51 protein-coding genes (1 of these 51 cut by a window edge) are annotated in these 56,739 nt (G+C 67.4%); 23 read left to right on the forward strand and 28 right to left on the reverse strand.

The features are described from left to right. The 5 genes from NR101_RS10825 to NR101_RS10845 all read left to right on the forward strand — a co-directional run. On the forward strand, positions 1-49 hold the final stretch of the coding sequence (locus NR101_RS10825; RefSeq protein ID WP_256776666.1) for a phosphatase PAP2/dual specificity phosphatase family protein. The gene continues 1,283 nt to the left of window position 1, outside the view; only the last 49 of its 1,332 coding nucleotides appear in the window; the start codon falls outside the window, past its left edge; its stop codon occupies positions 47-49. Next, positions 46-471, forward strand: a complete 426-nt coding sequence (locus tag NR101_RS10830; RefSeq protein WP_256776665.1) for a hypothetical protein — start codon at positions 46-48, stop codon at positions 469-471. The genes NR101_RS10825 and NR101_RS10830 overlap by 4 nt, the downstream gene beginning before the upstream one ends. A 36-nt stretch (positions 472-507) precedes the next feature. Then, entirely contained in the window at positions 508-1,140 is a 633-nt protein-coding gene (locus tag NR101_RS10835; RefSeq protein WP_256776664.1) for a lysophospholipid acyltransferase family protein, read from the forward strand. A 14-nt stretch (positions 1,141-1,154) separates the two neighbouring features. Continuing rightward, entirely contained in the window at positions 1,155-2,138 is a 984-nt protein-coding gene (locus NR101_RS10840) for a phosphatidate cytidylyltransferase (protein WP_256776663.1), read from the forward strand. Positions 2,139-2,222: 84 nt separating this feature from the next. After that, complete coding sequence (locus NR101_RS10845; RefSeq protein ID WP_256776662.1) at positions 2,223-2,828, forward strand: hypothetical protein; 606 nt, start codon at positions 2,223-2,225, stop codon at positions 2,826-2,828. 39 nt (positions 2,829-2,867) lie between these two features. On the opposite strand, the gene fis is transcribed toward NR101_RS10845, so the two are convergent. The 3 genes from fis to prmA all read right to left on the reverse strand — a co-directional run bounded on the left by fis (position 2,868) and on the right by prmA (position 5,148). Then, the gene (gene fis, locus NR101_RS10850; RefSeq protein ID WP_038685853.1) at positions 2,868-3,143 is read right to left on the reverse strand and encodes a DNA-binding transcriptional regulator Fis; all 276 of its coding nucleotides are present in this window, start codon (positions 3,141-3,143) and stop codon (positions 2,868-2,870) included. 113 nt (positions 3,144-3,256) lie between these two features. After that, complete coding sequence (locus NR101_RS10855) at positions 3,257-4,207, reverse strand: DUF3426 domain-containing protein (protein ID WP_256776661.1); 951 nt, start codon at positions 4,205-4,207, stop codon at positions 3,257-3,259. A gap of 20 nt (positions 4,208-4,227) precedes the next feature. Continuing rightward, complete coding sequence (gene prmA, locus NR101_RS10860) at positions 4,228-5,148, reverse strand: 50S ribosomal protein L11 methyltransferase (RefSeq protein WP_256776660.1); 921 nt, start codon at positions 5,146-5,148, stop codon at positions 4,228-4,230. 183 nt (positions 5,149-5,331) lie between these two features. On the opposite strand from prmA, the gene NR101_RS10865 reads away from it, so the two are divergent. From NR101_RS10865 to NR101_RS10880, 4 genes are all read left to right on the forward strand, one after another. Further along, entirely contained in the window at positions 5,332-6,288 is a 957-nt protein-coding gene (locus NR101_RS10865) for a hypothetical protein (RefSeq protein ID WP_256776659.1), read from the forward strand. Further along, on the forward strand, positions 6,285-6,656 hold the full coding sequence (locus tag NR101_RS10870; protein ID WP_256776658.1) for a hypothetical protein: 372 nt from the start codon (positions 6,285-6,287) through the stop codon (positions 6,654-6,656). Before NR101_RS10865 ends, NR101_RS10870 begins: the two co-directional genes overlap by 4 nt. Then, positions 6,656-7,393 (forward strand): alpha/beta hydrolase, encoded by a 738-nt coding sequence (locus NR101_RS10875; RefSeq protein ID WP_256776657.1) that lies wholly within the window; start codon positions 6,656-6,658, stop codon positions 7,391-7,393. The genes NR101_RS10870 and NR101_RS10875 overlap by 1 nt, the downstream gene beginning before the upstream one ends. 176 nt (positions 7,394-7,569) lie before the next feature. Continuing rightward, complete coding sequence (locus NR101_RS10880; RefSeq protein ID WP_256776656.1) at positions 7,570-8,619, forward strand: hypothetical protein; 1,050 nt, start codon at positions 7,570-7,572, stop codon at positions 8,617-8,619. A 740-nt stretch (positions 8,620-9,359) separates the two neighbouring features. Here the strand turns inward: NR101_RS10880 and accC are convergent. From accC to NR101_RS10915, 7 genes are all read right to left on the reverse strand, one after another. Beyond that, on the reverse strand, positions 9,360-10,727 hold the full coding sequence (accC, locus tag NR101_RS10885) for an acetyl-CoA carboxylase biotin carboxylase subunit (RefSeq protein WP_256775992.1): 1,368 nt from the start codon (positions 10,725-10,727) through the stop codon (positions 9,360-9,362). A 10-nt stretch (positions 10,728-10,737) separates the two neighbouring features. After that, on the reverse strand, positions 10,738-11,229 hold the full coding sequence (accB, locus tag NR101_RS10890; protein WP_256775991.1) for an acetyl-CoA carboxylase biotin carboxyl carrier protein: 492 nt from the start codon (positions 11,227-11,229) through the stop codon (positions 10,738-10,740). 54 nt (positions 11,230-11,283) lie between these two features. Beyond that, on the reverse strand, positions 11,284-11,700 hold the full coding sequence (locus NR101_RS10895) for a lysozyme inhibitor LprI family protein (RefSeq protein WP_256775990.1): 417 nt from the start codon (positions 11,698-11,700) through the stop codon (positions 11,284-11,286). Between the two features lie 2 nt (positions 11,701-11,702). Beyond that, positions 11,703-12,152, reverse strand: coding sequence for a type II 3-dehydroquinate dehydratase (gene aroQ, locus NR101_RS10900; protein WP_256775989.1), 450 nt, complete (start codon positions 12,150-12,152; stop codon positions 11,703-11,705). 216 nt (positions 12,153-12,368) lie between these two features. Then, positions 12,369-13,694, reverse strand: coding sequence for an XVIPCD domain-containing protein (locus tag NR101_RS10905; protein ID WP_256775988.1), 1,326 nt, complete (start codon positions 13,692-13,694; stop codon positions 12,369-12,371). Between the two features lie 25 nt (positions 13,695-13,719). After that, positions 13,720-14,583 (reverse strand): hypothetical protein, encoded by an 864-nt coding sequence (locus NR101_RS10910; RefSeq protein WP_256775999.1) that lies wholly within the window; start codon positions 14,581-14,583, stop codon positions 13,720-13,722. Between the two features lie 127 nt (positions 14,584-14,710). Continuing rightward, positions 14,711-15,574 carry a hypothetical protein gene (locus NR101_RS10915; protein WP_256775987.1) on the reverse strand — a complete coding sequence of 288 codons (864 nt, stop codon included), beginning with the start codon at positions 15,572-15,574 and terminating at the stop codon, positions 14,711-14,713. Positions 15,575-15,739: 165 nt separating this feature from the next. Between NR101_RS10915 and NR101_RS10920 the strand changes: the two genes are divergently transcribed. Next, complete coding sequence (locus NR101_RS10920; RefSeq protein ID WP_256775986.1) at positions 15,740-16,225, forward strand: SgcJ/EcaC family oxidoreductase; 486 nt, start codon at positions 15,740-15,742, stop codon at positions 16,223-16,225. 24 nt (positions 16,226-16,249) lie between these two features. Here the strand turns inward: NR101_RS10920 and NR101_RS10925 are convergent, their stop codons facing one another. Beyond that, on the reverse strand, positions 16,250-17,125 hold the full coding sequence (locus tag NR101_RS10925; RefSeq protein ID WP_256775985.1) for an aldo/keto reductase family oxidoreductase: 876 nt from the start codon (positions 17,123-17,125) through the stop codon (positions 16,250-16,252). Positions 17,126-17,242: 117 nt separating this feature from the next. Here NR101_RS10925 and NR101_RS10930 point away from each other — a divergent pair, with 117 nt between their 5' ends. The 3 genes from NR101_RS10930 to NR101_RS10940 all read left to right on the forward strand — a co-directional run bounded on the left by NR101_RS10930 (position 17,243) and on the right by NR101_RS10940 (position 19,979). After that, entirely contained in the window at positions 17,243-18,124 is an 882-nt protein-coding gene (locus NR101_RS10930; RefSeq protein ID WP_256775998.1) for a LysR family transcriptional regulator, read from the forward strand. Between the two features lie 132 nt (positions 18,125-18,256). Beyond that, positions 18,257-19,345 (forward strand): DUF5694 domain-containing protein, encoded by a 1,089-nt coding sequence (locus tag NR101_RS10935; protein WP_256775984.1) that lies wholly within the window; start codon positions 18,257-18,259, stop codon positions 19,343-19,345. Positions 19,346-19,505: 160 nt separating this feature from the next. Then, positions 19,506-19,979: a DUF6265 family protein gene (locus tag NR101_RS10940; protein ID WP_256775983.1), complete on the forward strand. Its 474-nt coding sequence runs from the start codon at positions 19,506-19,508 to the stop codon at positions 19,977-19,979. Positions 19,980-20,064: 85 nt separating this feature from the next. On the opposite strand, the gene NR101_RS10945 is transcribed toward NR101_RS10940, so the two are convergent. After that, positions 20,065-20,556, reverse strand: coding sequence for a hypothetical protein (locus tag NR101_RS10945; protein WP_256775982.1), 492 nt, complete (start codon positions 20,554-20,556; stop codon positions 20,065-20,067). Positions 20,557-20,915: 359 nt separating this feature from the next. Between NR101_RS10945 and NR101_RS10950 the strand changes: the two genes are divergently transcribed. Further along, positions 20,916-21,743, forward strand: a complete 828-nt coding sequence (locus tag NR101_RS10950) for a trypsin-like serine protease (protein ID WP_256775981.1) — start codon at positions 20,916-20,918, stop codon at positions 21,741-21,743. Between the two features lie 245 nt (positions 21,744-21,988). Here NR101_RS10950 and NR101_RS10955 read toward each other — a convergent pair whose 3' ends face one another. From NR101_RS10955 to NR101_RS10980, 6 genes are all read right to left on the reverse strand, one after another. Continuing rightward, entirely contained in the window at positions 21,989-24,409 is a 2,421-nt protein-coding gene (locus NR101_RS10955; protein WP_256775980.1) for a hybrid sensor histidine kinase/response regulator, read from the reverse strand. Then, a complete protein-coding gene (locus tag NR101_RS10960; RefSeq protein WP_256775979.1) occupies positions 24,402-24,875 on the reverse strand; it encodes a response regulator in 474 nt (157 codons plus the stop codon). Before NR101_RS10960 ends, NR101_RS10955 begins: the two co-directional genes overlap by 8 nt. Further along, positions 24,872-27,106 carry an ATP-binding protein gene (locus NR101_RS10965; RefSeq protein ID WP_256775978.1) on the reverse strand — a complete coding sequence of 745 codons (2,235 nt, stop codon included), beginning with the start codon at positions 27,104-27,106 and terminating at the stop codon, positions 24,872-24,874. Before NR101_RS10965 ends, NR101_RS10960 begins: the two co-directional genes overlap by 4 nt. Before the next feature lie 188 nt (positions 27,107-27,294). Beyond that, complete coding sequence (locus NR101_RS10970; RefSeq protein WP_256775997.1) at positions 27,295-27,903, reverse strand: biliverdin-producing heme oxygenase; 609 nt, start codon at positions 27,901-27,903, stop codon at positions 27,295-27,297. A gap of 55 nt (positions 27,904-27,958) precedes the next feature. Further along, positions 27,959-28,138, reverse strand: a complete 180-nt coding sequence (locus tag NR101_RS10975) for a hypothetical protein (protein WP_256775977.1) — start codon at positions 28,136-28,138, stop codon at positions 27,959-27,961. Next, entirely contained in the window at positions 28,135-28,278 is a 144-nt protein-coding gene (locus NR101_RS10980; RefSeq protein WP_256775976.1) for a hypothetical protein, read from the reverse strand. Before NR101_RS10980 ends, NR101_RS10975 begins: the two co-directional genes overlap by 4 nt. A gap of 266 nt (positions 28,279-28,544) precedes the next feature. Between NR101_RS10980 and NR101_RS10985 the strand changes: the two genes are divergently transcribed. Then, on the forward strand, positions 28,545-29,168 hold the full coding sequence (locus tag NR101_RS10985; protein ID WP_256775975.1) for a M23 family metallopeptidase: 624 nt from the start codon (positions 28,545-28,547) through the stop codon (positions 29,166-29,168). A 34-nt stretch (positions 29,169-29,202) separates the two neighbouring features. Here NR101_RS10985 and NR101_RS10990 read toward each other — a convergent pair whose 3' ends face one another. From NR101_RS10990 to NR101_RS11000, 3 genes are all read right to left on the reverse strand, one after another. Beyond that, entirely contained in the window at positions 29,203-30,309 is a 1,107-nt protein-coding gene (locus NR101_RS10990; protein ID WP_256775974.1) for a hypothetical protein, read from the reverse strand. Continuing rightward, positions 30,300-31,148, reverse strand: coding sequence for an AraC family transcriptional regulator (locus NR101_RS10995; RefSeq protein ID WP_256775973.1), 849 nt, complete (start codon positions 31,146-31,148; stop codon positions 30,300-30,302). The genes NR101_RS10990 and NR101_RS10995 overlap by 10 nt, the downstream gene beginning before the upstream one ends. 149 nt (positions 31,149-31,297) lie before the next feature. Next, the gene (locus NR101_RS11000; RefSeq protein ID WP_256775972.1) at positions 31,298-32,119 is read right to left on the reverse strand and encodes an arylamine N-acetyltransferase; all 822 of its coding nucleotides are present in this window, start codon (positions 32,117-32,119) and stop codon (positions 31,298-31,300) included. Positions 32,120-32,331: 212 nt separating this feature from the next. On the opposite strand from NR101_RS11000, the gene NR101_RS11005 reads away from it, so the two are divergent. Continuing rightward, the gene (locus NR101_RS11005; RefSeq protein ID WP_256775971.1) at positions 32,332-34,893 is read left to right on the forward strand and encodes a methyl-accepting chemotaxis protein; all 2,562 of its coding nucleotides are present in this window, start codon (positions 32,332-32,334) and stop codon (positions 34,891-34,893) included. Between the two features lie 61 nt (positions 34,894-34,954). Next, a complete protein-coding gene (locus NR101_RS11010) occupies positions 34,955-37,588 on the forward strand; it encodes an excinuclease ABC subunit UvrA (RefSeq protein ID WP_256775970.1) in 2,634 nt (877 codons plus the stop codon). A gap of 223 nt (positions 37,589-37,811) precedes the next feature. Here the strand turns inward: NR101_RS11010 and NR101_RS11015 are convergent, their stop codons facing one another. The 4 genes from NR101_RS11015 to NR101_RS11030 all read right to left on the reverse strand — a co-directional run bounded on the left by NR101_RS11015 (position 37,812) and on the right by NR101_RS11030 (position 42,934). Beyond that, on the reverse strand, positions 37,812-38,369 hold the full coding sequence (locus NR101_RS11015) for a TlpA disulfide reductase family protein (RefSeq protein ID WP_256775969.1): 558 nt from the start codon (positions 38,367-38,369) through the stop codon (positions 37,812-37,814). Next, positions 38,366-40,738, reverse strand: a complete 2,373-nt coding sequence (locus NR101_RS11020) for a protein-disulfide reductase DsbD (protein WP_256775968.1) — start codon at positions 40,736-40,738, stop codon at positions 38,366-38,368. The genes NR101_RS11015 and NR101_RS11020 overlap by 4 nt, the downstream gene beginning before the upstream one ends. After that, the gene (cutA, locus tag NR101_RS11025; RefSeq protein ID WP_256775967.1) at positions 40,738-41,076 is read right to left on the reverse strand and encodes a divalent-cation tolerance protein CutA; all 339 of its coding nucleotides are present in this window, start codon (positions 41,074-41,076) and stop codon (positions 40,738-40,740) included. Before cutA ends, NR101_RS11020 begins: the two co-directional genes overlap by 1 nt. Before the next feature lie 70 nt (positions 41,077-41,146). Further along, positions 41,147-42,934, reverse strand: coding sequence for an endonuclease (locus NR101_RS11030; protein WP_256775966.1), 1,788 nt, complete (start codon positions 42,932-42,934; stop codon positions 41,147-41,149). Positions 42,935-43,600: 666 nt separating this feature from the next. Between NR101_RS11030 and NR101_RS11035 the strand changes: the two genes are divergently transcribed. The 6 genes from NR101_RS11035 (at position 43,601) to aroG (ending at position 48,807) form a co-directional block, all read left to right on the forward strand. Next, positions 43,601-43,888, forward strand: a complete 288-nt coding sequence (locus tag NR101_RS11035; RefSeq protein ID WP_256775965.1) for a co-chaperone GroES — start codon at positions 43,601-43,603, stop codon at positions 43,886-43,888. A gap of 89 nt (positions 43,889-43,977) precedes the next feature. After that, positions 43,978-45,627 (forward strand): chaperonin GroEL, encoded by a 1,650-nt coding sequence (gene groL, locus NR101_RS11040; RefSeq protein ID WP_256775964.1) that lies wholly within the window; start codon positions 43,978-43,980, stop codon positions 45,625-45,627. A gap of 244 nt (positions 45,628-45,871) precedes the next feature. Then, positions 45,872-46,366, forward strand: a complete 495-nt coding sequence (locus NR101_RS11045; RefSeq protein WP_256775963.1) for a MarR family transcriptional regulator — start codon at positions 45,872-45,874, stop codon at positions 46,364-46,366. After that, positions 46,363-47,106, forward strand: a complete 744-nt coding sequence (locus tag NR101_RS11050; RefSeq protein WP_256775962.1) for a DNA alkylation repair protein — start codon at positions 46,363-46,365, stop codon at positions 47,104-47,106. The genes NR101_RS11045 and NR101_RS11050 overlap by 4 nt, the downstream gene beginning before the upstream one ends. A 13-nt stretch (positions 47,107-47,119) precedes the next feature. Then, on the forward strand, positions 47,120-47,467 hold the full coding sequence (locus tag NR101_RS11055; protein ID WP_256775961.1) for a DUF6616 family protein: 348 nt from the start codon (positions 47,120-47,122) through the stop codon (positions 47,465-47,467). A gap of 266 nt (positions 47,468-47,733) precedes the next feature. Beyond that, positions 47,734-48,807, forward strand: a complete 1,074-nt coding sequence (gene aroG / locus NR101_RS11060; protein ID WP_256775960.1) for a 3-deoxy-7-phosphoheptulonate synthase AroG — start codon at positions 47,734-47,736, stop codon at positions 48,805-48,807. Between the two features lie 355 nt (positions 48,808-49,162). Here aroG and NR101_RS11065 read toward each other — a convergent pair whose 3' ends face one another. The 3 genes from NR101_RS11065 to NR101_RS11075 are packed head-to-tail and all read right to left on the reverse strand — an operon-like array spanning position 49,163 to position 56,489. After that, complete coding sequence (locus NR101_RS11065) at positions 49,163-52,228, reverse strand: efflux RND transporter permease subunit (RefSeq protein ID WP_256775959.1); 3,066 nt, start codon at positions 52,226-52,228, stop codon at positions 49,163-49,165. Further along, positions 52,225-55,332 carry an MdtB/MuxB family multidrug efflux RND transporter permease subunit gene (locus NR101_RS11070; RefSeq protein ID WP_256775958.1) on the reverse strand — a complete coding sequence of 1,036 codons (3,108 nt, stop codon included), beginning with the start codon at positions 55,330-55,332 and terminating at the stop codon, positions 52,225-52,227. The genes NR101_RS11065 and NR101_RS11070 overlap by 4 nt, the downstream gene beginning before the upstream one ends. Beyond that, a complete protein-coding gene (locus NR101_RS11075) occupies positions 55,329-56,489 on the reverse strand; it encodes an MdtA/MuxA family multidrug efflux RND transporter periplasmic adaptor subunit (RefSeq protein WP_256775957.1) in 1,161 nt (386 codons plus the stop codon). Before NR101_RS11075 ends, NR101_RS11070 begins: the two co-directional genes overlap by 4 nt. Between the last annotated feature and the right edge of the window lie 250 nt (positions 56,490-56,739).

The raw sequence follows: 56,739 nt of genomic DNA on the forward strand, positions 1-56,739 counted from the left end.
GGCGGTGCAGCCGCAGCACGCCCACGATGCGCCGGGGGTGCAGGCATGAGCACGGCGATGCAGGTGCAGGCGATGGCCGCGCTGCTGCGCCAGGCGCGCATTCCGGCGGTGATTTCCACGCTGCTTGCGGCGACCGCACTGGCACTGTTGCTGCTGGCGCCGCGCAGTATGCCGGTGGTGGCAATCGCGCTGCTGTCGCTGCTGGCCGGCGTGGGCCAGGCGTACTTCGCTGCACGGATCGGCTTCGACCGTGCACTGCTGGACGGCCTGCTGGCCGCGCATCCGGATGCCGCACCGGGACCGATCGACGATGCGCTGCAGGCCTTGGGCCTGCGCGATGCGGTGCCACCCACGCGTGGTTGGCCTGCGCGCTGGCAGGGCATGCGCGGTCTGCTGCGCGGGCAGGGCGCGTGCGTACTGCTGCAGGCGCTGACGCTGCTGGCCGCGCTGTGGCTGCGGATATCCGGATGACTCACGCAAGGGATGCAATCACGATGAGGGCAGGACATGCTGGCTGATCTGGTGGCACGCAGCTGCAGTGGCGCGATCCGCGCACTGACCGGCGCGCGCGCATTGTGGCAGGGCTGTGCACCGTCCAGCGACCATCGCGTGTACTACGGCAACCACGCCAGCCACGGCGATTTCGTGCTGATCTGGTCGGCGTTGCCGATCACCCTGCGGCGCCAGGTCCGCCCGGTGGCAGCGGCCGATTACTGGCAGCGCGACGGCCTGCGCCGCTACCTGATCCACGCGGTGTTCAATGGCGTGCTGATCGAGCGCGATGCGGCCAAGCGCGACCACGATCCCATCGCCTGCCTGTGCCAGGCGGTGGACGAAGGCAACTCGCTGATCCTGTTCCCCGAGGGCACGCGCAATACCGAAGAGGGGGTGTTGCCGTTCAAGAGCGGCATCTACCACCTGGCCCGGCAGCGCCCGGAGCTGGAGTTCGTGCCGGTGTGGATCGACAACCTCAAGCGGGTCATGCCCAAGGGCCGCTGGTTGCCGTTGCCGCTGCTGTGCACCACCACCTTCGGCGAGCCGCTGCGGCTGAAGGCCGATGAGGACAAGGACCGCTTCCTGGAGCGTGCCCGGGTGTCGCTGCTGGCGCTGGATCCGCAGCCGCGCAGGCAGCGCGCATGATGGCCGGGCAGGGGATGCTGCTGTTTTCCAGCCTGGCCAGCGATATCGCGCAGCTGTCCACGCACGCGCAGACCCGGCTGTTGTTTGCCGGTATCGCGGCGGTACTGGTGGTGGCCACGGTCATCGCCGAGACCCTGCGCTGGCGCGCGCGCCATGCGCCCAGCACGGTGCTGGCCAACCTGGTCTCGCGCATCCGCGCGTGGTGGGTGATGGCCGCGGTGGTCGCGCTGGCGTTCTTCTTCGGACGCACCGGGGTGGTGGTGCTGTTTGCGGTGGTGTCGCTGTTCGCGCTGCGCGAGTTCATCACGCTCACGCCCACCCGTGCCGGCGACTACTACGCGCTGCTGGCCGCCTTCTACGTGGTGCTGCCGTGGCAGTACTGGCTGGTGTGGACTGACTGGTACGGCATGTACACGCTGCTGATCCCGGTCTATGCGTTCCTGTTCCTGCCGATCCTGGCCACCATCGGCGGAGACACCACCGATTACCTGGAGCGCACGTCCAAGGTGCAGTGGGGCCTGATGATCTGCGTGTTCTGCATCTCCCACGTGCCGGCGCTGCTGAACCTGAAGCTGGCCGGGGTGGAGCCGGCGCGCAACCTGCTGCTGTTCGCTTTCCTGGTGATCGTGGTGCAGTCCTCGGACGTGCTGCAGTACATCTGGGGCAAGCTGATCGGCAAGCGCCTGATCGCACCGAAGCTGTCGCCGTCCAAGACCGTGGAAGGTTTCATCGGTGGGGTGCTGTCGGCCAGCGCGCTGGGCGCGGCGCTGTGGTGGCTGACCCCGTTCACGCCGTGGCAGGCGTTCGGGATGTCGCTGGCGGTCAACCTGATGGGGTTCTGGGGCGGCTTGGTGATGTCGGCGATCAAGCGCGATCGCGGCATCAAGGACTGGGGCCACATGATCGAGGGCCACGGCGGCATGCTCGATCGACTGGATTCGGTGTGCTTCGCCGCGCCGGTGTTCTTCCACCTGGTGCGGTACTTCTGGAGCGCGTGAGGCGTATCGGGCAAACCGTCGATGCGCGTCTCCAGCGGGCGATGCCGTATTCCCTTTGCATCGTTTCTCTGCCTGGAAACCTTGATGTCCCCGCATGACGCCATACGCATGTTGATTCGCACCTACGGGTACGTCGGCTTCCTGTCGATCTACCTGGGATGTGAGCGTGATGGCCGCGCTGCGGCACCTTGGCACAGCCTCGGCGACTCAGGCGCACTGAAGGCACAGGCGGACGAATGCTGGGGCGCAGGACCGGAGGTCTTGCTGTCGTACTTCGTCGATCTGCGTGAGCGGCGGCGCACGCGTGGCATTGAGTACAAGCTCTACTTGGAACAAGGTAAGTGCGTCGGCGATGGGATTCGGCTGTATCGGCGCATGCCCAGGGTGGACGAGCTGCTGATCGAGCTTTCCGTGCTCGCAGACCTGCACGCAATCGAGGTCTATCGGTTCGTGCCGACGATGGATGAAGGCGCGATTCTGTTCTCGAACGGAGCCATCGCCCGCTTCCAGCGAACGCCTGGCAACACGTTCAGGATTTTTGCACTTGAAGGGCCCCTCGGCCATCCGGACCGCGTGCCACGCCAGGTCCTTGCGCTGCGCAATAGTCTTGAGCGCGTCCGCGATGTCGGATGGCTGCGGGAGCACCTTGGCAGACCTCTTCCCTGGGAAGCATGGCTGGCACAGCACTGACCCGCGCCTTGCCGGACGCGCGTTGCGTCCACACCGCCATCAGGTGGCGATGCCGTATTCCTTCAGCTTCTTGCGCAGCGTGGCGCGGTGAATGCCCAGCATGGCCGCCGCGCGGCTCTGGTTGCCTTCGCAGTGGTTGAGCACTTCCACGAACAGCGGGATTTCCATTTCGCGCAGCACGATCTCGTACACATCGTCGGCATCGCACCCGTCCAGGTCCCGCAGGTAGCGTCGGACCGATTGGGCCACGTGTTCGCGCAGCGGTGGCTTCGGCGCGCCACGACTATTGTCAGGACGAGAAAGGACAGCGTTCAAGGAGGTTCCCGGTGCAGATGCCGGGGCGGACAGCAGCCCCGGGCGGAGAATTGTAGGGGGTCAGTCTAGCGCGTGCGTGGGCAGGCCGCCACGCTCCGGGCTGGAACGCGGGGTTACAGGAACTCGAAGGTGAATGCGACGGTCGACGCGGCGGGCTCGCGCACGCGGAACGCGATCTGCGCGCTTTGTCCTGGTTCCAATACGCTGTTGGCATCGACCGAACGGTCCAGGTAGTCACGCGGTGCGAACGCGCCGGTGCCGATCACGCGGCCATCGGCGTCGGACAGCGACAGCCGCAGCGACGGCCATGCCTGCGCCCAGCGTGCATCGTTGCGGAAGCTGGCCTGCACCTGCAGCGCACCGGGCTGGCCCGGTACCGGACGCACATCGCGGCTGATCATGCTGAACGCCGCCGGCTCCTGCCACGCCGGCAACGTGCAGCGCAGTACGCTGCACACCCCGGCGATCCATGGCCGGGTGCCGGCATCGGCAGCCAGTCGCGCGCGGTCGGCGACGGCGATCTGCAACAGCAGCAGCACCACCAGCCCGGCCAGCACGCCCCATTGCCAGCGCGGCGTATGCAGCGGCGCCACGGGCAGCCGCATGAAGCTCGGTGCGGTCGTGGCACGTGCCTGCACGGGCGGGGTTGCCTCGGCCGGCGCCACGCTCGGATCGTCATCCTGCACTGCCGATGCGTGCGCGATATCGGCGTCAACGCGCGATGCGGGCGCCTCGGCCGTGGCCGCCACGCGCGCGTCTCCGCGTGGCGCCGCATCGCGTTCTGCGTGCTCGCCGTGGTCGACGTGCGCCACGCGCTCGGCGGGCGGCGGGTCGAAGACCGACACGGTCTGCGTCCAGTCCTTGCCCTCCGTCACCGGTGGCGCCGTGTACTGCGCAGGCAATGCCTGCGCGTCCGCGTCCGCATCCGACGGCAGCGTTTGCGCGGGTGGTTCGCTGGCAGGTGTGTCCGCCGGGCTGGCACGCAGGAACGTGGCCAGCGGGCGACGTGGCGGTGGCGTGGGCTCGGTCATCGGGTCGGGGCCGGGCAGGAGGGACGCGCCCATTCAAGCACGTTCATGCCGCCTCACGCGCGGCGCACGCCGGTGATGCGCATCCAGTCGCCGTCCTGCGCGGTCTCCAGCTGGTCGAACCACGGCGCGTAGCGCACCAGCAGCTCGTCTTCCTGGCCATGCAGGATGCCCGACAGCGCGATGCGACCGCCGGCGGCAACGCGCGCGGCCAGCACGTCGGCCAGCGCATCCAGTGCCGAGGCCAGGATGTTGGCCACCACCACCGGGTAGGTGGCCGGCGGTTCGTCGGCGGGCAGGTACACCTGCAGACGATCCTGCAGGCCGTTGCGCTCGGCGTTGTCGCCGGTGGCGATCACCGCCTGTGGGTCGTTGTCCACACCTACCGCACGCGCGGCGCCGAGCCGCAGCGCAGCCAGTGCCAGGATGCCCGAGCCGCAGCCGAAGTCGAGCACGGTCTGGCCCGCCAGCACGCCGTCGGCGGCCAGGCTGTCCAGCCAGCGCAGGCACAGCGCGGTGGTGGGATGGGTGCCCGAGCCGAACGCCAGGCCCGGGTCGAGTCGGATCACGGCGGCGTCGTCGGCCTGCGCGGCCTCGGGCAGGTCGTGATTCCACGGCACGATCCAGGTGCGCTCACCGAAGGCCATCGGCTGGAACTGGTCCAGCCAGGCGCGCTCCCAGTCTTCGTCCTGCACCGCGCGGAAGCTGGCATCGGACCAGTCCAGGCCGGGATCGAAGGCATCCAGCGCGGCCAGCAGCGCCAACGCGTTGGTCTCGGCCGGGAACAGGGCGGTGAGCACCAGGTCGTTCCACAACGGGGTCTCGCCCACGCCCGGTTCCAGGATCGCGCGCTCGTTGCTGGTATCGGCATCGGCATCGAGCAGGGTCACCGCCAGCGCGCCGACATCGTCCAGCGCATTCTCGTAGCGGGGCTGGGTGGATTCGCTGCAGCGGAGGGTGAGTTCCAGGAACGGCATGGGGTGGGCTACCTGCGGAAAACGGTGAATGCTAGACCATTGTGGGGGTGGGCTGCCCGCCGCGCGGCCCAAGCGCGTCTCCCGCCGCGGCGAGATTCGCCCCGCCGGTGGATTCAGACAGGGCTACGGGCGCTTGCTAGACTTGGCTTCCCGTTGCCCTGCCGGCAACCTCCGGTCCCGCGCATGGCCCTCGTGCCTACCCTCAAAACCTGGTTGCTGGTCGTACCGGCCCTGGCGTTGCTGGGGGTGGTGGGCTATCGCGCCGGTGGTCATGTGCGCCCGGGCGAGGCAGGCAACGCCGTGGATGAGGTGCCGGTCACGCAGGTGGCCGCGGCGCCGGTGCAGGCACAGCAGCTGGCGCGCCAGTTGCTGTCGATCGAGCGCGGCACCACCATCGCCTCGGGCCTGCCGCTGGACATCCGCGCCGACATCGAAGGCGACACCGACCTTTACGCCTACGCCCAGCGCCTGCAACTGCAGGCGGGCAACGGCAACGCCGAGGCGGCGTGGATGGTCAGCCGTGTCTACGACTACTGCGCGACCTACGCGATGGATCCCGGCGGTTACCAGTTGGACAACGCGCTGCTGACCGGCATGGGCATGACCGCTTCACCGACCATGGTGCAGGCCCGCGAGCGGGTCGCGCGGCGCTGCGGCGGCTTTGTCAGCAGCGACGGCCTGGGCCGCCAGTTGATCCTGGCCCAGCGCGTGCAGGCGGCCAAGGCCGGCAATCTCGCCGCCGAGGCGTCGCTTTTCGCCGAAGGCCAGCCGCTGGAGAACAGCCCGACCTACCGCCGTGGGCTGGTCGAGCGGGTGATGGATTCGCGTGATCCGGAAGCCTACATGGCGCTGTCCACCGGCATGGGCCAGCGCGCCAGTGGCGATCGCGCGCTGGACGGGCTGGTGGCCGGCGACCAGTTCAGTGAACTGGCCTGGCGCCTGGCCGCGTGCGAGCTGGGCATGGCGTGCGGGCCGGACAGTGTGTTGATGAACAATTTCTGCGCGAACGGAGGGATCTGTTCGCAGGACGGTGGGCAGGACTTTGCCACTTTCGTGTATGACGCTGCGGTATCGCGGCAAGGTGCGGGGAAAATGAAGACGTTGGTTGAAATGCTGATCAAGCAGAGGAACGGGCGATGAATTACCGTCGATTCCTGCATGGTGCCAAGTTCTGGTTCTGGGTGGCGTTGTTCGTGGCCTACTCTGCCGGGGCGGTCGGCCTGGTGATGATCGATACCTATGAAGACCGCTATCGCAGCCTGTCCAAGGTGAAGCTGACCTCGGTCAAGGCCACCGAAGACGTGCGCCGCGCCGGTGCCAGCCAGGTAGCTGCGGTGTACCGCGCGCAGAGCGGCATGCCGTTTGCCTCGCTGCCGGCGGGCAGCACGTTCCAGGTGGTCTGGCCCGATGGCTCCACCGAGACGATGGTGATCGTCGATCCGACCTCATCGCTGGGTGTGGCGCCGGTCAAAAACAGCCAGGTCACCGCGGCCGACGTCGCGCGCTGATGCGCGACGCTGCGGCGGGCGTGGATACCCCGCGCCCGTTGCGGCTGGTGCTGCTGCCGGGCCTGGATGCGACCGGCACCCAGCACGTCGCGTTTACCGCCGCGATGGCGCGGATGGGCGTCGTGGTGACGGTGATTGCCTACCCGGTGGATCGCGCGCTGGATTACGCCGCGCTGTCAGACGTCGTCCGCCAGGCGCTGCCGACCGACGGCGACTACGTGCTGCTCGGTGAGTCGTTCTCGGGCCCGCTGGCGCTGGTGATCGCCGCGGCACCCCCGCCGCGGTTGCGCGGCCTGATTCTGTCCACCACGTTCGCGCGCTCGCCCTGGCTTGCGCTGCGCCGGCTGCAAGCGGTGTTGTACCGGGCGCCGGTGCGTGCGTTGCCGATGCCGGCATTGTCGTGGCTGTTGTTCGGGCGCTGGGGCAGCCCGGCCCTGCGGGCCGCGTTGCAGGCGGCGCTGGCGCGGGTGCACCCACAGGTGTTGCGCGTGCGTGCGGCGGCGGCACTGGGCGTGGATGTCGCCGCGCAGGCACGCGCGGTGGACCTGCCCACCCTGTGCCTGCACGCCGCGCACGATCGTCTTCTGCCTGCGCGCTGCCAGCGCCACCTGTCGGCGATGTTGCCGGCGCAGGCCACTACGCGGCTGGACGGGCCGCATCTGATGCTGCAGGCGCGCCCGGAAGCGGCGGCTGCGGTAATCGCAGGCTTCATGCGGGGCGTTTACGACATCGATTGAGGGTGCGGCTTGCCGTACCACCCTGTGGTCACGGACTGCCGCCGCATCGGTGTGATCGGCGCGTGGCGGCCATGTCCACGCGGCCTTCGCTTATGGCTCTCGGGTATTTCACGGTGCGACGCGCAGCCTGCGGGTGTTGGCTGCATCCGCAGCGCACGTGCCGGAGAACCTGTCGAATGAATACCCGTGGCGATTACGCCTCCCAAGATCCCTTGGCCACCGCGACTGTCGCCGTGGTCACCCCCCCGCCGGTGATCGCACCCGCGCATGACCACGCCGTCTCGTGGGGCGCCATCTTCGCCGGTGCCGCCGCTGCTGCGGCGCTGTCACTGGTCCTGCTGATCCTCGGCGTTGGCCTGGGACTGTCCTCGGTATCGCCGTGGGCGTATGAAGGCGTGTCGAAGGAAACGTTCGGTTGGTCCAGCATCGCGTGGCTGACCGTCACCGCCATCGCAGCGTCGGGCCTGGGCGGCTATATCGCCGGGCGCCTGCGCAACAAGTGGAGCAACCTGCACGGCGATGAGACCTACTTCCGCGACACCGCGCATGGTTTCCTGTCGTGGGCCGTGGCGACGCTGCTGACCGCGGGCCTGCTCACCACGGCCATCGGTGGGGTGATCGGTGCCGGCGCCAAGGTGGCCGGTGCCACCGCTGGCGCGGCGGCGACCACCGCCGGTGGCCTGGCTGCGGCCGCCGGTCCTGCCGCGATGGGCGACAACAACGGCGACCTGCAGTACTGGGTGGACGGCCTGTTCCGCGCCAACCCGAGCGCACCGGCCGCGCCGATGGCGCCGCCGCCGGGTGATCCGGCTGCTGCGCCGGCTGCACCGCAAGCCGGCGTCATGCCGCCGCCGCCGCGCCCGATGCCGGGTGGCGAGCGCGGCCCGGGTCCGGGCCGTGGCGGTGACGTCCGCGCCGAGGTCAACCGGATCGTGGTCAACAGCCTCAAGTCCGGCACCATGGACCCGGCCGACACCCAGTACCTGGCCCAGCTGGTGGCCAACCAGACCGGCATGAGCCAGGCTGAAGCGCAGGCCCGCGTGACCGACATGCAGACCCGTCTGCGCGCCACGCTGGACAAGGCCAAGGCCGACGCGAAGCAGGCCGCCGATGATGCCCGCAAGGCGACCGCGTATGCCGCGCTGTGGCTGTTCATCACGCTGCTGATCGGTGCCTTCAGCGCCAGCCTGTTTGCCACCTGGGGCGGTCGCCGTCGCGACCTGTAAGCCCCCAACGTTCAACGAGGAGAATTCACGATGAAGTATCTGCTGCTGTGGTTCCTGGGCATTCCGATCCCGATCCTGCTGCTGATCGCGCTGCTGCGCTGACGTAGCGCGCGCCGGATAACGGGTATCGACCGACGGTCGATACCCGCCGGGCAAGAAGTACCGCCGGGCCGCCATCGTGCGGCCCGGTGTCGTTTCAAACAGGCGAATAGAAGGTGCTTCCCCCCTCTGAGGGGAGCGTCTTGTTGCAAGCGCCGTTGCAGGGTGAGAACAACGCTACGCGTTTGGACGGGCAGGGCCGGTCGCGGTGGATCGGGCTTTGTCTTCGCCCAGATCTGTCGCGAGCGTCAGGGCCCCGTAGCGGCCGGTAGGCCCCTGGTGCAAATGTCCCCCGGCCGCGGGGCGGCCTCCTCCTTGATTTTGCCCAGGAGCCTACCGGCCGCTACGGGGCTCGGCTCGCGGTGCGCAGGTGGAGACTAGGCTTTTCTGGCGCTGGTCGGTGGGTCGGGCGCTGTGGCCCCATGCCCTTGGAGGCGAAATAAAGGAGGAGGGGGCGGCCGCAGGCCGACGCCGGGGGACATTCGCCGGAAAGGGCATGGGGCCACAGCGCCCGACCCACCGACCCCCGCGCGGGAAAACACTAAGGGCGTGCTTTCGTGCGTGCCCCGCGCATGGGCGAAGAACCAAACAAAAAGGCGGGGATATCCCCGCCTTTCTGCTATGCCACCGTTACTGCTAAATCAAGTCAATGCAATCGACTTGTTCTTGCGTTCGGCCAAGCGCTTTTCCAGGTAGTGGATGTTCTGCCCACCGGCCTGGAAACCCTTGTCGCGCATGATCCGCTGCTGCAGCGCGACGTTGGTCTTGATCCCGTCCACCACCATCTCGCTCAGCGCCACGCGCATCCGCGCGATCGCGGTCTCGCGGTCCGGGCCGTGCACGATCAGCTTGCCGATCATCGAATCGTAGTTCGGCGGTACGCGGTAGCCACTGTAGATGTGGGTATCCACGCGCACGCCGGGACCACCGGGCGGATGGAAGGCGGTGATCTGGCCCGGGCTCGGCACGAAGGTTTCAGCATCTTCGGCGTTGATGCGGCATTCGATCGCGTGGCCGGTCAGCACCACGTCGCTCTGCTTGATGGTCAGCTTCTGGCCGGCGGCGATGCGCAGCTGTTCGCAGACCAGATCGATACCGGTCACCATCTCCGTCACCGGATGTTCCACCTGCACGCGGGTGTTCATTTCGATGAAGTAGAAACGGCCGTCTTCGAACAGGAACTCGAAGGTGCCCGCGCCGCGATAACCGATGCGGATGCACGCTTCCACGCACACCTTGCCGATCTGCTCGCGCATCTCCGCACTGATGCCCGGGGCCGGCGCTTCTTCCACCACCTTCTGGTGGCGGCGCTGCATCGAGCAGTCGCGTTCACCGAGGTGGATGGCGTTGCCCTGGCCGTCGGCGAGGACCTGGATTTCCACGTGGCGCGGATTCTCCAGGAACTTCTCCATGTAGACCTGATCGTTGCTGAAAGCAGCCTTGGCTTCGGACTTGGTGGTCTCGATGGCCGCCTTCAGCGACGCCTCGGCATGCACCACGCGCATGCCACGACCGCCGCCACCGCCGGATGCCTTGATGATGACCGGATAGCCGATCTCACGGGCGATCTTGGTGTTGGCCACGATGTCGTCGGTGAGCGGGCCGCCCGAGCCGGGCACGCACGGCACGCCGGCGGCCTTCATCGCGCGGATTGCTTCCACCTTGTCGCCCATCAGGCGGATGGTGTCGGCCTTGGGGCCGATGAAGATGAAGCCGGATTCTTCCACGCGCTCGGCGAAGTCGGCGTTCTCCGACAGGAAACCGTAGCCCGGGTGGATGGCCTGGGCGTCGGTGACTTCGGCCGCGGCGATCAGCGCCGGGATGTTGAGGTAGCTCTCCGAGGACGGTGCCGGACCGATACAGACCGACTCGTCGGCCATGGCCACGTGCTTGAGGTTGCGGTCGACCGTGGAATGCACGGCGACCGTGCGGATGCCCAGGGTGTGGCACGCGCGCAGGATGCGCAGCGCGATCTCCCCTCGGTTGGCAATAACGACTTTGTCGAGCATGGACGGATCCTTAGCCGATCACGAACAGCGGCTGGTCGAATTCGACCGGCTGGCCGTTTTCGCCCAGGATGGCGACGATGGTGCCGGAAACATCGGCCTCGATCGGGTTGAACATTTTCATCGCTTCGATGATCGCCAGCGTTTCGCCGGCCTTGACGGCCTGGCCGACCGACACGAAGGCCGGCTTGTCCGGCGAGGACGAGGAATAGAACGTGCCGACCATCGGCGCACGCAGCACGTGGCCGTCCGGCAGGGCATTGCCGGCCTTGGCGGTGCCGCCGGTGGAGGCTTCGGTGGGCGACTGCATCGGCATCGCCGGGGCGGCCGCAGCGGCCTGGACCGGTGCCGGGGCCATCATCATCTGCGGGGCCTGCATCATGCCGTAGCCGGATACGGGCGCGCGCGACAGACGCACGGACTCTTCGCCTTCCTTGATTTCGATTTCGGCGAGGTTCGACTCTTCCAGCAGGTCGATCAGCTTCTTGATTTTGCGGAGATCCATAGGGGCCTCTTTAGCTCGTGGTGTCAGTGTGGTGGGAAGCGCGTTGCGCTCGGGTCAACGCAATTCGTAGAAACTACGCAGTTGGGCGATGCGGTCGTTGGCGTGTGTGGTCAGGCAGCGCATCTGCGCGCCATTGCGGGAGGTGCCATCGGCATGGAAGGCATACACCGCGTCGCAGTCGTGGCTGCGCAGCTGGATCCATGCGCGCTGGGCCAGCACCAGTTGCCTTTCGGCATCGGTGCAGTGCGTACAGGCGCCTTCGGCGGCTTGCGTGCGCAGCTGCAGGCGCGCCTGGGCGTAGACCTTGTTGAGTTCGGTATCGGCGTCGCTGGCCACGTCGGAGGCGCACAGGTCGCTCTCCATCGTGCCGCTGGGCTGCGCGCAGTCGATGCCCTCGGCGCTGCGATCGGCGGCCAGGGCCGCGCCGCACAGGCCGCCCCACAGCATGACGCTGGCGAGGACGCGCGGCATGGTCACGCGGTGGTGGCCGCCAGCCGGGTCAGGGCCGCATCCATCGCATAGCGATAGCTGTCCGCGCCGAAGCCGCAGATCACCCCGACCGCCTTGTCGCTGAAATAGCTGTGCTGGCGGAACGGCTCGCGTGCATGCGGGTTGGACAGATGGATCTCGATGAACGGCACGTCCACCGCAGCCAGCGCATCGCGCAGGGCCACCGAGGTGTGGGTGAACGCGGCCGGGTTGATCAGGATGAAAGCGGTGCCGTCTTCACGGGCGGCCTGCACCCGGTCCACCAGGCTATGTTCGGCATTGGACTGCAGGCTCTCCACCGCGTGCCCGGCGGCCTGCGCCTGGGCCAGCAGGGCCTGGTCGATCTGCGCCAGCGTGGTGTGCCCATACACCCCCGGCTCGCGTGTGCCGAGCAGGTTGAGGTTGGGGCCATGCAGGACCAGCAGTTTCGCCATGGGTGCCACGAAGCAGGAAAGGGCGAAGTCTGGCGGAACCGGCTGATCGTGTCCAGTTCGGCGAAGTTACGCGTGTTTCAAGCGAACGTTTGAATTTTGCGTGGGAAGCTTGGGGCGGCGGCGTGTTGACCGGATCGCGTGGCTTGGCGGGACAGGTGGGACCGGCCGCCGGCAGGGGGATTGTGACGGCCGGCCAACGCCTCGCTCTGGAAGCGGCTACCCCATGCGTACCGCCGGATTCTCGCGGGCCGGGGCGTCCTGCTGCTGCTCCAGGACCTGCACGGCCGCCTGCTGGCGCTCCGCACTGGCCACCTCCAACTGCTGCAGTGATTGCGCCACCGGCGTCTGCACGGCCACGTCGGTGGGCATGGATGCGCGGCGGTGCGCAGGGTCGTTCAGGTCGCCCTGCACCACGAAGACCGTGCGCCCGGCAGCGCTGTCTGCCGTCTGCACGCTCAGCACGATGTGGTCGGCCCGCTCCAGATTGCTCTGGCGGGCCAGGGCCATCACGCTGGCGGTCAGACGCTCGCTGCTCTCATCGGGCGCGCGGCCGGCCTGCGCATCGAGGGCGGCCACGCCCTGGCGAACCTGCTGCAGCAAGCCGTACTCGGGGTGGCCCGGGCCGATGTCGGCCAGCCGGGTCGGCGGGTGCCGCTCACCCGGGACGCCGTCAATCGACGCGGTCAGCGGACTGCGGGTGATGCTGCGGTAGGGGTCATCGGCATGGAACTGGGTGGCTTTGTGCTGCCGCTCCAGGCGCACCTCGCGTGCATCATCGAGTTCGGCGATGCGATGGGGGCGGGTTTCCTCCCGCATGGACAGGTGACCGCCGCCGCTGCTCACGTTGACCCACTTCTGGTCGCGTTCGAAGTACATCGCGTAGGCGCTGTTGCCGCCGATGACATTGGGGTCGACCGAGGCGCGGCCTTCGAGGGCCTGCGTAACCTCATGTGCGGTCAGCCTGCCCAGATACGCGCCGCCGGCTACCCAACCCATCTGCTGAATCGCGTCAACGCTGGTGTCGCGCACGCGAGGGCCGCCGAGGTAGTCGTTGTCGAGCATGTTCGACCAGATCTGCTCCAGCTTCTGGGGCCCACTCTTTTCCAACGCGGCCTGCAGCAGCACACGGGGTGTCCAGCAGTTGGGGTCGAGGCGATGCTGCTCGAATGCGCGATCGTGCGCGACCATGACGTCCGCACCCGGCAGGTTGAGTGCCAGGTCCGCGCGCTGTTGACTCATCCAGGATTGGCGCGCCTCCAGGTCCCTCAGAAGCAGGGTCTGCCCGAACGACTCCCACTGCCGCTCGCTCAGCTCGGCGTTGGGAAAACGCGAGCCGGTGTCGTGCTGCGTCCTGGCGTGCTCCTGGGCATAGCCGTTCGCCACCCGGCCCGGAAGGCTGTCGTTACGAACCACGCCAAGTGCCAGTGTTCCGTACCCATCGGCACCCGGCAACTGGGAAAGATAGTTCCAGTACAACTCGCGGTTGCCGGCCTTCGCGTAGCTGGTCAGGATCTCAAGGTCCTGCTGATTCAATCCACTCATGTCCTGCTCCCTGTCAGACCGAGGATTACCTGGCCTTGCTGCGTGCCAGGATCGCCCTCACTGCATCTTCCATGCGCTTCCAATCTTTTAAGAAAGCCCTCTTGTAATCGAGCGTAATTGAGAGGCTGTCCTCGATATCCGAGAAGTAGTGGACGCAGCCGGCGGCGACCGGAGTGTCATCTTCGACGACCTGATTGCCGACCAACTGCACGCCATCGCCGCGGAACGCGGTACTGTCGCACTTTATGAATGTCGTCAGATTACCCGCCGCATCCTGCGCGATGTACCAATCGCGCTCATACGCCGGATTGCGGACAGGCAGCGTCCCGTAATGTTCAAGGTGTTCTTTCGTGTACGCCGCCATTTTCGAGTCATCGATGGCGTAGGGCGTAAGTCCGAAGGTTTCTGGCTGCGCAACACGCATGTCGAGGCGGTCCCTCGGGTCCCGCCGCTCCAGCGACGTGTCGCGGGTGATGGCCTCATTCGAGGACAGCCGCTTCAATGACGTCTCGATCGGTACACGATCGATATGGACGATGCGAACCGAGATCTCTTTTCGGAAATCGTTCGTCCGTGGATTCGCCCGCGCCCCCGGCGGCGTTGGCGTCATATCCGGCCATTCAATGACAAGGGTCACGCCTTCGCCTGGCCACGGCGCAATTTGGCTGTCCAGGTAGTTGGCTGGAATGCGGAAGGTAGTGGGGCCCAGCTTCACATCCACTGGCGCATCGGAATAGGTATGGCCGTTGATGGTTCTACCGGTATGTGCAGGTTCCGACATGGCTGAACTCCCTTTCTGTTCGGTGGGCGGCGTCCTTGCGCACGCGCAGGCGCTGACAGCAACGGCAAGCGCCAGCGTCAGGCACGACCCGGATCTCATCACGCGCATGGGGACAGTCCATTGCTTGGTTTGGAGCCAACTATAGGCAAACGGACCGTCATGGGACAGCGACGGATTCAGGGTCATGGCCACATCACTCGCGCGCTGACGCATTGGACCCCTGAGGCTAGCGTTGTCAATTGGCCTTGGTGCTTTCCAGTACGTTCCGTACTGCGCCCTCCATACGCTTCCAGTCCTTCAAGAAAGCGCGTTTGTAGTTCAAGGTGATGGAAAGCTTGTTTTCGATGTCTGAAAAATAGTGGAAACAGCCGGCCGCAACGCTTCCTTCCTCGCTGATGACGTGGCTGCCTTCCAGGCGAACGCCGTCGCCGCGGAAAGCTCTGCTCTCACACTTGATGAAAGTGGTGAGCTCACCCTCCGGGCCGCGTGCAACGTACCAGTCATCCTCATAAGTGGGATTGCGAACAGGCGGCTTCCCGTAGCGCGCTTCATAATCCTTCGAGTAAGCGCTCATCTTCACGTCGTCGACGGCGTAGGGCGTCAGTTCCAACGTCTTTGACCCGGCTACGCGAAGGTCGAGACGCTCCCTTGGATCGCGACGCTCCACCGATTCGGCTTCGGTAACGGCTTCGTTGGAGGAAAGCCGCGACAGGGATGTCTCCATGGGAATTCTATCGATGTAGTTGATCGACACCGCAATCTCCTTCCGGAAATCATTCGTCCGCGGATTCGCACGCGCACCCGGCGGCGTCGGCGTCATATCGGGCCATTCAATGACAAGCGTGACGCCTTCGCCGGGCCATGGTGCAATCTGGCTGTCCAGGTAATTGGCGGGAATGCGGAAGGTCGTCGGCCCCAGCTTCACATCCACCGGCGCATCGGAATAGGTATGGCCGTTGATGGTGCGGCCAATCTGCGTAGCCCCGGGCACCGTTCCATGCGGCGCCTGGCCGGTGGACGGCGGACGCGTGCAGGCCGTGGCGGTCACCGCGACGGCGAGCGCAAGTGCCAGGCACCGCCCGGATGACATTACGCGCATTGAGCATTCCATTGCTTGGTGTGGCGCCAACTATAGGTAACCTGTGCGCCACGGACCAGCCATGAAGCCGGGTGGCGGCGCCGCCGGAGCAACGCTGGCGATGCGGCGCCCGACCGATAAATCGTTTCGATTCAAACCATCGACAGTGTCGGGAGATCATGACCAATGCGCGGTTCAACGCTTTCGTGGCTGTTTCTCAGTTTCGCCCTGTTGGGCGGGCCGACGCGTGCGCAGGACGTCCCGGTGCCTGCCCACCTTTCCGACGCCGCGCTGCCATCGCCGCTGGATCGATTGCTGCGCGACTATGAGCATGCGTGGCGGGCAGGCGATGCGGCCGCGCTTGCAGCGCTGTTCGCCGAGGACGGTTTCGTGCTGCAGAACCATCGCCCTCCGATCCGCGGTCAGCAGGCCATCCGCGCGGCCTACGAGGCAGGGTTCAAGGGAAAAGGTGGCGGGCCATTGCAACTGCGTGCCCTGGCCTATTCCACCGACGCCACCACCGGGTACATCATCGGTGCATACCGCTACGGCGCAGGCGGCGAGGTGGGGAAGTTCACGCTGACATTGCAGCGCATGCCCGGCCAGCCGTGGAAGATCTTCTCGGACATGGACAATCTGAACGCGGCGGAGAAACGCGCAGGCGTGGAGTGACGTCTGCGGCGCTGCCGACGGCTGTCAGCCCTGCATCCGCGCGACGGCATCCAGCGCGGTGATGTCCCCGTCGTCGAGAACAAGGTCTGCCGATGCCATGTTCTCGCGCAGGTGATCCACCGACGAGGTCCCCGGGATGAGCAGGATGTTGGGCGAACGGCGCAGCAGCCACGCCAGCGCTACCTGCATCGGGGTAGCGTGCAGTTTCGCTGCGATGGTCGATAGCGCCGTGGACTGCAACGGGCTGAAGCCGCCCAGCGGGAAGAACGGCACGTAGGCGATGCCATCCCGCGCCAGCGCATCCACCAGGGCATCGTCGTTGCGATGCACCAGGTTGTACTGGTTCTGCACGCAGGCGATGTCGCAGAGCGCGCGCCCCTCCGCAACTTGGGTGGCGGTGACGTTGCTCAGACCGATATGGCGGATGAGGCCGCGCTGCTGCAACTCGGCCAGCACCGTGAGAGAGGGCGCGATCGAACCCTCGGCCGGGGCCATGACGTTGAACATGCAGCGCAGGTTGACCACGTCCAGCACCTCCAGGCCCAGGTTGCGCAGGTTGTCATGCACGGCGCGGGTGAGTTCGGCGGCGGACATCGTCGGCAGCCACTGGCCCTCGGCACCGCGCCTGGCGCCCACTTTGGTTGCGATGGTCAGCCCCGCGCGATAGGGATGAAGGGCCTCGCGGATGATCTGGTTGGTGATGTGCGGGCCGTAGAAATCGCTGGTATCCAGATGGTTGACGCCCCGCTCGACCGCCTCGCGCAGCACGCGCACGGCGGCATCGCGGTCTTTCGGTGGGCCGAAGACGTGGGGCCCTGCCAACTGCATGGCCCCGTATCCAAGGCGGGCAACGGCACGATCGCCAAGGGTGAAGGTGGGCAGAGCGGGCTGATCGGTCATGGCGGGAGCTCGTGGCGGGGATGGAGAGAATCTAGGCCCGGGCGGGCTGTGCGACAATCCGATATAAAGCGAACGGGCTGTCCGGAAGGGCGAACAATGAGTACTCGGCTGGGCGATATGCAGGCCTTTGTCCTGGTGGCGCGGGCAGGGGGCTTCCGCGAAGCGGCCAGAGCGGCCGACCTTAGCGCGTCCCACCTGAGCGAGGCGGTCAAGCGCATCGAAGCGCAGCTCGGCGTGAGACTGCTCAATCGCACCACCCGCAGCGTGGGACTCACCGATGCGGGCAAGGTGCTGCTGGCACGCGTCGAGCCGGCCCTGCGGGAGCTGGATACCGCGACCGACGCGATCAGTGCCTTCCGCAGCACGCCGACAGGAACGCTGCGGCTCAATGTGCCGGTCAGTGCAGCGCGCCTCGTATTGCCGCGGATTCTGCCGCCTTTCATGGCCGCGTATCCGGACATCCGCGTGGAGGTCCTCACCCAGGAGAGTTTTGTTGACGTCATCGCGGCCGGCTGCGATGCCGGCATTCGCTATGGCGAGCGCCTGCAGCAGGACATGATCGCCATGCCGATCGGGCCGCGGGTGCAACGCAGCGCGACGGCAGCGGCACCGTCTTACCTGGACCGTCGCCGGCGGCCTGCGCACCCGCGTGATCTGTTCGATCACGACTGCATTCGCGGGCGGTTTCCCAGTGGCGCGGTGTCCGAATGGGAATTCGAGCGGGGCGGGGAAGTGGTGACCATCGTCCCGCGCGGGCAACTGCTGGTGGAGATTGGAGGGGGCGTCGATCTTGCGGTAGCGGCTGCCGCAGCCGGCAGCGGCATCATCCATTTGTTCGAAGATTGGCTGCAGCCGTCCCTCAGCGCCGGTGTACTGGAGCCGGTGCTGCAGTCGTGGTGGCAGTCATTTCCCGGTCCTTTCCTGTACTACCCCAACCGAACCCTTGTGCCCCCGCCGCTCAGGGCCTTCATCGATTTCATCAAGGCACAAGCCGGGTGAGCGTGTTGCGGTGCGTACGCCGCGATGCAGTAAACGCGGAAAGGGTTGCCATGACCTACGGGGCTTCCCATTGCGTGGTAACGCGAGCAGCATCGCCGACAGGCAAGGCACCGGCCATTGCACGGAGGCACCATGATCAAACACATCGGTAGCATCGTCTTCCTTGGCCTGTGCAGCGCCAGTGCGCTCACCGCCGGCCCGGCCTATCAACCCGGCTTTCACCCGGAGCAGTTGAAGGGGCCGCCGGCCGGCCGCCCCAACGAGGTGCTGGTGCTGGGCTCGCCGCACCTGTCGGCATTGCCGGAAACCTTCGCACCGGCGCAGCTGGAACCGCTGCTGGCGCGCCTGGTCGCATGGAAGCCGGAGGCGATCGCCGTCGAAGCGGTATCCGGGCTGCAGTGCGACTTCATGCGCCGGTCTCCCGCGCGTTATGCCGACAGCGTCGGCAGCTATTGCGTCGATACCGGCCCGGCCCAGCGCGCGACAGGCCTGGACGTGCCGGCCGCAAACGCCGAAGCCGAGCGGCTGCTGGCAACCTGGCCGTCCACGCCGAGTGCGGCGCAGCGGCGACGGCTGGCCGCGCTCTGGCTGGCCGCCGGTGAACGCAACTCGGCGGTGGTGCAATGGTTGCGCCTGGCACCGCAGCAGCGCATTGCGGCCGACAGCCTGACCGATGAACTGGTGGCCTACCTGGACAAGCGCCTGCAGCGCCGCGATGAATCCGTGCTGGTAGCTGCCACGCTTGCCGCGCGGCTGGGGCTGGAGCGGGTGTGGGCGGTGGATGACCACACCGCCGATGCGACCTCGCCCAAGGAGGTGGAAGCGGCGGCCGGTGAAGCCATCCAGAAGGCGTGGGACAACCCGTACACGAAGGCCCGCGCCGATGCGGACATTCCGCTCTACGCCCGCCTGGACACCCCCGACGGGATGCTGGCGATCTACCGCGCGTACAACGCACCGGAGGGCGCGATGCAGACCTACCGCAGCGACTTCGGCGCGGCCCTGGTCGAGCCATCGCCACAGGGGTTCGGGCGCAATTACGTGGGTTACTGGGAAACCCGCAACCTGCGCATGGTCGCCAACATCCGCGACGTGCTCGGGCAGACGCCTGGCACGCGCATGCTGGCCATCGTCGGCGCATCGCACAAGCCGTATTACGAGGCGTACCTCAACCTGATGCACGACGTGCAGCTGATGGATGCCGAGGAGGTGCTGCGTTGAGGTATCGCTTGTCAGCCGACGTGCTGAGTCGATGGAGGAGATGCTGCCCAGTCGCGGTGTGACGAGAGGCCCACGCCTGGCTGATGGCAGGCGCAGCACTGGGGCACTGCCAGGCCTATGGCATCATCAGGGATGCAGGTTCAAGAACGAAGGAGAACGCATGCGCGCGTGGAATCCATGCCTGGCAACCTGCCTCCTGTTGGTCTACGCCGGGAGTGCAGCCGCCCAGGGCAGCGAAAAATTGCAGCAGCTTTCGTGGGTGCTGGGAAGCTGGCAAAGAACGGGATTGCCTGAAGGTCGCACCGGTTACGAGACCTGGCATGTGGACGGTGCCACGTTTGCCGGCGTTGGGGTATCCAAACGCGAGAACCAGGTGGTCTTCGAGGAGCGACTTGGAGTCCTTGAGCAGGACGGCAACATCTACTACGTCGCTGACGTTGCCGATAATCCCCAGCCCATCAGGTTCAAGCTCGTGTCGAGTTCAAACAACCAGGCGGTCTTTACCAATCCAGAACATGACTTCCCCAAGCGCATTGTCTATAGCCTGCAGGGCGATCAGCTGGAGGTGTCGACGTCGGGTGATGGCAAGGAGATCGTCTTCCACTTCAGGAAATCTGCCGCGACCCTGGACTGACCCGGCACTGCCGAGCCACGGGAAGAGACGTTCTCCACGTCCACCATGCCCAGCGACTGGCAGTCCGGGCTGTCGCATCCGGGAATCAGTCCTCCTGATAGCCGCTTTCATCGTAGCTTCCCGCGACCGTACACGTCAGCTTCGACGCGTCATCTTCGGTCAGCGTGAGTACGCCCATCTTCGTTGCGCGTGCGGCGCCCGCGCCGAGCCTTGCTGACGTGCGCACAGCAGCAACGCTGGCGCCGATATCGGCGGTATAGCTCTCTCCCAGTTCGCCATTGGGGTCGATGTAGATGGACACTTCTCTCACCGGCAAGCCGAACACGGTGAAGGGTACGGGCGGTTTGATCGGTTCAATGTCACCGGACGGGTCGCGGGGCAGGGCCTTCCACGCCGCACCGGCGGTGTCGGGCCGGGTCCGGCACTCCAGGGCGGCCTGGATCGTGGGCGCGACGGCTTGCCATTGCGCCGCATCCAGCGCGTGCGCCGCTGGAGCGGCGAGTGTTGCAAGAAGCAGAGGGGCCAGGCCTTTAAGGCGAGCGCCGCGCAAATGCAACATCCATGGACTCAGTGTCATTCAAATCACTCCGGTTGCGCGGCAGACTATCGACTGCCAGAGGCCACCATGGCCGCTTCCAATGCGGGTCAAGTCTACGACGTGGGTTTGAACAGGGCCAAGCTTTCGCTCCCGCAAAGGGCACCAAGGGCATCCCTGTGCGGCATCGCCAATGAACGCCATTGCGAGCGCGTCGGAGTGGGGGGCTGTCATGCGCCTAGTCCGTACGCGGCGGTGCTGTGGCGCGGGACCGGTGTGATGATGAAGCCCCGATGCGGTCGGGGGAGCAGCGCTCCCTGTGGCATCCTCTACCACTCACATGGCGGGATCTGCCTTCAGGATCCGGCGATCACTTTCCAGGCCACTCCAGGTCCGCGCACATGACCAAACTTGCTTCGCTCCTCGTCCTGCTGGCGATGTCATCAACGGCGCACGCCATCGTCATTCGAGATGATGTGGATGATGCGAAGTACCGGGTGCCAGCCTCCGAATTTCCCGCGCTGGTGGACATGCCCGGTGAAGGCCACGGGGTACTGATCGCGCCCCAGTGGGTGATCACCGCGGCCCATACGATTCCGCAGCACTCCGACCTCAAGCGAGTAGCAATCAACGGGGTCGACCGGGACGTAGCGCGCGTTGTCGTGCACGCCGGCTACAAGCCGCTGCCACAGGCCTTGATCGATCAGGCAACGACGACCGGCGAGGCCATGCTGATCGTTGTGTTTCTTGCAGCAGGCGATGACATCGCTCTGATCAAGTTGGCGCGCCCGGTGACCGATGTCGCACCTGTCGCGCTATACAAAGGCAATGAAGAGTACAGCCAGGTCGTCAAGATCCTGGGCAAGGGCGCTGCGGGCACCGGTGCCACCGGGCATGACCCCAAAGCCAGCCACCGCGGTGAGCTTCGGCGCGCATTCAATCAGGTCTCCAGCGCCTACGACCGCTGGTTCTGCTACGTGTTCGATAAGCCGCCGACGGGGCTGCCCTTGGAAGGCGTGCTGGGCAACGGGGACAGTGGCGGTCCGGTGCTTGTGCAGGACGGAGGCCAATGGGTGCTGGCGGGGCTGGCCTCATGGAAATTCGTGGAGGGCAATGTGCTGACGGCCTGGCCCGGGCGCTATGGGCAGATCAGCTGCAACGTGCGTTTGAGCTACTACCGCGGGTGGATTGAGGGTGTACTTTCTGGCGAATCCGGATCGGCCCACTGACCGCGTTACGCGATGCCGGCAGTGAAGCGCACTGGCGGCCATCCTGCGGTACAGACCAAAGACGTTCGCTGGGTGCAATCGCTTTCCTGCAGGTCACTTGCCCCATCACCCTGCGAAAGCAAGGATGCCTTCCATGTCGACACCGCAACATTCACACCGTCGCGCGCACCAGAGTGCTGCTGAAGCTTCCGCCACGCGCGTAACCGCCACCGGACGGGATGAGCGGTATCCCGTCGAACGCCTTGTCATGGCGCGTCAGCGAGCGACCCGGCCGGGTCCTCCTGCAATGCGGTCTGGATCGATCCGGCCAGGTCGCTGCGGGTGAACGGCTTGGCCAGGATCGCAATGTTCCGGCCAAGCGCGCCGCTGGCATCGAGGTCGCGCGGGTAGCCGGAGGTGAACAGCACATGCAGGCTGGGATTTCGCGCCAGCGCCCGTTTGGCCAGCTCCCACCCGGACATGCCAGGCATCACGATGTCCGAGAACAGCAGGTCCACGCTGACATCGGTACGTTCCAGCAGTCGCATGGCAGAGGGGCCGTCATGCGCTTCCAGCACGCGGTAACCGAGCTGGCGCAGGGTTTCCACGGTGTAGGCTCGGACATCGTCGTTGTCTTCGGCGACCAGGATCGTGGTGTCCTCCAGGACCTCGTAGAGTCCCTGTCGCGGTTCGCCGAGCGGCCGATCATGCGGCAGCGGCGCGGACGAACGCGGGAACAGCATGGTGATGGTGGTGCCGATGCCGGGTGTGGAATCGAGCAGCACGTGACCGCCGGACTGCTTGACGAACCCGTACACCATCGACAACCCCAGGCCGGTGCCGCGGCCCACTTCCTTGGTGGTGAAGAACGGTTCGAACACGCGCGCCCTGGTTTCGGCGGACATGCCGTGGCCGCTGTCGCGCACGCGCACCATCGCGTAGTGGCCCGGCGGCACATCGGGGTTCTGGTTGCTGAAATCGTCATCGAGGTGGGCGTTGTCCACCTCGATCGTCAGCCGGCCACCCTCGGGCATCGCGTCGCGCGCGTTGACGGCGAGGTTGAGCACCGAGGCCTCCAGCTGGCTGGGATCGATTTCCACGCACCAGATGTCCGGGCTGTGCAGCATCTCCAGTTGCACCAGTTCGCCCAGCGAGCGCTTGAGCATGTCCTGCATGTCGCTGACCTGCGCGTTGAGGTCCACCGGCAGATTGCGCAGCGGTTGCCGACGCGAAAACGCGAGCAGGCGCTGGGTGACGTTGGCCGCCCGCATCACGCCCTTGAGTGCGTTGTCCAGCGAATGCGCGGCATTGCCGGCGCTGTCGCCGAGCCGGTCGATCAGCAGCTGGGCGTACTCCACGTTGCCGGCGATCACGGTCAGGATATTGTTGAAGTCGTGGGCGATGCCGCCGGTGAGCTGGCCGACGGCCTCGATCTTCTGGCTCTGGCGGAGGGCTTCCTCGGCCTGGCGGCGCGCGGTGGTTTCCACCGCTTCGGATACCACGGCGGTGACCTTGCCCTGGTGGTCCAGCAGCGGCCGGAAGGAAAATTCGAAGGTCCGCATGCCGGTGGGCAGGCGCAGCTCCAGTTCGTGCCGGGAGGCCACCCCTGCGGCGGCCTCAAGCACCGCCTGGCAGACGATCGCCGGTACGCCCTCGGTATCGGCAAACCACGCCGATTCGCAGTAGACCGCACCGCGCACATCCTGCTTGGTCGCCAGGATGGCGGCCAGCGAGGCGGAGTTGGTGTCGATGATGCGGCCGTCCAGGGTCAACAGATTCTGGTGCTGGAAGCTGGATTCGAACAGCGCCTGCAGCCGGCTTTCGCTGCGGTGCAGGGCCGAGGTGCGCTCGTCCACCTGGCGCTCAAGCGATTCGTTGCTGGCTTTCAGCAACGACTGCGCCTGTTTCAATTCGCTGATGTCGCGGGCCATGGCGTAGTAGCCCATGACCGTGCCGTCGGCGGTGAGCTCGGGCACGCAGTCGACCTGGGCATAGCGCGGCGTGGCGCCGTTGCGGTGGGACAGCGTTTCGAAGCTGACCTTCTGGCCCAGCAGCACCTTGTCCAGGTGCTGCTGCATCTGCGCGAACGCCTCATCGCCGACGATCTCGCGCGCGTGCATGCCGATCAGGCTTTCCGGGTCGCGCCCGTGCCATTCGAAATAGGCCTGGTTGGCGAACCGGTAACGGTGGTCCTGGCCGAAATAGGCGATCAGCGCCGGCAGCGAATCGGTGATCAACCGCAGCCGCTGGTGGCTGTCGTGCAGCTCGGCCTCCACGCGGGCCAGCCGGCGTCGCTCCTGGGCCTCGCCGATGGCGCGGACGATGGCATCGGGCAGCCGCTGCAGCCGCGACTTGACCACATAGTCGCGGGCACCGCGCCTGAGCGCCTGGACCGCGAGTTCTTCGGTCAGGGTGCCGGAGACGAAGATGAAGGGGATTTCCGGGGCGACCTCGCACGCCAGCGCCAGCGCGGCGTCGCCGTCGAAGCCGGGCAGTACATGGTCGGCCAGGATGACGTCGAACGCACCGCCGCGCAGGGCATCGAGCATTCCCTGGTGGGACCAGGTGCGTTCAACGGCAAAGGGCAGCCCGGCGCGGCCCAGCTGCAGTGTGATGAGTTCGGCATCCAGCGCATTGTCCTCGACCATCAGGATGCGGATTGGCGTGCCTGGTGCTGCTTCAGCCATCTTTTCTGCTCTTGGCGCCGAACAGGGTCCCGTGCGGCGGTGGTTGATTGGTGATGCCCCAGAACATGCCCAGGCCCTGGATGGCCTCCAGGAACTCCTTGAAGTCCACCGGCTTGACCACGAAGGCGTTCACGCCCAGCTCGTAGCTGCGGATCAGGTCCTGTTCTTCGCGCGAGGAGGTCAGCATCACCACCGGCGTGCTGCTCAGCGCGGCGTCTGTACGTATTTCACGGAGCACGTCCAGCCCATTGAGCTTGGGCAGTTTCAGGTCCAGCAGTACCACCACCGGGCCGCCATGCATGGCGCCCGCGTAGCGGCCCTGGCAACGCAGGTACTCAAGCGCTTCCACGCCGTCACGCACATGGGTGACGTCATTCAGCAGCTGGCAGCGGGCGAGGGCGGCCATGGTCAGTTCAGCGTCTTTCGGGTTGTCTTCCACGAGCAGGATCGGTCGCAGATCTCTCATACTTTGTCTCCAGTAGCGAAGGGGATGGTGAAGAAGAATGTCGCCCCGACGCCTACCTCGCCTTCGGCCCAGGTGCGGCCGCCGTGGCGGGTGATGATGCGGTGCACGTTGGCCAGGCCGATGCCGGTGCCTTCGTATTCGTCTGAATGGTGCAGGCGCTGGAACACGCCGAAGAGTTTGTCCACGTAGCGCATGTCGAACCCGCAGCCATTGTCGCGGACGAAGAACACCTCTTCGGTGTCGGTGCGCTGATGCCCCACCTCGATGACCGGCTGGGGCGTGTCGCGGGTGAATTTGATCGCGTTGGCCAGCAGGTTCTGCCAGACCAGCCGCAACATGCCGGGGTCGGCCTGGACACGCGGCAGCGGCGGCACCGCCCACTGGATGGAGCGTCCGGCATATTCCATGTCCAGCTTGTGCCGGACATCCTCGACCAGGGCGGTCATGTCCATGGAAATCTGGCCCATCGTCGACCGGCCCATCTGCGAGAAGCTGAGCAGGTCATCCACCAGTGTTCCCGCAGATTGTGCAGACTCGACGATGGTGTCGAGAAATCTCTTTTCTGAATCGTTCAATCTGTCGCTGGCCGAGGCCCAGAGCAATTCCGAATAGCCCACGATGTGGCGGAACGGTGCGCGCAGGTCATGGCTGACCGAGTAGGAGAAGGCTTCCAGCTCCTTGTTGCTGCGCAGGAGCTGCTCGTTGAGCGCGGCCATTTCCTCGGCCTTGCGCAGCACGATGTCCACGATGGCCGCGCGCAGTTCCAGCGCGGCATCGCGATCGACCGCGTTCCAGGGCGATGACTGCCGGCGCACCGTTTCCTTCCAGCCTTCAAAGGACGTGCGCGGGGTAAGCGCGACGGTCGCTTCCTTGCGCGGGTCGCCGCCCCAGCGCACGGTACGGATGACCTCGGGGCGGAACCACAGCACGTAGCTCTCATGCACCTGCGAAATGGAAATGGCCAGTACGCCGCTGGCGACGTCGGCGAAGGCATCGGCATCCGTCCACAGGGACGGCAGGCGTTCGGTACAGAACAGATCGCCTTCGCGCTGCTGCGCGGCCAGCCACTGCACCAGGTGCATCACCTGTGCCTGGCTGGGGCAGTCGCCATGCAGGATGCACTCGCCCCGGTGCACGATCGCCGCGCCGGACGACTCGGTCAGCGCCAGCAGGCTGCGCTGGTCGCGACCGAGCGCGGCCATGAAATCCTGGTCGCCGGCCATGCGTGCGAGCAGCCGCACCTGGATGGCCCGGCGCGCGATGCGTTGTTCCACGCCCAACGCGCGTTCTTTCAACGCGATCTGGAGGGAGAGGATCTGGCCGATGAATTCACAGGCGGTGCGCACGTGATAGGGCACCCGCCGTGGGGTCCGGTTGTGGCAGGAGATCAGCCCCCACAACTGGCCTTCGCGCAGCAGCGACACCGACATCGACGCGCCGGTGCCCATGTTGCGCATGTACTGCAGGTGCACGGGGGACACGCTGCGCAGCGAAACCGGACTGAGGTCGGTGGGCGGGGAATCGGCCAGGGCGGCGCTGCGGACCAGCGGCACGGGCTGGTAATGGCTGTCGGCGATCAGCCGGACCCGGTTCTGCCGGTACAGCTCGCGTGCCTGGGCGGGGATATCCGACTCGGGGAAGCGCAGGTCCAGGTAGCTGGGCAGTACGTCGTTCCTGTCTTCGGCAATGACCGCGCCATTCCACTCTTCGTCAAAGCGATACACCAGCACGCGGTCCAGGCCGGTGAGCTCGCGGACCTGCGCGGCGGCGAGATCGCACAGTTCGGCCAACGTGGCCGCGCGCTCGATCGCGCCCATGAAGTGGCGGATCGAGGGATACAGATCCTCCAGCGAGCCCGGCTCACCGGGCACCGGCGCTTCGAGTTCGACGATGAGGGTGTCGCCCACGCGGTGGGCCTGCACATGATGCGCGCCGTGCCCGCCGATCGCGTGGGCGCCGAGGAACTGCGAGGTGTCCTGTGCGATGGCTTGCAGGGCCGGCCTGCACCGCGCCAGTGCGCCGCCCAGAACAGTGTCGATGGGCTGGCCGAGCGGATCGCCGAATGTCTCCAGCAGCTCTTCGCGCGCGACCGCGCGCGCAGTGACCACCAGCGATGCCGGCTCCAGCACGAGGATCAGGCCGTAGGGCTGTATGGCGCCGGGCGTGCGTATCGGCTCGCTGGCGCAACCGCTGAGATCCAGGGGTTTTTCGCCGGACTTCCAGGATGACATGCTGTTGACCCCCACCAATTGCCGTGACTAGACCGCTCGAAGGACACCGCCGATCGATTGCCCGGCGAGCACCGGTCACTCTCTCTTGGTGTGACACGGCGCACATAGCTTCGCATATCAGGTCTGCCGAACCGGTGACGATGCAGCACGGCGGAGACGCGTGCAGGGCACGCGCAAATGCTGCGGCCTCAGTCGGACGCGTCGGCGACATACCGGGCGACACGTTCGAATGCGGCATCGGCCCCCTGCAGCAGCAGGGCCTCCTGGCGCTCATCGAGCGCTATCGCATCGAGTTCGGCGGTGAACGTGCGCCAGGCCGTGGCCACACCTTCCTGCGCAGGCGCCAGGTGGCGCGCACCAAAGTGCGGGTGCAGCCCCAGCCCGGCGGCCATCTTCAGGATCACCGCGCCACCGAGTGCCGAGCCCTCCACGACGTAAAGCCAGCCGAGCCGGTACGCCATGGGCCCCGCGACCGGGTCTGCCGTGTGATCCGCGGGCGCGTCTGCGGCGAGATCGGCCAGGTCGCGTTCGATCAGGGCAATGCGTTGCCGTCCCTGCACACTGGGCAGCCGCTGCAGGATGTCCGGGCAGGCGTACAGGCCCTGCACGTCGGCATGCAGACGATGCTGGACACGGACGAAGCGGGCGAATGCCGCGCGGCTGGCGAAGATGTCCATCCCCAGGATCCGCGCATCGACGCGCCGATGGGCCTGGTCGGTGGCGGCCTTCAGACGTTGCGCACGTGACGTAAATGACGCGCCGGGTACGGAACGGACGGTGGGCTGCGATGACGGCACAGGGGGCAAGGAGTGGAAGGCGGACACCTATCGTATCAAGGCCGCTGGCACGCCTTTACGGGTCGATCCGGGTGGAGTCGACCCGCTTGCGCCCTTCCTGGGTGAGGTCGATGTCGCCATCTTCGGCCTGCGCCGCGTAACCGGCATTGACCGCCCAGTTGGCGTCCTCATCGGAAATCGGCCGGGTGGCGTTGATGTCATCTAGGATGCGGCGCTGTTCGGCGGTGAGGCTCACGTCGGCGACCTGTCGGCGCCCAGCGCGGCCACGTCCTGTCGGGCACGGATCGCGCGGCGGTGATTTATCCACCACACCAGGCCCGGCAGCCCATACAGCACGGCGCCGACCAGCAGAAAGATCTTGAATGCGGTGTTCATGAGGTGTCGATGTTCACGGGCGACAGCTGCAGTTCAGCAGATTCCCCGTGAAGCCGTCGTCCATCTGGCCGATGGACCCGGTAGTGCCGGCCGCTGGCCGGCTCCCGGCACTGGCCAACCGAAGGCGCAGCCGGCCAGCGGCCGGCACTACCCACCGAAGGCGTAGCCGGCCAGCGGTCGGCACTACTTCATGTTGGGCCCACATTGGCTTTGTATCGTCGTTCCCATCGGCTGCGATGCCCCGCAGCACCCGCACTGGAGCAACGATGCCCCGCGACGAATCCCCCGAAACCGCCGCCAACACTCCCTCTTCCTCCGCACGGCGCCTGCGCCGCTGGCTGATCCGCCTGCTGGTCCTGGCCGCCTGCGCGCTGGCGGTGGGCATGCTGTGGAACAGTCGCTGGGCAGAGGTGCCGCGCGCGCTGTGGAGCCTGTCGCGGCTACCGCCGCCGCGTGCACTGCCGGTGCCGGTGGAGGGGGTGACGGCCCGGCGCATCGCCGATACCTTCGGCGCGCCGCGCGGGCGCGACCGTACCCATGCCGGCGTGGATATCTTCGCCAAGCGCGGCACCGCCGTGCGCAGCGCCAGCGACGGGGTCGTGGTGGATATCCGCGAGGGCGGCCTGGGCGGGCGCCAGGTGTGGGTGCTGGGTCCGGCGCGCGAGCGCTACTATTACGCCCATCTGGAGGGCTGGCGGGAGGGGTTGGTGCGCGGTGAGGTGGTCAGTGCCGGCACCGTGCTGGGCTATGTCGGCGACAGCGGCAATGCCAAGGGCACGCCGCCGCACCTGCACTGGGGCATCTATGGTGCCGATGGCGCGTACGACCCGCTGCCGTTGTTGCGCGCGTGGAAACCTGCACCGGTCGGCGCCGCACCGCGCAGCGAATGAGTGCGCGGCTCGACGGCGTTGACCGATCGACGTGCTAGCGGTTGGATCGCGCACCTTCCGGCACGAGGGCTTCATCAAACAGATGGGTCGCCTGCAGGATCGCGGCCGCGTGGGTGTCCTCGCGCGGTACCGTGCCGGTGCACAGCGCAGGCATGACCCGCCGCCCGGCATCGGTGCAGGTAGCCAGGAAATCGTAATGGCCCACGTCGGGCGCGGTGCGCAGCCCGGCAGACGGGCTCAGCGCGGCGACCACCTCGGCGTTGGTGACCGGCGGGGCTACCTGGTCCGCATCTCCCGCCAGGATCGACACGGGGTGCCGCACCTTCCGCAGTTGGTCCGGCGGGAAGGCCTGCACGATCGCCGGGGCCATCAGGAATACCGCGCCGATCCCCGGGATGCCGTGGTTGTCAGCGGACCGCGCCATGTAAGGCGCCAGTGCAGTCGATGCGGCGGCGGCAATGCGTGCCTCCAGGGTCGTGTCCGGCGATTCCAGCTGCGGCCGGCACACGCCATCGTCGGGTTGTGCGCGGCAGAACGCGATCAGATGCGCCAACTCCACGCGCGCCCCGGCAGCGGCCAGCGCGGTGAAGCCACCGGCCGAGAAGCCGGCCACGCCCACGCGGCGGGCATCCAGGTGCGGGCCCAGTTGCGGGTCGGCCTGCACGGCGGTCAGTGCAGCCTTGAGGTCTTCGGCGCGCTCCCAGATCAGGATGCTGCCGGCCAGTGTCATCGGGTCGATGCCGTTGTTGCCGGGGTGATCCACCGCGATCACCAGGTAGCCCGCGCGCGCCATCGCGATACCGAACCAGCCCATCATCCGCGCGCTGCCGCCGTTGCCGTGCGACAGCAGCAGGGTGGGCAGGCGGCCGGAGGCGATTTTGGCATCGGCGGCTGCGCTGCCCACGGCGAACAGCGGTGTATCCGGCGGCCCGATGACGATCGGCTGTTCGCGTGCCTCCGGCGTGGCCGGATACCACACGGTGTAGCGCAGGGCGTCGCGCCCGGCGGCATCGCGCACTGCCGCGCTGGGCAGGTGGGCCACGCCATGCCGTTCGCCGACAGGCACCGTCGGCGGCGCGGCAACCGCGGAGGCGCTCACGGCAGCGAGTAGCAGCAACAGCAGTGGCAGGGTCAGGCGCATGCGGTGTCTCCGGTGTGTGGGGTGTCGGCCAGCGGCAGCCAGATCTGCATGCCGCCGTGACCGGTGGTGTCATCGAAGCGCGCGTCGTAGCGCTCCAGTTCGGGCGCGTCGGCCAAGCTGAGACCCGCCGACGGCAGGTAGTGGTTCAACAGCCAGTACCAGGTCGAGCGGATGGCCGAGATATGCCCGGCATGCCAGGCCACCACGTAGCGCCGCGCGGGGATGCGGATCGCCTGCCAGCCCGGGGGCAGGTTGGCGAAACCCGGCACCTCGATACCGGCGATGTAGTCGAAGCTGCCTTCCTCGTCGCTGTTGCAGCACACGCCGTAGCTGACTGCCGGCGCCCGTGGGCACTGCATCGCCAGCTGCTGCCATTGCGAGGGAATCGACGCCACCGATGCACCGCGATGCCGCGCGCCGATGCCGGCGACCAGCAGCGCATCGGCGTCGACGATGTCGGGGGGCTGCACACAGGGCTGGGGCACGTCATCGAGCTTGATCGCCTCGACCAGCGTGATATCGCCCAGCCCCTGCGCGCGCACCTGCTCGGGGGTGCGCCCGAACTGCTCGCCGAAAGCACGGGTGAAGGTGGGATGCGAACCATAGCCCGCGCCGAGTGCGACCTCCAGTATGTCGCTGGCGCCGCCGGCCAATCGTCGCGCCGCCTCGCTCAGGCGGCGGCCGCGCAGGTAGCGCACCAGCGAGGTGCCGGTGCTGGCCTGGAACAGCCGCGACAGGTGGAACGGCGACAGGCCGACCACGGCGGCGATATCGGCCAGCGCGATCGGCGTGGCGTGGTGGCTTTCGATGTACCACAGGGCCCTGCGTGCCGCACTCATGCTGTTCCCTCCCGCTGCACAGGCACGCAGCGTAGCCCAGCGTGGGGACGGGCGCTTGGCCGTTCTTGCTGTGCATCGGTGCGTGCCAGCCTCGCCGCCAGCGCGGGGAATGCGCGGCAGGCAGCGTCGGCCGAGGTCTCAGGAGGCGCTCACGCCGCCCCGCGCAACCACGCTGCGATCGCTTCGCGCAGGCGTGGATGCGCTGGCACGGTAATGCCGAATGCATCGCGCAGCACCGCCAGAACGGCGTCCACATCGGTCAGCAGCCGGCGCTCGCTGGGCTGGCCACTGCGGTGCACGGTGTAGACACCGGCGCCGAGCGTTCGCCGCCAGCCGGGGCCGGCCAGCGCTGCCCGCAGTTGCCCGGGGAAGGAGGAGTGTGGATGGGTGCAGACATACCAGTTGCCCACCACGTGATCGATCGCCGCCTGCGGCTGCAGGTCGAAGCGATACAGCGGCCGCCACGCGCCGTCGATCTCCACCTGCAGCAGGTATTGCCCGTCGTGCAGATCGAGCCGGTAGCGCTCATGCGGCGTCGGTTGCGCGAAACGGCTGTCCAGCCGCAGCGGGCCGGTGGGGGTGTTGCCACCGAAGCCGACATCGACGCTGTAGTCCACCGCCTCGATCCGCACCAGCACCAGCATGTGGGTGCGCGGCGTCGGCGTGTCATCGGTCTGTCCCATCACCACCCGCGCGGCGATCGCGCGCGCGTCGAACCCCAGCTGCTGCAGCAACGCCAGGAACAGGCCGTTGAGTTCGTAGCAGTAACCGCCACGGCCGTCGTGCAGCAGCTTGTGCTGCACGCTGGGCAGATCGATGGCCACGGCATCGCGCAGCAGCGTGGTCAGGGTCTCGAACGGGAATGTGGCGTTGTGCCGGGCCTGCAGCAGGGCGAGGGTGGCCAGGGTGGGCGGCGGCGGGGCGGCCAAGCCCAGCCGGGCCAGGTAGGCATTGCGGGTGTGCAGGTCCATCAATCGGCCATCGGGAGGAGGGTGCCGCCACGGTGACGGCTCAACCGCGGTTGAGGTCAAGCGCGCCGATTGTCCGCCTGCCGTCATCTTGCCGTCGTCTGTGCCGGGTACAACGGGCACACCGGGCGATGTGGCCGGGCGGCGGGAGAAAAAGGCCTAAAGTCCACGCAACTCCGGCCGATACCGATGCGTCCTTCTGCCTGGAGTGCGTGATGTCGGTCGTCCCCCACCGCCTGTCTGCGTCGCTTGCCCGCCTGGGCCAACGGCCCCCATTCCATCGCTTCGCACGCGGTATCGCGTCCCTGCGCAGGCTCAGTGTCGCACGCAAGCTCAAGGCCGCGCTGGTGATCTGCGGCAGCGGTCTGCTGGTGGTGGCACTGGTCTATGCGTGGACCGGCCACAACAGCGAGCGCGCCGCGTCGACCTTTGCCGCGCACCAGCAGGATGCGGCGCTGGCGGCTGCGTTGGCCACGGAAGTAGCCGACGCCCGTCGGCTGCAGACCCGCTATGCCACCACCTTCGACGATGCCGACCGCCACGCATTGCAGCAGGCCCAGCAGCAGTTGCAGCTGTCGTTGGCGAAGTTGCAGCGCGATCCCCACGATGCGGGCACCGTCACGGCCCTGCGCACGCTCGCCGAGCGCGCGCATGCGTTCGCCGACGGCATCACCGCATTGAACGCTCGGGCCGACGAGATGGGCCGTGGCGATGCCGGCCTGCGCGCGCAGCTGGATGCCAGCGCCGACGCGGTGAGCACGCTGTTGGGCGACACCGCCCCAGCGGCGCTGACCGCGCACTGGCAGGCGATGCGCCGCGAGGAGGCCCTGCTACTGCTCACCGGCGATTCGGCGCATGCCGACCGTGCCAGCGAAACCAAGCTGCCGTTCGAGCTGGCGTTGTCCGCGTCGAATCTGCCCGCTGCCACGCAGGACGCCCTGCGCAGCGGCATGGACGCCTATCAGGGCGCCTTGCTCGCCTACACGGCCGCCCGCGTCGGCCTGGATGTCGAGGCCGCCGCGTTGACCGATACCGCCGCGCAGATCGCGCCAGCGCTGCAACAGCTGGCACGCGCGCAGGGTGCGGTACTGGACGTCGCACGTGGCCGCCAGCAATCGCAGGCCCACGCGATGACGCTGTTGTTCGGCATCACCCTGGCCCTGGTTGCGACGGTGCTGATCGGCAGCCTGCTGTTGGTGCTGCGCGCGGTGCGCCGCCCGATCGCCGACACCCTGCGTTTTGCCGAAGCCATTGCCGAAGACCGCCTGGACACGGTGCTGACCGTCCACAACCCGCATGATGAGATCGGCCAGCTGGCCCAGCGGCTGGTGCACATGCAGCAGCGGCTGCGCGAACGTATCGAGGCCGAGCGTGCCACCGCACGCGACAACGCGCGGGCGCGACAGGCGCTGGACAGCGCGCAGACCGGGGTGATGGTGCTCGACCCGGACGGCCGGATCAGCCTTCTCAATCATGCGCTGCTGGTGGAACTGGCAGTGCCGGAAGGGCAGTGGCGCGGGCAACCGGCGCAGACGCTGCATCCGGTATTCACCCGTATCCACGCCGAACTGCACGGCACCGCCTCCACCCAGCACGAGATCGAACATGCCGGCACACGCTACCAGCTGGTGGTCACCCCGATCATCGACGGCGGACAGCTGTTGGGTGCGGCGGTGGAGTGGCGCAGCCGCGCCCTGGAAACCACGGTGGAAACCGAAGTGGCCGCGCTGGTCGACGCGGCCGCGCAGGGCCAGCTGCACGGCCGCATCGAGACGGAGGGCAAGCAAGGCTTCCTGTTGACCCTGGCGGTCAGCATCAACCGCCTGCTGGATACCTTCCAGGGCAACCTGTCGGCGTTGCAGGGGCTGCTGTCGGCGCTGGCCCAGGGTGATCTGCGGGTGCGCATGCAGGGGGAGTTCCAGGGCGTGTTCGCGCACATGCGCGACGATGCCAACGCCACCGTGCAGCAGCTCACCGATATCGTCGGGCGCATCCAGCAGGCCTCGCAGGCCATCAACGGTGCGGCGGGAGAAATCGTCGCCGGCAACCAGGAGCTGGCCGGGCGCACCGAGCGCCAGGCCGCGCATCTGGAAGAGACGGCCTCGTCGATGGAGGAACTCACCGCCACCGTGCGCCAGAACGCCGATGCCGCCCAGCAGGCCAACCAGCTGGCATTGCAGGCGACGGGTATCGCCCAACAGGGCGGGGCATCGGTAGCGCAGGTGGTGGCCAGCATGCGTGAGATCGCCCAGGCCTCCCATCGCATCGCCGACATCACCAGCGTCATCGACGGGATCGCCTTCCAGACCAACATCCTCGCCCTCAACGCCGCCGTGGAAGCGGCGCGTGCCGGCGAGCAGGGCCGCAGCTTCGCGGTGGTGGCCAGCGAAGTACGCCTGTTGGCCCAGCGCAGTGCCGATGCCGCGCGGCAGATCAAGGGCCTGATCGAGGCCTCGGTGGACACCGTCGCCGCCGGTACCCGCCAGGTCGACCAGGCCGGCGCGACCATGGGCCAGATCGTCGGCAGCGTGCAGCAGGTCAGCGCGATCATGGCCAGCATCTCGGCCGCCTCGCAGCAGCAGAGCGCCGGCATCGAACAGGTTGGGCAGACGCTGCTGCAGATGGATGGCAGTACCCAGCAGAACGCCGCGCTGGTGGAAGAAGCCTCGGCCTCGGCACATGCGATGGAACGCCAGGCGGCGCTGTTGTCCGAGGCGGTGGACGCCTTCGTGGTGGAGCGGTCCGGCACGCGTCGGGTGGCCAGGGCGGCGGCATAGCACACGCCGCACTCACGTCCCTTCACTGGCCGCTTGCGCGTGCGCTCACTATCCTGCGTGCATGAGCACCCGTCGCAAGCCCCGCACCTCCGCCGCCACGGACGCCTTCGTGCGCGTCCGTGGTGCCCGCGAACACAACCTCAAGGATGTCGATGTCGACATCCCGCGCGATGCGCTGGTGGTGTTCTCCGGCATCTCCGGCTCCGGCAAGTCGTCGCTGGCCTTCGGCACGCTGTACGCCGAGGCGCAGCGCCGTTACCTGGAGTCGTTGTCGCCCTACGCGCGCCGGTTGATCGACCAGGTCGGCGTGCCGGACGTGGACGCGATCGAGGGCCTGCCGCCGGCGGTGGCGCTGCAGCAGCAGCGCGGTACCGCCAGCGTGCGCTCCAGCGTGGGCAGCGTGACCACGTTGTCCAGCCTGCTGCGCATGCTGTATTCGCGTGCCGGCACGTATCCGGCCAGGCAGCCGATGCTGTACGCCGAAGACTTCTCGCCCAACACCCCGCAGGGTGCCTGCCCGAACTGCCACGGCCTGGGCCATGTGTATGAGGTGACCGAGCAGTCGATGGTGCCCGACCCGTCGCTGAGCATCCGCGAACGCGCCATCGCCGCGTGGCCGCCGGCCTGGCATGGACAGAACCAGCGCGACATCCTGGTCACCCTTGGCTACGACGTCGACATCCCGTGGCGCGACCTGCCCAAGAAGCAGCGCGACTGGATCCTGTTCACCGAAGAGCAACCGGTGGCGCCGGTGTATCCCGGTTTCACTCCGGCCGAAACCCGCGCCGCGCTGCGCCGCAAGGAAGAGCCGAGCTACATGGGCACCTTCAGCGGTGCACGCCGCTACGTGCTGCACACCTTCGCCACCACGCAGAGCGCGATGATGAAAAAGCGCGTGGCCCGCTACATGGTCGGCACCGCCTGCCCGGTCTGCGACGGCAAACGGCTCAAGCGCGAGGCGCTGTCGGTGACCTTTGCCGGGCTGGATATCGGCGCGCTGTCGCAGCTCTCGCTCAGTGCCATGGCCGATGCGCTGCGCCCAGCCGCCGAAGGCCGCTTCGATGCGCCCACCACGGCGGCCACCCGTAGCCGCGCGGCCGGTCGCAAGGCGCTGCAGGCGCGCGCGGCTGCCGGTGGCCCCTCGCACGTGGGCGGCAGCGATGTGCGCCGCACCCCGGATCTGTCCGAAGAAAAGCGCATCGCCGCCCAGCGCATCGCCCACGACCTGGTCGAGCGCATCGGCACCCTTCAAGACCTGGGCCTGGGCTATCTGTCGATGGACCGCTCCACCCCGACGCTTTCGCCCGGCGAACTGCAGCGCCTGCGCCTGGCCACGCAGATCCGCTCCAGCCTGTTCGGCGTGGTGTACGTGCTCGATGAGCCCACCGCCGGCCTGCATCCGGCCGATGGCGAGGCGCTGTACCGCGCGCTGGACCAGCTCAAGGCCGGCGGCAATACGCTGTTCGTGGTCGAGCACGATCTGGAGATGCTGCGGCGGGCGGACTGGCTGGTCGACGTGGGTCCCGGCGCCGGCCAGCATGGCGGGCAGGTGCTCTACAGCGGCCCGCCCGACGGCCTGCGCACGGTGAAGGCCTCGGTCACCGCGCCGTACCTGTTCGAGACCGGCCGTGGTGAACGGCGCACGCCGCGCACGCCCTCGGGCTGGCTCGAACTGCGCGGCATCCACCGCAACAACCTGCATGGCCTGGATGCACGCTTCCCGCTTGGCGCGTTCACTGCCGTTACCGGTGTGTCCGGTTCGGGCAAATCCAGTCTGGTCAGCCAGGCACTGGTGGAGCTGGTCGGCGAGCACCTCGGCCACGAGCCGGTGGTGGAAGAGGTGGACAGCGAGCTGCCGGTGCCCAGCAGCATCGAACGCACCCGTGGCCGCCTGCATGCCGGCGCCAAGGCGATCAAGCGTCTGGTCAACGTCGACCAGAAACCGATCGGGCGCACGCCGCGCTCCAACCTCGCCACCTATACCGGGCTGTTCGACCACGTGCGCCGGTTGTTCGCCGCCACGCGGACGGCCAAGGCACGTCGCTACAGCGCCGGCCGATTCTCGTTCAATGTCGCCCAGGGCCGCTGCGATACCTGCGAAGGCGAAGGCTTCGTGCATGTCGAGCTGTTGTTCATGCCCAGTGTCTATGCGCCATGCCCGACCTGCCACGGCCAGCGTTACAACGCCAAGACCCTGGAAGTGGAGTGGAACGGCCGCAACATCGCGCAGGTGTTGGCGATGACGGTGGAGGAAGCCCTGCTGTTCTTCGCCGAAGAAGCGCCGGTGCAGCGCCCGCTGCAGTTGCTGCGCGATATCGGTCTGGGCTACCTGCGGCTGGGCCAGCCGGCCACCGAGCTGTCCGGTGGCGAGGCGCAGCGGATCAAGCTGGCCACCGAACTGCAGCGCAGCCAGCACGGTAGCAGCCTGTACGTGCTGGACGAGCCGACCACCGGCCTGCATCCGGCCGATGTGGACAAGCTGATGGCGCAGTTGCACGGGCTGGTGGATGCCGGCAACACGGTGGTGGTGGTCGAACACGATCTGCGCGTGGTCGCCGACGCGGACTGGGTGATTGATGTCGGCCCGGGCGCGGGCGAGCAGGGCGGGACCATCGTCGCCGAAGGCACGCCCGCACAGGTCAGCCGCGCCACCACCGGCGCGACCGCACGTTACCTGCGGCGCTGGTTCAAATAAGGGTCTTCTTCCATCGTTGCTGTGCCTTCGTTCGGGTCTGTCGCGAGCGTGGGGGCCGCGTAACAGCCGGTAGGCCCCTGGCGTAGTGTCCCCCGGCCCAGAAGCTGATGAGAATTGATTTCGTCATTGTTGGGCGTGCCGCGACAGGGGGCAAGACCCGACCAAACGGTAGCGCGACGCCATGCCTCGCCGCCTCAGCGCCTGCAACGCGCCGCGTTGCCCTTCAGTGCCTTGCCCAGGCCTCAATCTCACCGGCCTGGAAGGGCCCCAGCTTCTGCTTGACGATGCGCCCGTCGGCTCCGACCAGCACCGAGTACGGCAACAACCCCTGCGCATTGCCCAGACGCACGCTGGCATCGGCCGGGCCGGGCGTATCCAGCATGATCGGGTAGCCCACCGGCACCCGTGTCAAAAAGTCGCGCACGCCATCGGCCGTATCCAGCGCCAGCCCGACCACCTGCACGCCGTCCGCCGGTTGCCCGGCCGCGAAGGTGGACAGGGCCGGCATTTCTTCCACGCACGGGGCGCACCAGCTGGCCCAGACGTTGATCAGCAGCGGTCGGCCGCGGAAGCTGGCCAGGTCGATCGTGCGGCCATCGATATCCAGCAGCGCGATGGGTGGCAGGACATCACCGATGGCGGCCCCTGCCACCACCACGCGCGGTGGCAGCGCCGCCGGCTCGGGCAGCGTGCGGTTGAAGAACCACGCCCCGGTGCCGATCCCGACCAGCGCGGCAAACGCGGCCACCACCACCGTCTGGCGTGGCGGCCGCAGGCTCATCGGGCGGTGCGCAGCAGGGCTTCTTCGACGATCGCCTGGGTCAGCACGGTCGGCAGCACGGTCGGCGGCGCGCCGGGGCCGTACACCACGTACAGCGGCACGCCCACGGCCTTGTGCTCATCCAGGAACGCGGTGATTTCCGGATCGACGTTGGTGTAATCGCCGCGCATGTACACCGCATTGGTACGTCGCAGGGTGTCGTGGAAGGCATCGGTGCCCAGCACCGTGCGCTCGTTGGCCTTGCAGGTCACGCACCAGTCGGCGGTCATGTTGACGAACACCACGCGGTTGTCCTGGCGCAGCCGGTCGAGCATCTGCGGCGAATAGGCCACCACGTTGTCGCTGGCGGCCGCCGCGGCCTTGGCCGGCGGCACCAGGCGGGTCACGCCCCACACCGGCACCAGCGCGGCCAGCAGCAGCAACAGCGCCAGCAGGCCGCCCACGCGTTGGCTGCGCCAGCGGCTGCGTTCGAACCACCACAGCGCCAGCGCCAGTACCACCAGCCCACCCAGCACCAGCGTCATCGCGTCCACACCGCGCTGCTTGCCCAGCACCCACAGCAGCCAGAGCGCGGTGCCGTACATCGGGAAGGCCAGCACGTGCTTGAGCGTTTCCATCCACGCGCCGGGGCGTGGCAGGCGCTTGGCCAGCGAGGGGACGAAGCCGATCAGCAGGAACGGCAACGCCAGGCCCAGGCCGAGCGCCAGGAACACCAGGATCGCCGGGAGCGTACTGGCGGTGAATGCGTACGCCAGCGGTAGGCCCATGAACGGGGCCACGCACGGGCTGGCCACCACGCAGGCCAGCACGCCGGTGAAGAAATCGCCGACCGGACCGCTGCGCGAGGCCAGCGACTGGCCGATGCCGCCCAGGCTGCCGCCCAGGGTGAACACCCCCGACAGGCTCAGGCCGACGGTGAACATCAGGTACACCAGCGCGGCGATGAACCACGGGTGCTGCAGCTGGAAGCCCCAGCCCGCAGCCTGGCCGGCGGCACGCAGGGCCAGCACCAGCGCGCCGATCGCGGCGAAGGCCACCAGCACGCCGGCGGTGTACCAGAGCGCATGGCTGCGCGCGCGCTGGCGGCTTTCACCGCTCTGCGCCACGCCGAGCACCTTCAACGACAGGATCGGCAGCACGCACGGCATCAGGTTGAGGATCAGCCCGCCCACCAGCGCCAGCAGCAGCGCGCCGATCAGCGTGGTCGGCGCGGCATCGTCGCCCGGCGGTCGGGTGCGCTGCGCGTTGTCGGCGCTGGCATCGGGCCTGCCGACGGTGGTGGTCGCATCGGTGGCCGGGGCGTTCGGGCGGATCAGCATCGGCTGGGTAGCCAGGCCGGCGCTGTCGCGTTCACGTGCCTGTGCGCGCTTGTCCTTGCCCGGCAGCGGGGCGATCACTTCATTGGTGTGCGCCGCCTCGCCCGCAGTGGCGTTGACCTTGCCCGCCGGCAGCGACAGCTTCACCCGGCGGGTCATCGGCGGATAGCAGATGCCGTCGGTCTGGCAGCCCTGGAAGGTGATCACCAGGGTGGTGTCCTGGGCGTCGGCGCGACTGCGGCGCAGCGGCAGCTTGACGTCGACCTGGTCGAAATACACCGCCACATCGCCGAAGTGCTCGTCGCGGTGCGACTTGGCCGCCGGCCACAGCGGCTTGTCGGGGCGGATGCCGTTGGCGCCTTCCAACTTCAGCGAGGTGCGATCGCGGTACAGGTAATAGCCCGGTGCCGGGCTGAAACGCAGCAGCACGGTAGTGCCATCGTCGACGATCGCATCGAAGCCGAACGCGCGCTCGGACGGCAGCGGCAGTGACTGGCTGCTGCTGGTGCCGGGCAGGCGCAGGCCGCTGCCGGTGTTGCCGGCCAGCGGGTTGTTGAACGGCGAGGGCGCGGTCAGTGCGGGCGCGGTCGCGGCCGATGCCGAGGCAGCACCGGCGGTGCCGCCGGGCAGTTTCACCTTCACGCTGCGCTTCTGCGGCGGATAGCACACGCCGGCATCGGCGCAGCCCTGGTAACGGATCTCCAGCGTCACCGTGTCGGTGCCGTCCTCGGCCTTGCCCGGCAATACGGCGGTCAGCCGCTCGCGGTAGGTTTCCACCTCGCCGAAGAAATCGTCGTGGTGCTTCTTGCCGGCGGGCATCTGCAGCGCCTCGGCGCTGAAGCCGGCGTCGGGCTTGACCGTGGTGCGGTGGCGATACAGGTAGTAGCCCGGGGCGATCTTCCAGCTGACCTCGATGCGGTCGCGATCACGCGCCTGCGCGGTCAGCCCGAACGCCTCGTCCACCGGCAGCAGGTCTTTCTCGCTGACGGCCAGCGCCGGCAGGGCCACCACGAACAACGCGCACAGCGCGGCAACACGACGAAACAGCGTCATCAATCAATTTCCTCTCGGGTCTGTGCCCGAATCCAATCCAGGTATGCCGGCAGGCCAGCGCGGGTTTCGACCGCGATGCACTCCGGGAGTTCATACGGATGCAGTGCCTGCAGCCGCGCGATGGCCGCGTCCAGGCGGCTGCCGGTGGTCTTGATCAGCAGTTGGACCTCGTGGTCCTCGTTGATCTCCCCGTGCCAGCGGTATGTGGCGTGCGCCCCGTCCAGGCGGGTGACGCACGCGGCCAGGCGTTCTTCCACCAGGGCACGCGCCAGCCGCGTCGCGGTGTCCGCGTCGGGGCAGGTGGTGAACAGCAGAAAGACGGGATCGGCGGTCGACATGACGGCCGAGTATAGGACCGCCAGACCCGGATGGTCCGACCGGCGCCATTGCGGCGCCGGTCGGGAGGGCTCAGTTGAGCAGCTGGCAGCTGGTCGGCTTGGCGGAGGTGAACAGGCCCGGGGTGGCCCATTCGGGGTGGTCGATGAACGGATTGCGGTTGCCCTGGAAGCTGTAGATCACTTCATTGCGGGCGCGTTCGGCCGCATCCGGCGGGTCGGACAGATGCCACTCGATCAGGGTCGAGAGCAGGCCCATGTAGGCCGGCGAGGCGGCCGTCTTGACGATCTTGCTGCGGTCGTCGGTCAGTTCCAGGTCCGGCTCGGACTGGCCGGTCTTGGCGTCTTTGCCCCCCTCGTAGCGAATCGCCATGTACATCACTGCCCGCGCCATGTCGCCCTTGCGTCGGCCCCACACCTCGAAGGTGCCGGTGTTGCCGTCGGGGGTACGCACCCAGTTGGAATTGCCCGGGTAGCCGCCGCTGCCGCCGCCCACGCCATTGTTGGCCTCGGTGGCGCGCTCACCGCAGTTGCTGTCGCACTTGCCGAACGGCTTGTTGCCGCGGTCGGCGTTCCACTGCGCATCGGTGAGGTACAGCATGTGGGTGTCGGTGTAGGGCGCATACGGCAGGCCCTTGTCGCCGGTGGTGCTGGCAAAGCCCAGCGAGTTCGGCCAGGTGTGCTCGCGGTTGTAGGTCAGGCCGCTGCCGGTACCCGCCCGACCACTGACCTTGGTGTAGCTGTGGTTGCGGTAGGCATCGAGGATCTTGCCGCTGTTGTTGGGATCCTCATCGGCGATCTCCAGGATGGTCCAGGTGCTGGTGCCCGAGCCACTGTACGGGTAGGCGGTGTGGCCCTTGATGGTCTCGTGCAGGGAGCAGCGCAGCTGGCTGGGGTTGCTGGTGTTGACCCGCGAGTAGTACTCGCCGGGATTACCGGGATTGCCCGGGTCCGGATTGCCGGTGGTGGTGGCCACGGTGAAGGCGATGCGGGTATCGGCAGCGGGATGGGCGCCCTGGGCATCGCTGACGCGGGTGGCGCGGATGTCGAAGCGGCAGGCTTCGCCGGCGATCAGCGCGGTGTTGGTGGACAGGGTGAACCGGCTGCCGCTGCTGGCGTGGGCCAGCGGCACCGTGCCGGATTGCCCGCAGCTGAGCACGAAGGCGCCGCTGGCCAGGTTGACCGTCTCGCTGAAGGTCACGCTGAGATCGGCGGCCGACGGGAAGGTGCTGGCACCCTGTTCGGGGGTGGTGGCGCTGACCGAGGGCGGGGTATTGGGGCCGCTGCCGCCGGTGCCGCTGAAGGTCTGGCCGTTGTTGCACGCGCCGAAGGTCTGCCCGGCCGATTCGGCCCAGGTGAAGTGGGTGTACTGGCTGCCGCTGCCGGTCAGCTGCAGGGACGTGCCCGGGGCGGTGCTGTTGCTCTCGCTGACCGGGATGTTCTGGCTGGTCAGGCCGGCCGCGGGGCCGCCCGCGGCGGTGATGGTGCCTTCGTAGCTGATGAACTGGACGACCTTGCCGCTGGCATCGACCAGGGCGATGCCATCGTTAGACCCGTTCTGGATACCGTTGCTGGGGTAGGTGACCGTGGCCAGGGTGGCCTTGCCGCAACCGGCCGCCGTGCCGGCCGGGATCGCGTTGTTGGCGTAGACCGCTGCCGCCGACGGGTTGCTGCCGTTGTACAGGTACAGGCGGTAGCCGCTGAGGTCCTCCCCGGCGGTGGCCACTACCTCGATGGCCTCGCCGACATCGCCGGCCGGCGTGCTGTCGTCGTAGTGCAGTTCATTGATGAATACATCCGCCTGGGCGGTGCCGGCCAATGCCAGCAGGCACCCCAGGGACAGCGGTGTGAGCAACCTCATCTACGTCTCCTTGTGATTGGGTATCGCCGGCCGAATCTAATCAATCCAGATGACACATCTATCGATATGTCGGGATTGGCCTTCCGCAGTGAGACGTACGTCAAGAAAATGGGGGGCGGCGGTCGGTCGGCTGGTCGGCGGGTCGGGCGCTGGGCCCCCATGCCCTTTCCGGCGAATGTCCCCCGGCCGCGGAGCGGCCTCCTCCTTTATTTCGCCTCCAAGGGCATGGGGGCCCAGCGCCCGCCCCCCCGACCGAAATCAGAAAAGCCGGTCTTCGGCCAACGTACCGCGAGCCGAGCCCCATCGCGGGCGGTAGGCTCCTGGGCAAAATAAAGGAGGAGGCCGCCAGGCCGGGGGACATTTGCGCCAGGGGCCTACCGGCCGCGACGGGGCCCTCACGCTCGCAGCAGTCCCGAACGGAGACAGGATGCTTCGCTTTCGCTTTCGCTTTCGCTTTCGCTTTTGCTTTTGCTTGCCCGAGCCCTTGCCCCAAACGCAGCCCGGAAAAATTTCGCCCCTCCCCCTTGAAAGGCGCGCGCCCAGCACCATCTCTGCTCCGTACCCGCACCGTCGGGTTTTTTCGTGAGCGTGGTTGGCAGTCGCCCTGGGTGACTGCTAACATCGCCAGACTTTCCTAGACCAATCAACAACTTAAAAGGGTCTCACATGAGCATCAAGCCGCTTCATGACCGCGTCGTAGTCAAGCCGATCGAAGCCGACGAAATCTCGTCCGGCGGCATCGTGATTCCGGATTCCGCCAAGGAAAAGTCGACCAAGGGTGAAGTCGTGGCCGTCGGCCCGGGCAAGCCCCTGGACAACGGCAGCGTCCGCGCGCCGTCGCTGAAGGTCGGTGACAAGGTCATCTACGGCCAGTACGCCGGCAGCAGCTACAAGTCCGAAGGCGTCGAGTACAAGGTCCTGCGCGAAGACGACATCCTCGCCATCCTCGGCTGAGTGATGCCGCCGGCCCGTGCCGGCGCTTCCGCAATCTCCCCCATTCAAGCAGCCGGGCTTGGCCCGGCTCCACATAAAAGGTAATCGCAATGGCTGCCAAAGATATTCGTTTCGGTGAAGATGCCCGTTCGCGCATGGTGCGCGGCGTCAACGTGCTCGCCAATGCCGTCAAGGCTACCCTGGGCCCGAAGGGCCGCAACGTCGTGCTCGAAAAGAGCTTCGGCGCCCCGACCATCACCAAGGACGGCGTGTCTGTCGCCAAGGAAATCGAACTGGCTGACAAGTTCGAGAACATGGGCGCGCAGATGGTGAAGGAAGTTGCTTCCCGCACCAACGACGACGCCGGCGACGGCACCACCACCGCCACCGTGCTGGCCCAGGCCCTGATCCGCGAAGGCGCCAAAGCCGTCGCGGCCGGCATGAACCCGATGGACCTCAAGCGCGGTATCGACAAGGCCGTCATCGCCGCCGTCGCCGAGCTGAAGAACATCTCCAAGCCCACCACCGACGACAAGGCGATCGCCCAGGTCGGTACGATCTCGGCCAACTCCGACGAATCGATCGGCAACATCATCGCCGAAGCGATGCGCCGCGTGACCAAGGAAGGCGTGATCACCGTTGAAGAAGGCTCGGGCCTGGAAAACGAGCTGGACGTCGTCGAAGGCATGCAGTTCGACCGTGGCTACCTGTCCCCGTACTTCATCAACAACCAGCAGTCGCAGACCGCTGACCTGGACGATCCGTACGTGCTGCTGCACGACAAGAAGATCTCCAACGTGCGCGACCTGCTGCCCGTGCTGGAAGGCGTGGCCAAGTCCGGCAAGCCGCTGCTGATCATCGCCGAAGACATCGAAGGCGAAGCGCTGGCGACCCTGGTGGTCAACACCATCCGTGGCATCGTCAAGGTCGTGGCCGTCAAGGCACCGGGCTTCGGCGACCGTCGCAAGGCGATGCTGGAAGACATGGCCGTGCTGACCGGCGGCACCGTGATCTCCGAGGAAATTGGTCTGTCGCTGGAAAAGGCGACGATCAAGGACCTGGGCCGCGCCAAGAAGGTGCAGGTCTCCAAGGAAAACACCACGATCATCGATGGCGCCGGCGAGAAGGCCAACATCGAATCGCGTGTCACCCAGATCAAGACCCAGATCGAAGACACCTCGTCCGATTACGACCGCGAAAAGCTGCAGGAACGCGTGGCCAAGCTGGCCGGCGGCGTTGCCGTGATCAAGGTCGGTGCCTCGACCGAAATCGAAATGAAGGAAAAGAAGGATCGCGTCGACGACGCCCTGCACGCTACCCGTGCAGCCGTTGAAGAAGGCGTGGTCCCGGGCGGCGGCGTCGCGCTGGTCCGTGCGGTCACCGCGCTGAGCGGCCTGAAGGGTGCCAACGAAGACCAGAACCACGGCATCCAGATCGCCCTGCGCGCGATGGAAGCCCCGCTGCGCGAAATCGTGGCCAATGCCGGTGAAGAGCCGTCGGTCATCGTCAACCGCGTCAAGGAAGGCACCGGCAGCTTCGGCTACAACGCCGCCACCGGTGAGTTCGGCGACATGCTCGAGTTCGGCATCCTGGATCCGACCAAGGTGACCCGTTCGGCCCTGCAGAACGCGGCCTCGATCGCCGGCCTGATGATCACCACCGAAGCCATGGTGGCCGATGCCCCGAAGAAGGACGACGGCGCTGGCGCCGGCGGTGGCGGCATGGGCGGTATGGGTGGCATGGGCGGCATGGACTTCTGATGCCGCTGCCGGCCCTGCGCCGGCACGCATCGGTCCGGCAGGTATCGACCGTTGGTCGGTACCTGCGTTCCGCAGCAAGAAGAAAAACCCCGCCGAAAGGCGGGGTTTTTCGTTGCGCGATGGGAATTACGGTTGCCCCGGCGCAAATCAGCGGCGCGTCAATCAGCGGCGCGTCCGTCAATGGACATTGCAGTCCGCGAAGTTGACGATATGATTAGGTGACTAATCATGTTGTCGACGCATCGTGCTCGAACCTAAACACCACGCTTTCCTGACCGAACTCAAACGCCGCGGGCAGTCCGAACTCGACGGCTTGTCACAGTGCTTCCAGCTGTTGTCGCTGGCCAGCGCGATCGATCAGGATTGTGCCCACCGGCTCGCACCGCTGGGCCTGAGCGAGGGCCGCTTCGTGCTGCTGTTCCTGCTGCAGGGCGCGGACGAGGCGTTGTCGCCGCACCAGCTGGCCGAGCGCGCCGGTGTCACCCGCGCCACTGTCACCGGCCTGCTGGATGGTCTCGAGCGCGATGCACTGCTGGAGCGTCACGTTGATCCGGCCGACAAGCGTCGGGTCAACGTGAGCCTCACCGCCGCGGGGCAAGCCCTCGCGGTTGAGCTGTTTGACCAGCACACGCAGTGGATCCGTACCCTGTTCGCCGATCTCAGCGACGAAGAACGCACGCTGCTCAGCGGCATGCTGTGCCGGATATGGGCGCGAACCGATGCCGGGAGCGCCGCATGAAACCACAGGCGTTGTCGCGCGAACGCCGCGCCCAACTCGATGGCGGCGAGGCCGAAGCTACCCACCTGGCCGAGATCCTCGCCGTGGACTTCGCCCGTCTCTTGAGCAACGTGGCCCCATCCCTGCCGGCGGCCGCCGTGGCCAACATGCGCAAGGCCGCCAGCAGCGGCATCACCCTGCGCATGCAGGGCGCGGCCACGTTGCTGCGCGCACACGCGCTTGGCGATGCCACGCACTGGTCCACGCACACCAGCGACACCGTGCGTGGCTGGGCCTGCTACCTGATCGGCAGCGACCCGCGCCTGTCGCTGGAACACAAACTCGATGCGCTGCGCGCGCTCGCCGATGACAGCCACTTCGGCGTACGCGAATGGGCGTGGCTGGCCGTACGCCCGCACATCGCCGCCGAGCCGCTGCGGGTGCTCATGCATCTGCAGCCGTGGACCGCCGATCCTTCGCCCAACGTGCGCCGCTTCGCGTGCGAAGCGTTGCGCCCGCGCGGGGTGTGGGCGGCGCATATCGCGCTGCTCAAGCAGGAACCACAGCACGCGGCCGCGCTGCTCGATGCGCTGTGCTGCGATGCATCGCGCTACGTGCAGGACTCGGTGGGCAACTGGCTCAACGATGCCTGCAAGAGCCAGCCCGACTGGGTGCGTGCGCTGTGCGATGGCTGGCAGCTGCGGCATGCCGACCATCTCGCCAATACCTACATTCGCAAGCGCGCGTTGCGCTCGCTCTGACCCTGGGAATGCCATGTCGTACATGTTGATCGAGCTCTACACCGCCACCCCCGCCTGGACCGCGCTGGACGCCTTGTCGCGTGCGGCCTTCTTCGCCCGCATCGGCGCAGGCATGCAGCACGTGGATCCGGCCAGGATCACGCCACTGGCGATGGGTCCCATCGACCAGGACGTGCCGCATACCCGTGCCGAGCAGTTCTATGCGGTATGGCAGTGCAGCGAACGCCAGGACGCCGATGCATTGCTGGCCGCGATCGATGCCACCGGCTGGCACAGCTATTTCACCACTACGCATGTCGCCGGCGGCGCGGGTGGGTTGCAGCAGCACCTGGCCGAGCTGGCTGCGTTGCCCAAGGCATAGCGACGTCGCGGCCACGGCTGAATGCCCCTGGCCAGTTGCGTTTGAAACATTTTGCGCCGCGCAGAAGCTGTGTTATCAATACTCCCCAATGAACGCACGCCACGCCAATTCCTACTTTTGGTATTACTTTCCGAAGCCACCGGCGGAGGAAGGCATGCGCTCACCCTGAAGAAAGCTTCAGACGCATTCCCGAAAGCCGCCAGCGCACCTGGCGGCTTTTTTGTTGCCGCCGCGCTGGGGACCCCCACTTCCAAGGAGTTTTCCCCATGCCCCCGCACACCGATGACCTGCGCATCCGCAAGATCGAACCGTTGACCCCGCCGGCCCAGTTGCTGGCCATGCTGCCCTGCGACGATGAAGCCTCCGCCACGGTCAGCGCCTCGCGCGCGGCCCTGCACGAGATCCTGCACGGCCGCGACGACCGCCTGGCCGTGGTGATCGGGCCGTGCTCGATCCATGATCCGGTCGCCGCCATCGAGTACGCCCAGCGCCTCAAGCCGCTGCGCGATGCCTTTGCTGGCGAGCTGGAAATCGTCATGCGCGTGTACTTCGAAAAGCCGCGTACCACCGTGGGCTGGAAGGGGCTGATCAACGATCCGGACCTGGACGGCAGCTTCAACATCAACAAGGGCCTGCGTGTGGCGCGCGGCCTGCTGCGTGATATCAACAAGCTCGGCCTGCCGGCCGGCGTGGAGTTCCTCGACGTGATCTCCCCGCAGTACATCGCCGACCTCGTCGCCTGGGGCGCCATCGGCGCGCGCACCACCGAAAGCCAGGTGCACCGCGAACTGGCCTCGGGCCTGTCGTGCCCGGTGGGCTTCAAGAACGGCACCGATGGCAACATCAAGATCGCCGCCGACGCGATCGGTGCGGCCTCCAACCCGCACCACTTCCTGTCGGTCACCAAGGAAGGCGGCACCGCCATCGTGGCCACGGCCGGCAACCCGGATTGCCACGTGATCCTGCGCGGCGGCAAGACGCCCAACTACGACGCCACGCATGTGGAAGCGACCAGTCAGACCCTGGCCAAGTCGCACCTGGCCGCGCGCATCATGATCGATGCCAGCCACGCCAACAGCAGCAAGAACCCGGAAAACCAGCCCAAGGTCATCGCCGACATCAACGCACAGCTGGCCAATGGCGAAGAGCGCATCGTCGGGGTGATGGTGGAAAGCCACTTGGTGGCCGGTCGCCAGGACCTTGTTGAAGGGCAGCCGCTCACCTACGGCCAGAGCATCACCGATGGCTGCATTGGTTGGGACAGCTCGCTGGCGGTGTTGGAAAGCCTGGCTGAAGCGGTGCGAGCGCGGCGGGCGGCGCGGATCAGCGAGGCGGCGTAACGCGGCAGACGTACCCTCGTTAGCGCGGCCCACCACGCGCGTCGCGCGCGACGGAACACGTTGATCACGCGTGTCCGCCCATCCCGCCAGGACGTTACCGCGTGTAGAGCCACCCCATGGGTGGCTGCACGCGGACTGCGGCGGACGAGCAGCCACCCATGGGGTGGCTCTACCGGGGGTGTCGCGGGCCCGGTGATCACGGGTGCGCCGCAACCGCGCCAACGCCGCGTGTCCGCCCATCCGGCCAAGACGTTACCAGGTGTAGAGCCACCCCATGGGTGGCTGCACGCGGACCGCGGCGGACGAGCAGCCACCCATGGGGTGGCTCTACCGGCGGGGTGTCGCGGCCCGGTGATCACGGGGTGCGCCGCAACCGCGCCAACGCCAGATAGATCGCCGGCGTCGTATACAACGTCAGCCACTGGCTCACCAGCAACCCACCCACAATCGCGATGCCCAACGGCTGGCGCATCTCCCAGCCCTCGCCAGTGGCCAGCATCAACGGCAACGTGCCTAGCAGCGCCGCCACGCTGGTCATCAGGATCGGCCGGAAACGCAGCCGCGCCGCTTCGCAGATGGCGTCATACGACGACAACCCGCGCTCGCGTTCGGCCGACAGCGCGAAGTCGATCATCAGGATGGTGTTCTTCATCACCACGCCCACCAGCAGGAACAGCCCCAGCAGCGAGATCAGGTTCAACGCATTGCCGAACGACATCAGTGCCAGCAGCGCCCCCACGCCGGCCGAGGGCAGGGTGGACAGGATCGCCAGCGGTTGCAGGAAGCTCTCGTACAGCACACCCAGCACCAGGTACACCGCCAGCATCGCACCCACGATCAGCCACAGCTGCCGCTCGCGCAGCTTTTCGAAGCCACCGGCCTCGCCACTCAGCCTGGCCTGCACATGGGTGGGCAACATGATCCCGGCCATCGCCCGGTCCACCGCCTTCACCGCCTGGTCCAGGGTGACGCCCGGCGCCAGCGCGAACTCGATCCACACCGAGGCGAACTGCTGGCTGTGGTAGATGCGGTCCGGCGCCATGCCATAGGACCAGCTGGCAATCGAGGACAACGGCAGGCGCTGGCCGTCCTTGCCGATCACGTGGATCTGGTCGAGCGTGGACGGGTCCTGGGTATAGCGCGGGTCCAACTCCATCACCACGCGGTACTGGTTGAGGGTGTCGTACAGCGTGGCCACCTGGCGCTGGCTGAAGGCGTTGTTGAGCACCGAGGCGATCATGCGCATGTCCACGCCGAGCCGCGCGGCGGCGTCGCGGTCGATGTCCAGCACCACCTGGCGCATGCCTTCGTCGCCCTTGGATTCCACATCCACCAGCTCGGGCAGGGCGCGCAGTGCGTCGGCGACCTTGGGCGCCCACTGCCGCAGTGGCGCCAGTTCGCCGGACAGCAGCTGGAACTCGTACTGGCCACTGTCGCCGCTGCCTTCCAGCTTGATGTCCTGGTCCACCCACAGGAACAGGCCGCCGCCAGGAATTTTCGGCATGTTCGTACGCAGGCGGTCGATCACCTGCTGACTGGACACCTTGCGCTCGGCCAGCGGCCTCATCTTGATCATGATGAAGGCATTGTTGACCCCGCTGCGCCCGCCGATATAGCCGATGATGTCGCTGATCGCCGGGTCGGCCAGCAGCAGTTTGCGGTAGGCGTCGATCTTGGGCTGCATCACCTGGAACGACAGGCCGTCATCGCCGCGCGCGAAGCCACGCAGCTGCGCGGTATCCTGCTTGGGCACAATGCCCTTGGGCACCTGCTGGAACAGCCACACGTTCAGGCCGATCACCGCCGCGAACAGCAGCAACGGCACGGCCAGCCAGCGCAGCATCGTCTGCAGGCTGGTCACATAGCCGCCACGCAGACGCTCGAACAGCGCGGTACCGCCACGCTGCAGCGCGTTGCCGGCGCCGGGCCGTTCACGCCCGAGCAGGCGCGCGCACAGCATCGGGGTCAGGCTGAGCGAGACCAACAGCGACACCCCCATCGCCGCCACCAGGGTCAGCGAGAATTCGCGGAACAGCTTCTCCACGAAATCGTCCAGGAACAGGATCGAGACGAACACCACGGCCAGCGCGATGTTCATCGACAACAGCGTGGCACCCACCTCACCGGCACCGCGCAGCGCCGCGTCCATCGGCGATGCCCCGTTTTCGCGATGGCGGGCGATGTTCTCCAGCACCACGATGGCATCGTCCACCACCAGCACCGCCGCCACGATCAACGCCATCAGCGAGAGCGTGTTGAGCGAGAAGCCCAGCAGGGCGATCACCGCCAGCGCGCCCAGCAACGACACCGGAATGGCCAGGGTCGGCACCAGCGCCGCACGCCAATGGCCGAGGAAGGCCAGCACCACCAGCACCACCAGGGCGATGGCCAGCAGCAGGGTCAGTTCGGCCTCGCGCAGGGTGGCGCGGATCACCGGCGAGCGGTCCATCACCACCTGCATGTCGATGCTGGCCGGCAGCAGTGCCTGCAGGGTGTCCATCTGCACGTTGATCGCATCGACGGTCTCGATGATGTTGGCGTCCGGCTGCCGGCTCACGATCAGCAGCACGGCTGGGCGTTCGTTGTGGAAGCCGCTGGCGTAGCGGTCCTCCACCCCTTCGCTCACCGTCGCCACGTCCTGCAGGTACACGGGCCGGCCGTCGCGCATGGCGATGATCAACGCACGGTACTCGGCGGCGCTACGCAGCTGCAGGCTTGCGTCCAGCTGCCATTGCCGGCCCTGGCTGGCCACGGTGCCCAGAGGCTTGAGCGCGTTGGCGTTGCGGATCGCCGCAGCCACGTCGTCCAACGCCACGCGGCGCTGGTTGAGCGCGTTGGGATCGAGCGACACGCGCACCGCCGGCAGCGAACTGCCACCGACCTGCACCTCACCGACGCCGGGAATCTGCGCCAGCTTCTGCGCGATTACCGTGGAGGCCACATCGAAAATCTGCCCGGGCGAGAGGCTGTCCGAACTCAGCGCCAGCGCCAGGATCGGTGCCTGCGAGGGGTTGACCTTGCTGTACTGGGGCATGCCCGGCATGCCACTGGGCAGCTGCGCGCGGGCGGCATTGATCGCGGCCTGCACGTCGCGCGCGGCGCTGTCCACGTCGCGGCCAAGTTCGAACTGCAACTCGATCTGGGTCGAGCCCTGGGTACTGGCCGAGTCGATCCGGCTCAGCCCCGGGAGGGTGCCCAGCGCGCGTTCCAGCGGCGTGGCCACGTTGGCGGCCATCGACTCCGGGCTGGCCCCGGGCAGGCTGGCGCTGACGTTGATGGCCGGGTAGTCCACCTGCGGCAGCGGCGCCACCGGCAGCAAACGCAGACCCAGCAGGCCAGCCAGCACCACCGCCACCGACAACAGCAGGGTCGCCACCGGGTGGTGCACAAACCAGCCGATCGCCCGCGACAGCGGGCTCACGCCTGGGCCTCGGCCGCATCGTCGGCCACGGCCACCGGCCGTTGCCGGAACCGATCAAAGAACAGGTAGATCACCGGCGTGGTGAACAGGGTGAGCACCTGGCTGACGATCAGCCCGCCCACCATCACCACGCCCAGCGGCTGCCGCAGCTCCGCGCCGGAGCCGCTGGCGAACATCAGCGGGATCGCACCGAACAGCGCGGCCAGCGTGGTCATCAGGATCGGGCGGAAGCGCAGCAGCGCGGCCTGGTGGATCGCCTGGCGCGGCGCCATGCCGGACTCGCGCTCGGCCTCCAGCGCGAAGTCGATCATCATGATCGCGTTCTTCTTCACCAGCCCGATCAGCAGCACGATGCCGATCACCGCGATCAGGTCCAGGCTGCGCCCGCTCAGCAGCAACGCCAGCAGCGCGCCGACCGTGGCCGAGGGCAGGGTGGACAGGATGGTGATGGGGTGGATGAAGCTCTCATACAGCACGCCCAATACCAGGTACATCACCACCACCGCGGCCAGCACCAGCCACAACGTGCTCGACAGCGACGCGCGGAACGCATCGGCCGCACCCTGCAGGCGCAGCTCCACGCCCGCGGGTAGGCCGATCGCCGCGCGTGCGTCTTCGATCGCCTCCACCGCCTCACCCAGCGAGGCACCGCGTGCCAGGTTGAACGAGAACGTTACCGCCGGGAACTGCCCCACGTGGTTGACCAGCAGGTGCGCCGGACGCTGTTCGATCCGTGCGATGCCGCGCAACGGTACCTGCTTGCCATCGGCGCCGGCCACATGCAGGCGCGCGATCGCATCCGGCCCGAACGCCACGTCCGGGCGCGCTTCCAGCACCACCCGGTACTGGTTGGCCTGGGTGAAAATGGTGGAAATCTGGCGCTGGCCGAACGCGTCGTACAGTGCATCGGCTACCGCATCCACGCTGATGCCCAGCCGCGCGGCCGCTGCCCGGTCGATCAGCACATGCGCCTGCAGGCCCTGATCCTGAAGGTCGCTGGCCACATCGGCCAAGGCGGCCGATTGTTGAAGGTGCGCCAGCAGCGTCGACGTCCACTGCGCGAGCTGGTCGCTGTCCGGGCTGGTCAGGGTGAACTGGTACTGGGTGCGGCTGATCCGGTCCTCGATGCCCAGTTCCTGCACCGGCTGCAGGTACAGCCGGATGCCCGGCACGCGCGCCACGCGCTGCTGCAGCCGCGCGATGATCGCCTGCGCGTCGCTGCTGCGCTGTGCGTGCGGCTTCAGTTCGATCAGCAGCCGCCCGCTGTTGAGCGTGGCGTTGTTGCCATCCACGCCGATGAAGGACGACAGGCTGGCCACGTCTTCATCGCCCAGCAATGCATCGGCCAGCGCCTGCTGGCGCTGCGCCATGGCCTGGAACGAGATCGACTGCGGCGCTTCGCTGATGCCCTGGATCAGCCCGGCATCCTGCACCGGGAAGAAGCCCTTGGGCACCCACACATACAGCGCGGCGGTAAGCAGCAGCGTGGCCACCGTGGCGCCCAGCATCAGCGGCTGGCGCTGCAGCACCCACTGCAGCTGGCGGTCGTAAAGGGCCACCACGCGGTCGAACGGGTCGCCCTGCTGCGACGACTCCCGGCCGTCCGCATCGCGGCGCGTGGCATGCCCGGCCTTGAGCAGGCGCGCGCACATCATCGGGGTCAGGGTCAGCGACACCAGCAGCGAAATGCCGATCGCCACCGCCAGGGTGATCGCAAACTCGTGGAACAGCTTGCCGACCACATCGGCCATGAACAGCAGCGGGATCAGGACCGCGATCAGCGATACGGTCAGCGAGATGAGGGTGAAGCCGATCTGTTTCGCGCCCTTCAACGCGGCCTGCATCGGGCTGGCGCCGCGCTCGATATGGCGGGCGATGTTCTCCAGCATCACGATCGCATCGTCGACCACGAAACCGGTGGCGATGGTCAGCGCCATCAGCGTCAGGTTGTTGAGCGAGAACCCGGCCAGCAGCATCACCCCGAAGGTGCCCACCAGCGACAGCGGCACCGCGATGCTGGGAATGATCGTGGCCGGCAGGTTGCGCAGGAACACGAAGGTGACCATCACCACCAGCGCGATGGCGATCAGCAGCTCGTGCTGCACGCCACGGATGGAGGCGCGGATCGACTCGGTGCGGTCGCTCAGCACCGCCACGTCCACGCCCTTGGGCAGCGAGGCCTGCAGCTGCGGCAACAGCGCACGCACCTGGTCCACCACCGCGATCACGTTGGCGCCGGGCTGGCGCTGGATGTTGATGAGTACCGCCGGCGTGATGCCCGACCACGCGGCCAGCTGCCGGTTCTCGGCGCCGTCTTCGATGGTGGCTACATCGCCCAGCCGCAGCGGCGCACCGTCCTTGTAGGCAAGAATCAACGCCTGGTATTCGCTTACCGAGCGCATCTGGTCGTTGGCATCGAGCATGATCGCGCGCGTGGGGCCGTCGAAGCTGCCCTTGGGCAGGTTGACGTTGGCCGCGCCCACCGCCGTGCGGATGCTGGCCATGCTCAGCCCGTTGGCGGCCAGCGCCGAGGGATTCACCTGGATCCGCACTGCCGGGCGCTGGCCGCCGGCCAGGCTGACCAGGCCCACGCCCGGCAGTTGCGACAGCCGCTGGGCCATGCGCGTATCCACCAGGTCATGCACCTGCGGCAGCGACAGCCCCTGCGAGGTCACCGCCAGCGTCAGGATCGGGGTATCGGCCGGGTTGACCTTGCGGTACACCGGCGGCACCGGCAGGTCGTCGGGCAGGAAGCTGTCGGCGGCATTGATGGCCGCCTGCACTTCCTGCTCGGCCACGCCGAGGGCGACCTGCAGCGAGAACTGCAGGGTGATCACCGATGCGCCACCGGAGCTGGTCGAAGACATCTGCTTCAGCCCGGGAATCTGCCCGAGCTGGCGCTCCAGCGGTGCAGTCACCGCGCTGGTGGTCACCCCCGGGCTGGCACCGGGATACAGCGTGGTGACCTGGATGATCGGATAGTCCACCTGCGGCAGCGCCGCCACCGGCAACAGCCGGTACGCCATCACCCCGGACAGCAGCAGCGCCACCATCAGCAGCGTGGTGGCTACCGGGCGCTCGATGAAGACACGCGACAGGTTCATGCCTCGGTCCGCGGCGGATCCTGGCTGACCACCTCTACCTTGGCGCCTTCGCGCAGGCCATCGATGCCCTCCACCACCACCCGCTCGCCGGCCTTGAGCCCTTCGCGCACCGACACGCGCTCACCCTCGGCCGGGCCCAGCACCACGTTGCGCAGGTGCGAGGTGTTGTCCGCGGCGATCACGTACACGTAGTTGCCCTTGCTGCCGAACTGCACCGCCGCATTGGGGATCACCAGCGCATCGGCACTGCTCACCTGCAGGCGGATATTGACGAACTGGTTGGGAAACAGCGCCTCGTCGGCGTTGGCGAACTGCGCGCGCAGCTTCAGCGTGCCGGTGGCGGTATCGATGCGGTTGTCCAGACTGGACAGCACGCCCCCGCCCAACGACTGGCGCTCTTCGCGATCCCACGCTTCCACGCGCAGTTCCGGCGCGGCGCGCACGGCGGCCACCACGGCCGGCAGGTCCGGCTCGGGCACCGTGAACAGCACGCTGATCGGCGTGGTCTGGGTGATGGTGGCCAGCGGTTCGGTATCGCTGCTGCGCACCAGGTTGCCGACGTCCACGTTGCGCAGGCCCATGCGGCCCGCAACCGGTGCGGTGATGCGGGTGTACTGCAACTGCAGGCGCGCTTCATCGACCGCGGCCTGGTCGGTCTGGCGACGACCCTGCAGCTGGCGCACCTTGCTCTGCTGGTCGCTCAGGTCCTGCGCGGAGACGAAGTGCCTGCGCTGCAGTTCTTCATAGCGTTTGAGCTGGGCCTGGGCGTTGTCCAGCTCGGCCAGGTTCTGCTGCTGGGTGCCCAGCGCACGCGACAGCGCCACCTGGTAGGCGCGCGGATCGATCTCGGCGATCAGGGCGCCGGCCTTGACGTGCTCGCCCTCGCGGAACGACAGCCGCAGCAGTTCGCCATCCACGCGGCTGCGCAGGCTCACCGTGTGCAACGGGGTGACGGTGCCCAGCGCCTTCAGGCGTACCACCAGGTCCTCGCGCACGACGGTGGCCACGCGGACGGGCGTGGCGGCAGCGGCAGGCGCCGCGTCGGCGGCCGGTGCCGGCGCGAGCACGCGCCAGGCGATGGCGGCGGCGGCCAGCACGGCCACGACCAACAGCGGTTTGAACAGACGACGGGAACGCGAGGGCAGCGGGGCAGACATGGGGCATCCTGCGCGTGCGCCATACGGCGAACGCGTCCATGGTTTACCGGCCCGTGGGGGCAGGCGGGGCGAAGTGGGGTTGTCTGGCGGGGCCGCTGGTCGAATGCCGCAGCGTGGCTGGATGCCGACCCGGGAGGGTCGGGGGCGTCATGTTACCGCGTGCGGCAGTCTGCGCTCACATGCCCTTGGTCATGGGATGCATTGAACGTTGCGGTACCGACCGTTGGCCGGTACAAGGTCGCCCGGCCAA

It is taken from the genome of Stenotrophomonas sp. Ste86 (assembly GCF_024519465.1).
Lineage (GTDB): Bacteria > Pseudomonadota > Gammaproteobacteria > Xanthomonadales > Xanthomonadaceae > Stenotrophomonas.

Bases quoted from the DNA above. Each gene is read 5' to 3' on its own strand.
- accC (WP_256775992.1), bottom strand. From the start codon at position 10,727: ATGCTCGACAAAGTCGTTATTGCCAACCGAGGGGAGATCGCGCTGCGC.
- NR101_RS10945 (WP_256775982.1), bottom strand. From the start codon at position 20,556: ATGACACTGAGTCCATGGATGTTGCATTTGCGCGGCGCTCGCCTTAAA.
- NR101_RS10895 (WP_256775990.1), bottom strand. From the start codon at position 11,700: ATGCCGCGCGTCCTCGCCAGCGTCATGCTGTGGGGCGGCCTGTGCGGC.
- NR101_RS10840 (WP_256776663.1), top strand. From the start codon at position 1,155: ATGCTGCTGTTTTCCAGCCTGGCCAGCGATATCGCGCAGCTGTCCACG.
- accB (WP_256775991.1), bottom strand. From the start codon at position 11,229: ATGGATCTCCGCAAAATCAAGAAGCTGATCGACCTGCTGGAAGAGTCG.
- NR101_RS10980 (WP_256775976.1), bottom strand. From the start codon at position 28,278: ATGAACACCGCATTCAAGATCTTTCTGCTGGTCGGCGCCGTGCTGTAT.
- NR101_RS10830 (WP_256776665.1), top strand. From the start codon at position 46: ATGAGCACGGCGATGCAGGTGCAGGCGATGGCCGCGCTGCTGCGCCAG.
- NR101_RS11010 (WP_256775970.1), top strand. From the start codon at position 34,955: ATGAGCACCCGTCGCAAGCCCCGCACCTCCGCCGCCACGGACGCCTTC.
- NR101_RS10875 (WP_256776657.1), top strand. From the start codon at position 6,656: ATGCGCGACGCTGCGGCGGGCGTGGATACCCCGCGCCCGTTGCGGCTG.
- NR101_RS11055 (WP_256775961.1), top strand. From the start codon at position 47,120: ATGTCGTACATGTTGATCGAGCTCTACACCGCCACCCCCGCCTGGACC.
- aroQ (WP_256775989.1), bottom strand. From the start codon at position 12,152: ATGGCGAAACTGCTGGTCCTGCATGGCCCCAACCTCAACCTGCTCGGC.
- NR101_RS10845 (WP_256776662.1), top strand. From the start codon at position 2,223: ATGTCCCCGCATGACGCCATACGCATGTTGATTCGCACCTACGGGTAC.
- aroG (WP_256775960.1), top strand. From the start codon at position 47,734: ATGCCCCCGCACACCGATGACCTGCGCATCCGCAAGATCGAACCGTTG.
- NR101_RS11035 (WP_256775965.1), top strand. From the start codon at position 43,601: ATGAGCATCAAGCCGCTTCATGACCGCGTCGTAGTCAAGCCGATCGAA.
- NR101_RS10865 (WP_256776659.1), top strand. From the start codon at position 5,332: ATGGCCCTCGTGCCTACCCTCAAAACCTGGTTGCTGGTCGTACCGGCC.
- NR101_RS10950 (WP_256775981.1), top strand. From the start codon at position 20,916: ATGACCAAACTTGCTTCGCTCCTCGTCCTGCTGGCGATGTCATCAACG.
- NR101_RS10955 (WP_256775980.1), bottom strand. From the start codon at position 24,409: ATGGCTGAAGCAGCACCAGGCACGCCAATCCGCATCCTGATGGTCGAG.
- NR101_RS11075 (WP_256775957.1), bottom strand. From the start codon at position 56,489: ATGTCTGCCCCGCTGCCCTCGCGTTCCCGTCGTCTGTTCAAACCGCTG.
- NR101_RS11015 (WP_256775969.1), bottom strand. From the start codon at position 38,369: ATGAGCCTGCGGCCGCCACGCCAGACGGTGGTGGTGGCCGCGTTTGCC.
- NR101_RS10960 (WP_256775979.1), bottom strand. From the start codon at position 24,875: ATGAGAGATCTGCGACCGATCCTGCTCGTGGAAGACAACCCGAAAGAC.
- NR101_RS10920 (WP_256775986.1), top strand. From the start codon at position 15,740: ATGCGCGGTTCAACGCTTTCGTGGCTGTTTCTCAGTTTCGCCCTGTTG.
- NR101_RS11020 (WP_256775968.1), bottom strand. From the start codon at position 40,738: ATGACGCTGTTTCGTCGTGTTGCCGCGCTGTGCGCGTTGTTCGTGGTG.
- NR101_RS10985 (WP_256775975.1), top strand. From the start codon at position 28,545: ATGCCCCGCGACGAATCCCCCGAAACCGCCGCCAACACTCCCTCTTCC.
- NR101_RS11005 (WP_256775971.1), top strand. From the start codon at position 32,332: ATGTCGGTCGTCCCCCACCGCCTGTCTGCGTCGCTTGCCCGCCTGGGC.
- NR101_RS11000 (WP_256775972.1), bottom strand. From the start codon at position 32,119: ATGGACCTGCACACCCGCAATGCCTACCTGGCCCGGCTGGGCTTGGCC.
- NR101_RS10940 (WP_256775983.1), top strand. From the start codon at position 19,506: ATGCGCGCGTGGAATCCATGCCTGGCAACCTGCCTCCTGTTGGTCTAC.
- NR101_RS10995 (WP_256775973.1), bottom strand. From the start codon at position 31,148: ATGAGTGCGGCACGCAGGGCCCTGTGGTACATCGAAAGCCACCACGCC.
- NR101_RS11030 (WP_256775966.1), bottom strand. From the start codon at position 42,934: ATGAGGTTGCTCACACCGCTGTCCCTGGGGTGCCTGCTGGCATTGGCC.
- groL (WP_256775964.1), top strand. From the start codon at position 43,978: ATGGCTGCCAAAGATATTCGTTTCGGTGAAGATGCCCGTTCGCGCATG.
- NR101_RS10990 (WP_256775974.1), bottom strand. From the start codon at position 30,309: ATGCGCCTGACCCTGCCACTGCTGTTGCTGCTACTCGCTGCCGTGAGC.
- NR101_RS10965 (WP_256775978.1), bottom strand. From the start codon at position 27,106: ATGTCATCCTGGAAGTCCGGCGAAAAACCCCTGGATCTCAGCGGTTGC.
- NR101_RS11050 (WP_256775962.1), top strand. From the start codon at position 46,363: ATGAAACCACAGGCGTTGTCGCGCGAACGCCGCGCCCAACTCGATGGC.
- NR101_RS11070 (WP_256775958.1), bottom strand. From the start codon at position 55,332: ATGAACCTGTCGCGTGTCTTCATCGAGCGCCCGGTAGCCACCACGCTG.
- NR101_RS10905 (WP_256775988.1), bottom strand. From the start codon at position 13,694: ATGAGTGGATTGAATCAGCAGGACCTTGAGATCCTGACCAGCTACGCG.
- NR101_RS10930 (WP_256775998.1), top strand. From the start codon at position 17,243: ATGCAGGCCTTTGTCCTGGTGGCGCGGGCAGGGGGCTTCCGCGAAGCG.
- NR101_RS10935 (WP_256775984.1), top strand. From the start codon at position 18,257: ATGATCAAACACATCGGTAGCATCGTCTTCCTTGGCCTGTGCAGCGCC.
- NR101_RS10880 (WP_256776656.1), top strand. From the start codon at position 7,570: ATGAATACCCGTGGCGATTACGCCTCCCAAGATCCCTTGGCCACCGCG.
- NR101_RS10925 (WP_256775985.1), bottom strand. From the start codon at position 17,125: ATGACCGATCAGCCCGCTCTGCCCACCTTCACCCTTGGCGATCGTGCC.
- cutA (WP_256775967.1), bottom strand. From the start codon at position 41,076: ATGTCGACCGCCGATCCCGTCTTTCTGCTGTTCACCACCTGCCCCGAC.
- prmA (WP_256776660.1), bottom strand. From the start codon at position 5,148: ATGCCGTTCCTGGAACTCACCCTCCGCTGCAGCGAATCCACCCAGCCC.
- NR101_RS10910 (WP_256775999.1), bottom strand. From the start codon at position 14,583: ATGCGCGTGATGAGATCCGGGTCGTGCCTGACGCTGGCGCTTGCCGTT.
- NR101_RS10870 (WP_256776658.1), top strand. From the start codon at position 6,285: ATGAATTACCGTCGATTCCTGCATGGTGCCAAGTTCTGGTTCTGGGTG.
- NR101_RS10855 (WP_256776661.1), bottom strand. From the start codon at position 4,207: ATGGGCGCGTCCCTCCTGCCCGGCCCCGACCCGATGACCGAGCCCACG.
- NR101_RS10915 (WP_256775987.1), bottom strand. From the start codon at position 15,574: ATGCGCGTAATGTCATCCGGGCGGTGCCTGGCACTTGCGCTCGCCGTC.
- NR101_RS10835 (WP_256776664.1), top strand. From the start codon at position 508: ATGCTGGCTGATCTGGTGGCACGCAGCTGCAGTGGCGCGATCCGCGCA.